Source organism: Agrobacterium sp. Ap1, from assembly GCF_017313375.1.
GTDB classification, from domain to species: domain Bacteria; phylum Pseudomonadota; class Alphaproteobacteria; order Rhizobiales; family Rhizobiaceae; genus Neorhizobium; species Neorhizobium cellulosilyticum.
The window spans coordinates 1-54,319 of sequence record NZ_JAFLMY010000002.1 but is presented as its reverse complement, the minus strand read 5'-3'; the positions used below and the strand labels follow the sequence as shown (position 1 = coordinate 54,319).

The window sequence follows — 54,319 nt, the reverse complement described above, 5'->3', positions numbered from 1 at the left end:
TCCTTGTTGAATGCACCGGCACGCGTATAAAGCGTCGTACCGTCCGAGCCTTCGATCTGGAACCAGCCATTGCCGACGATTGCGGCATCAAGCGTATTGCTTGTCTGGGAAATTTCACCCTGTTCGAACAGCTTGCGAACAGCCGAGGTCTGCACGCCGAGACCGATATTGGCGCCTTCCGGCACAACCGACTGGTTGGCGCGGTTGGCGACGCCTGCGGCGCGTTCGGTCTGATAGAGAAGGTCGGTAAACTCCGCCCGGCCGCGCTTGAAGGCGGTCGTGTTGATGTTGGCGATGTTGTTGGCGATGACTTCGAGGTTCGTCTGCTGGGCATTCATACCCGTTGCAGCAATGGCGAGTGCTCTCATGTACGTGAAACCTCTTTATCCTAGATCTGCATTTTGGAAATTTCGAGATAGGCCGATACGACCTTGTCTCGAAGGGCGACCGCGGTCTGGAGCGTGCGATTGGCTTCCATGACAGCATCGACGACTTCGCGCGTATCTGCCTTGCCCTGAATGCCGGCAAAGGACATCGCTTCGCCTTGCTTCACGCTATCGAGCGCACCCTTGGCGGCATCAGCAAGAAAACTGCCGAATGTTGGCCCCGCAACACCGGTTGCGACCGTACCGACTGCGGCGCCCAGCATGTTCGACATGCTGCCGGAGGTGGTCTCCGTCTGGTCGAGACCAGTGGACTTTTTCAGCGCACCGATGCTTGAAATGCTATCGATCATAGTTAACCTTTCAACAAATCGATTGTCGACGAGATCAGATCCCGCGTCTGCTTGATGCTCTGCAGGTTTGCCTCGTAGCTGCGATTGGCTTCGCGAAGGTCGGCCATCTCGATCAGCACATTGACGTTCGGATATTTGACCATGCCCTGCGCATTTGCAGCGGGGTGGTCGGGATCGTATTCCTCGGTGAACTTGCCCTCATCAGCGCCGATTTTCTTGACATCCACCATGTTGATGCCGCTGGCGCGATCCATCTCATTACCGAAGGTGATGATCTTGCGACGATAGGGATCCGCACCCGAGGTGTCGCCGGTCGTACGTGCGTTTGCGATGTTTTCAGAAACGACGCGCAGGCGGGTGGACTGGGCTTCCATTCCACTACCTGCGATCTTGAGCGAAGCGATCAAAGAGTCCATTTTTATTTACCCAATGCCGTCAGCATCATTCTGTTGATATTTTGAACGAGGAGGGTGTTCAGCTCGAACTGCCGCTTGATCTCGCCCATCTTCGACATTTCCGACGCCAATGAGACTGTATTGCCGGATTCCTGGACGCCTATCTCCTGATTGAGCTTAGAGTCCTTCAGCTCAACCCGGCCATTGCCGGCGATGTCCGCGGTCATGTGAGCCGCATTCGTCCTCGCCATTTCCATGGACCCGAGACCACTTGCCGACTTGAGCTCGGCATCGAAAGGCGTCAGATCCTTGGAGACGTATTTCGGCGTGTTGGCGTTGGCGATGTTCGTCGTCGTCACCTGCTGTCGAACGGACAGCCATTCCGCCTGTCGAGACGCAAGCTCGAACAACTGAATCGGCTGCATGGTCATGGTTGTTCTCCATCTTGTTGTCCCGGACGCTAGAGAGACAATCTTGCGCGGGACTTGCGGTAGGCGCAGCCCGCCGATTTGCCGTATCCGCACGCATTTTCCCCCTCGCTAAACCAAACAGGTTCGCGCAAGCCCGGGCTCTTAACTGTCTCCTTCAAATCGCCACAGCTCTCCCGCGCGGGGGCATGCGCCGTATCCGTAAATCAGGAGACATCCATGCAATCCGGTATCTATGTCGGCATTTCCTCGCAGATCGCTCTCGAGCGTCGCCTCACCACGATCTCCGACAATATTGCCAACATGAATACGGTCGGCTTTCGTTCGACTGAGGTGAAGTTCGATCAGATCCTCAGCCAGACCCAGAACGAGAACAACACCAAGATCGCATTCGTCTCCCAGGGCAATGACTACCTCTCCATGCGTAATGGCGAGCTTGAGCAGACCGGGAATTCCCTGGATTTCGCCGTCAAAGGCGACGCGTGGTTCGCCATTCAGACTCCTCAAGGTCAGGTTCTGACACGTGACGGACGGTTTTCCATGTCGCTTACGGGTGAACTCATTTCGACGAATGGCTACCCCGTTCTCGATGGCGGCGGCGCTCCGATCCAGCTCGATCCGAGAGCCCCGACACCGAAGGTCGGCCAGGACGGACGCATCATGCAGGGCGACCGCGCGGTCGGACAGATCGGCGTATTCTCGGTCGATATCGACAAGGGTTTCTACCGCGCTGACAACAGCGGCATCATCCCCACCGACACGCCGCAGGCGGTCGTCGATACCATGGGCGTCGGCGTCATGCAGGGCTTCCTCGAACAGTCCAACGTCAATGCCATCGGCGAGATGACCCAGCTGATCCAGGTGAACCGCGCGTTCGAAAGCATTTCCTCGCTGATGAGCACCAGTGAAGACAACTTCTCATCCGCCATGAGAACGCTGGGCGGTAGCCAGTAGGACGCACGCGGATGACGACGACGGCCCAATCCGATTTTCAGCCGGTTAGCGAACCGGTCACCCCACCAGTCGTAATGCCACGACTGGAACGTCTGTCGGACATGGCGGCGCATTATGCAAATCCTTCGAGCGTCCTGTCCTGGGGCGGTCGGGTGAGGATGATCGCGGCCGGATATTACACCGTCAGTGGCCTTTCCAGACATGTTCGCCTTGGCGAATTCGTTTCGCATCAGAGTGCTACTGGCGCGCATATGGGCGAAGTCGTGCGTGTCGAGCCCGATCTCATTTTTGTCTGCCCTATCGAGCCGGGCGAGCCGATCGGTGTAGGCGATCTCGTGCTGCGTACCGGCGAATTCCGGCTGGCTCCCAGCGAGAGCTGGTGCGGTCGAACGATCAATTCACTCTGCAGACCGATCGACGGCAAAGGCCCACTGCGGGAAGGCTCGGTGCAGCGTTCAATCAACACCCTGCCGCCGCCATCCATGACCCGCAGGCGGGTCGATACCTCGTTCCGCACCGGCGTGAAGGCGATCGATATCTTCGCCCCTATCTGTTACGGGCAGCGTCTGGGCATTTTCGCCGGTTCAGGCGTCGGCAAATCAACGCTTCTATCGATGCTGGCAAAGGCAGATGCCTTCGACCGGGTGGTCATAACGCTGGTCGGCGAACGTGGTCGCGAAGTGCGCGAGTTCATCGAAGACACTCTGGGCGACAACGTTGCCAAAGCGGTGATCGTCGTCACCACCAGCGACGAAAGCCCGATGCTGCGCAAGATGGCCCCGCTGGTGGGCATGACGATCGCGGAACATTTTCGTGATCAGGGACTGAACGTGCTGTTCATCGCCGACAGCGTGACGCGATTTGCGCATGCGATCCGCGAGGTCGCGATCGCGGCCGGCGAGCCGCCGGTCGCGCGAGGCTATCCGGCTTCAGTATTTACCGAGCTGCCGCGCCTTCTGGAACGTGCCGGCCCCGGCATCGAAGGCACGGGCACGATCACGGCAATCATCTCGATCCTCGTCGACGGCGACAATCACAACGACCCGATCGCCGACTCGACCCGCGGTATCCTTGACGGACATATCGTGCTTGACCGTGCACTTGCCGACGAAGGCCGCTATCCGCCGGTCAATCCGCTTTCCTCGATCTCGCGTCTCGCCCGCAAGGCATGGACCGGGGATCAGGAACGACTGGTCTCCAGATTGAAGGGGCTGATCAGCGTTTACGAGGAGACAAAGGATCTTCGCCTTATCGGCGGCTACAGGCCCGGCGCGGATCCCGATCTCGACATGGCCGTCAAGCAGGTGCCGATTATCTATGACGTGCTGAAGCAGTCACCTGGCGATGCGGCGGTCATCGACGCCTACACCGAACTCGCCAATGCCCTGAAGGCATCTCTCAGCAATACCAATCGCCCAATGCCGGCAGGAAAGAGATGAGCATGAAAACCAGGCTCTTTGGTAAAACCAGATCCGGCAGGCATCAAGCTTCAGGGCCGGAAACGACTTTAGACAAGCCGATCGACCGCTGGCTTGTCGCCTCGCTGGTCGGATTTTCGATGTTGTGCGCCGCCTTCCCCTGGTATGTCTTCTTCAACCAGGAGAAATTCGGGGTCAACGTAGCCGGCTGGGAAGGGCTTCGCGACGTTCGCCACGCGCGTCCAGCCGGTGAGGCCGGCATCGGCGCAATGCGTGATCCGCAGCAGGACGAAGTCGAGCGCGCACTTCTGCGCGAGATGGAAACAGATCGGCTGACCACCGCTGCAATACCGTCGACGCCATCCGGTAACGGATCGGATGCAGGCGGCTTCGAAGATCAGGCGTTTCCCGGCGGCACTGAATTCAAGCTGCTGCATGTCGCCAACGGCCGCGCACTGATCGAAAACGGCAACGGCATTTTTCTCGTCCAGATCGGCTCGAAGCTTCCGGATAGCTCGCGTCTGGCAGGCTTGCGGCAACGCAATGGCAAATGGGAAATCGTGACCTCGGCAGGCAAGGTCTATGGCGAATAGCTGCGCCGGATCTCCTCAGCGGCGTTCGAGGCCATTCGGTCGCATCGCCCCGCGAACTACAACAGTCTCACGCAAGGCAGCTGCCTTATCGGTTTAGTCTAGGACAAGCGTTGGATACGAGCTTACAATGAATCTTATTATCGGATTTGTCATCACGGTCGGCTGTATCATTGGCGGCTACATGGCTATGGGCGGGCATGTCGCGCTCCTCATGCAGCCGTTCGAACTGGTCGTTATCGGTGGTGCGGGCGTCGGCAGCTTCATCATGGCGAACCCGATGAAGGTGCTAAAGGATTCCGGCAAGGCGATCGGCGAGATCTTCAAGAATGCCGTTCCCAAGGAGCGGGCCTATCTCGAAGTGCTCGGCGTGCTTTATTCGTTGATGCGCGACCTGCGCACCAAATCACGTAACGAGATCGAAGCGCATATCGACAATCCCGCAGAATCGCCGATCTTCCAGTCAGCGCCATCGGTTCTGAAGGATACCGAACTTACCTCCTTCATCTGCGACTATGTCCGACTGATCATCATCGGCAACGCACGCTCCCACGAGATCGAAGCATTGATGGACGAAGAGATCGAGACGATCCTTCATGATCGCCTGAAGCCGTATCATTCGATCCAGCTGATGGGCGACGCCTTCCCAGCACTCGGCATCATCGCCGCGGTTCTCGGCGTCATCAAGGCGATGAGCCATATCAACGAATCTCCCGAGGTTCTCGGCGGCCTGATCGGCGCGGCTCTCGTCGGCACGATGCTCGGCATCTTCCTTTCCTACTGCCTGTGCAACCCGATCGTCTCGCAGATCAAGATCGTGCGCACCAAGCAGCACCGGCTTTACATCATCGTCAAGCAGACCCTGCTTGCCTACATGAACGGCTCGGTACCGCAGGTGGCGCTCGAATACGGCCGCAAGACGATCTCCTCCTCCGACCGTCCGTCGATCGACTCGGTCGAGCAGGAAATGATGAAGCCCGGCGGCGACACGAAGGCGGCTTAACGACAATGACCAGCAACAACCAAGCTTCGCAAGCACAGCCAGCCATGGAGCGGGCACTCCTGGCCCGCCTGACGGGTTCGCTCGGCGACCAGAAAACGCTGGAGCGTCTGGCCCAGGATTTCGGTACTCTCTACCAGAGCTTCCTTCCGGACGTGCTGCAGAGCGAGCTCGGACTTTCGGTCGAAGTTATCTTCGCTGGATACAGATCCGGCCTGATGAGCGAGCTGGTTGGCAGGCTGGGCGATAATGTCGTGCTGGCCGATGCAACCTTGCGCAACTGGTGCCCGAAATTCGTCATCGCCTGCGACAATGCCTTCGTCATCACGCTGATGGAAAACATGCTCGGCGCAACGCCGGATTCGATTTTCCAACCGCCGCGCCGGGCTCTGTCACAGATCGAGCTGGATCTTTCGACGATGGTCTTCGACAAGATAGCTCAGGTATTGCGTTCCGGTGTGAACGCACCGGGCGGCTTCGAAACGACGATCGAGAGGCCTCACAATGCCGATGCAAGGCCGATGCTGGAAGACGAAGAGGCCGATCCCTTCGCCATGTCCATCCGGGTCGAGCTGAAGCTAGGCAAGATCGCTTCCGAATTCTTCCTCGTCATCCCGCAGAAATATCTGCTCAAGACGACCATTACACTGCCGAAATCGAAGGGTGACTTCTCCCGTGAGCAGGATGCCTGGTCGGAAAGCATGTCCGAGCAAGTTCGCCGGTCACGGGTAACGCTGGAAGCCAAGATTTCCCTTGAGTCCCTGACACTCGAGACGATTTCCAAGCTTGTGGCAGGCGACGTGATTGCCTTCCGGGACAAGGAAGAGATCATCGTCGATGTCAGTGCCAATGGCCGCGAGATGTATAACTGCGAGTTCGGCAGAAGCGGCGAGAACTACACCGTCCGCGTCAAGGACAATGTGAGCAACGAAAACGACATTTTGAAACATCTGCTTGGCTAGGGCAGCGGACCTCCGGGGCTTGGTGGAAAAACACCGATAGTCGATAGATTTGGAACGGGAATGCTAATTTCATGGCGACAAAGAAGACAGCTTCGACGGAAGAAAATGAACTGAACCCATCGGATTCGGACTTCGATTTCGACAATGCGGTCAACGAACTCCGTGGCGTGATGAAACACGATGCCGACGGTACGGCGCCGGCAGCTGACGACAGTTTCGGCTTCGACTTTCCGGCCGGCGGCGAAACGAACTCCGAATTGCCTTCATTCGGCGATGTTGCCACCACGAGCGATTTTGGCGGTGACAACGACTTCGGGGCAAGCAGCGATTTCGGCGGGAGCAGCGATTTCGACTACTCCATGCCCGAAAGCAAGCCGACTGCTGGCTCGGGGCTTAACAGCAACCTCGATCTCATCATGGATATCCCCATCGATGTTCATGTTGTGCTCGGAACCAGTCGCATTTCGGTGTCGAATCTGATGAACCTTCAGGAAGGCGCCGTCGTGGCGCTCGACAAGAAGATCGGCGAACCGGTCGATATCACCGTCAACGGGCGTCGCATCGCCCGTGGTGAGATCACGGTTCTCGAAGACGACGACACCCGCTTCGGTGTGAAGCTCATTGAAGTCATGAGCTCCAAAACTTCCTGATCCAGGAAGTCGGAAGCAAAGAGGAAAAAGACCATGATGGACTTTGAAGACTTCGGCGGGGCATTGACAGACAAACCTCTTTCCCAGGCGGAAAAGGCAGCAGCAGTGCTGCTCGCCATGGGAAAGAATGTCGCCGGAAAGCTGCTCAAATTTTTCACCCAGGCAGAACTGCAGGCGATCATCGCCGCGGCGCAAACATTGCGCACCATTCCGCCGAATGAACTTGCACAGCTCGTCAACGAATTTGAGGACCTGTTCACCGAAGGTGCAGGCCTTATGGACAACGCCAAGGTCATCGAGAGCATTCTCGAGGCTGGCCTTACCCCGGAAGAAGTCGACAGCCTTCTCGGTCGACGTATGGCTTTCCAGTCTTACGAAGAGTCCATCTGGGACCGGTTGCAGGAAGCCGATCCCGATTTCATCGCAACTTTCCTTATGCGCGAACATCCTCAGACCGTGGCCTACATCCTTTCGATGCTGCCGTCCGGTTTCGGTGCAAAGGTGCTGCTGAAACTGCCCGACGGCCAGCGCGCGGACATCATGAACCGCACGGTGAACCTGAAGAACGTCAACCCGAAGGCGGCGCAGATCATCGAGAACAAGGTCGTCGACCTGATTACCGAGATCGAACGCGAGAAGAACTCCGTCGGCCCGATGAAGGTCGCGGAACTGATGAACGAACTGACCAAGCCCGACGTCGATACGCTGCTCAATTCTCTCGAGGAGATCAGCCAGGATGCCGTCGCAAAGGTTCGTCCGAAGATCTTCCTCTTCGAGGATATTCTCCTCATGCCGCAGCGCAGCCGCGTGCTGCTCTTGAACGACATTTCCGGCGAAGTGCTGACGATGGCGCTCAGAACCTCTTCCGCGCAACTGCGCGAAAGTGTCCTGTCGTCGATCAGCCCTCGTTCTCGCCGCATGATCGAATCCGATCTGCAGGTCGAGATGCCCGGCACCAATCCGCGCGAAATCGCGATTGCACGCCGCGCTATCGCACAGGAAGCGTTGCGTCTCGCCAATTCGGGCCAGATCATCCTCAAGGATCCCGAAGCCCAGGCAGAGGGAGCGGCGGCCTGAACGAGGCCGTGACACCAATCCCGCGCGCCCGGTTCGGCGCGCGGCACCATATCGGTCGCTGTTGATAACCGCGATACCGCCGGGGCTTAACGATTGCCCCTTTTCGATCCCATGAATAGTGTCTGATGACCACTTGCGTATCGGTGCGGAAACCTCGGGTTTCCTATCGATGCGTCGTTATAGGTTTCTGCAGCATCCCTTTTGCGGGGAACGACTGCAGGTTTCGGGGTCTGCTCCAGGGCCGTCAGGAAGGCGCTCGTGTCCGACGATCAGGACAAGGACAGTAAAACAGAAGACCCGACAGAGAAAAAGATCCGGGACGCGATGGCCGAGGGTAATACTCCCTCGTCACGCGAAGTCCCTATCTTCGCGTCCTCTCTCGCCTTCTATATCTACCTGGTCTTCTTCCTTCCGACGGGTGCAGCCAGGCTAGCGGAAACATTGCGCGATTTGCTTGAACAGCCGGATCAATGGCGAATGCAGACCGCCAACGATCTCGTCTCACTGTTTGTCCGCCTGATGTGGGATGCGAGCGCGATGCTGCTTCCGGTGGCGGTTCTGTTCATCATATTCGGACTGGGGTCCAATTTTGCCCAGCACATGCCTGAATTCGTACTGAAGCGTATCACGCCCCAGTTCAACCGGATATCGCCGGTAAAGGGATGGCAGCGCCTTTTCAGCATGGCGGGACTGGTCGAATTCGGCAAGTCGATGTTCAAGATCATCGTCGTCTCCGTCGTGATGGTTCTGGTTCTGCGCAGCGATTATTTCCGCTCGCTCGATGCCCTCTTCTCCGATCCCCAGGTGATGCTCGTCGAGATGATGGCGATCATGAAGAAAATCATGATCGTAATCCTGTTTGCGACCGGCATTCTTGCCATCGCCGACTACATGTGGACGCGCCATCACTGGTATTCGAACATGCGAATGACCAAGCAGGAAGTGAAGGACGAATTCAAGCAGTCACAGGGCGATCCGCTGATCAAGGCTCGCATCCGCTCCATCGGCCGCGATCGCGCACGGCGGCGGATGATGACCAATGTTCCTCGCGCCACGCTCGTGATCACCAATCCTACTCACTATGCGGTGGCACTCCGTTATGCCCAGGGAGAGAACGAAGCTCCGATCGTGGTCGCGAAAGGTCAGGATCTGGTCGCGTTGAAGATCCGCGAAGTGGCGCAGCAGAACAATATCCCAATCTTCGAGGATCCACCGCTGGCGCGTTCGATGTTCGCGCAGGTCACCGTCGATGGCGTTATCCCGCCGCCCTTCTACAAGGCCGTTGCCGAACTTATCCATCGTGTCTATGCGGCAAGAGCAAAACGCGGCCGGCGATAGCGGCATAAGAAATCAGGTGATGTAGCCGAGCCTGATCGCCTTTGCGATCGCCTGGATACGGTTGACGGAATCAAGCTTGATCGTCGCCGAACCGAGATAGGCATTTACGGTGTGGACCGAAAGGCCGAGCTTTTCGGCAATCTCTTCGCTGATGCGACCATCGCCCGCCAATTGCAGGCAGGCAATTTCCCGCTCACTGAGCGATTCCGCCGGCACGTTGCGCCGCTCGTCCAATGCCAGCAGATCCATCATGATCTGGCAGCTTTCCACATGCTGATCTATCACGGATCCCGCATCAAGCGTGAGATGCTCGGCGAAGAACGCAACGTAACCGTTCCCGAGAGCACCCAAGCGCACGGGGAAAACAACGCCCGAAAATGGCAACACTGCGGTCTCAAGTCTCCGGATAAGCGGTGTGAACTCGCCGGCATCCATGGTGCTGCCGGAACCATTTCCACTCCATACCAGAGGGAGAAGCGACATCTCGACATGATCGAGCAGTGTCTCTTCGAACTCTCCGAGAAGCCGGTTGCTGTTTTCAACCGCGTTCGGTCCCCAGTTCTCCAGTTCGCATACCAGCTTTCGCTTATTCGGAAGCCCGGCTCCCGAGATACGGAAAACAGCAAAATTACGAGCCTTGAGGCTTTTCTGCATGGCGACGAGTTTCGGAAAGATATCCGATCTGCTTGATCCACGCTGCAAGCGGAGATGTTGAACGCTCCCCGGTCCGTCAGCGGTGCCGCCTCGCGAATAGCCCATTCCGTTGCCGCCCTATACCAGATTGTTGCGAACCGCGTAGGCGATCGCCTCGGAGCGGGTCTTGGTAGCAGTCTTGCGCATCACGCTAGTGATGTAGTTGTTGATGGTATTTCTCGAAATTCCGAGGATGACCGCAATCTCGTCGCTGGTCTTGCCTTCGGCGATCCAGAAAAGGCATTCCAGCTCTCGTTCGGTCAGCTCGAAATCGCGCTCGGTGCGGGACTCCACGCTTTCGACAAAGCTTGCGCCATAGGCGGCAAGAAGCCCAATTTCGCGTAGATGTTCCTGCGAAAGAATGACGCCCTCGACAAACAGAAGCATCAAGGAAAAACGTGTGCGGCCGACCGAAAAGGTCAGGGCGCAATACTGGCGGCTCAATTTTTCAGGCAGGACAATTTCGTCCGGCAAAAGCGCAAAACTCGGTGTCAGAACGGCGAAACATTTTTCAAGCTCCGTCGACCGCGTGTAGGCACTGGCCAATTCAGAGCCGAGACGACGAACGAGATCGAAGGGCCAGTTCGAGGTGACGATGAAATCGAGGCCCTGTTCCTGAATGAGATCGTAACGAGCAAGCAGAAAATGGGACGCCCCGACGTGATCGGCGAGCAATCGCATGATCACCTGCAGATTTTCCGAACCGGCCAAGGCGGAAAGGCGGCGCACCAACTCATTACGAGACATTAGTGGAGTGCGATCATTCTCCGGAATAGGGCGTCCTTGCGCCGATACATCCATGCCCGATAACTCCATTCGTTATCTGCTCCTGCTGCGTCGATTAAGACCTCGCCTGAAGAAGCCTATCCGAGTTCCTGTTACCGACACCCGCTGCACCCCTTGCTGAGGGGTTATGAAACCGCCGACGAATCACGGTCAGTTTAAGAGAAGCCCACAGAATTGCCATCATGTGCTGGGCGAATTTCCCCAGATGCTGCCGGAGTGTCACATCTTAAGTTAAAGTGACGCAGACGAATTGGTTCCAATTTCCGCAAAAAAGGGCCGGATTTGCATCCGACCCTTTGCATCATGTTTCCGTGATCTACCCTTAGGCTGCTTTTTCGAAGGCCCACTTGCGGAGGATTTTCGCTGCACGCTCTTCGGAAATCTCGACCATGCGGGCAAGACGTTTTTCCGGGCCTTCCTTGACGCGGCGGTTGAAGCCATCGCCTTCGTCGTCGCCCATGAGGTCGTTGCTGCCATCGAAACCGAAGTCTGCGCCGAAACCGTCCATAAGAGCGGGGCTGCCGCCGGCCGGAGAGAAATCGGGCAGTTCCAGGCCGGCACCTTCGCCGATCGTTTCTCCCGATGCGCTCGTACCGGAAACCGTGCGAACCAGAGGGCGCAGACCAAGCCAGATAACCAGGAACGCGACACCGAGGAAAGCCAGCGAGTTGATGATGCCGCCGAGGTTGCGAGTAAGAACTTCCGTGACGCTCGGGCCGGTAGCGGTTTCTTCAAGCAACTGGCTTTCGAGGAAGTCCATGGCCGTGAGGGTAATCACGTCGCCACGATCCGGACTGATGCCGGCGGCAGAGGTCACGATCTTCTGCATCTCGGCGAGGTAGGCGTCAATCTTGGCCTGATCAGCGGGTTCTCCGACCATCTGAGCGATACGGCCCCTGTTGACCACAACGGCAACCGACACTTTTTCAATCAGATAGCTGTTGCGCGTCGTGGCAATGGTCTTCTGGTTGATTTCGTAGTTGGTCTGCTCTTCACGCTTGTCGGACTTGTCGGAAGACTTCGGCCCGTTATTGCCACCCTGGTCAGGTGCCGCCTGAGGAACATTCTGCTCGACTGTCGATGCGTTGTCGTCAGCCGACTGCTGCGACTGCGCGTTTTCACGCGTCGCGCGGACCGAACGCTCTACACGTGAATTCGGATCGTAAACGGTCTCCTGGGTCTGCTGGCTATCCGTGTTCAGGGCGGCCGTGACGCTGGAGCGGAAATTGTCCATGCCGAGGAACGGCGCGAGAGCCTTGTCGATATTGGTCTCGATTTCGGACTGGACAGACTGGACGATGCCAAGCGAGCGGTTGATCTGATTGTTGCCACCGTCGTCGCCCGAAGCAAGCAACTGGCCGGTGGAATCGAGAATCGTTACGTCCTCGACGTCGAGCCCGGGAACGGCCGAAGCGACAAGGTGACGAATTGAAGATGCGGCCTTGCGGCCGGTCGACGATCCCGCACGGATCATCACCGAGGCCGTCGGCTTCTGTTGTGCACGCCGGAAGTTTCCGACATCGGGCATGACGATGTGGACGCGGGCGGCGGAGACGCCGCTGATCTGCTGAATCGATCGGGAAATTTCGCCTTCAAGCGCGCGGACGCGCGTAACTTCCTGCATGAAGGACGTCAGGCCGAGCGAGCCGACATTGTCGAAGAGTTCATAACCTGCGTTGGAACTGTTTGGCAGCCCGCGTTCCGCCAACAGCAGACGCGCCTTGCTGGTGCTGCCGACCGGAACCTGGATGCTTTTGCCGTCGGAACCGACTTCAAAAGCCAGGTTGGCTTCTGCAAGTGCCATGCTGACCTGATTGAGATCGCTGGACTCAAGGTTCACGTAGAGTGTCTCGTAGGCAGGCTTATTAACAAACATCGCGGCGGCAATGACGATCGCGATTGAAATCGCACCTGCAGCGGCCAAAGCAATAAGTTTTGTCTGACCGAGAGATGCCAGATTTCTAGAAATTTGTGAAAATTGAGCTAACAGATTCATTCTGTTCCCACATCGCCGAACACGGTTATAGAGCTACTGCCCAGGCGCACCCTATGAGGCGAAGCTTGTGCGAGCGTTTCGGCAATTTGGAATGTGGGGGTGCAGACGCGAAAGTTTGCGAGCAGCGCGTCAGCCTACAAGATCAGAAGAAGTCGAAGTCGCCTGCTGCCTTGGTCAGCGGCTGCGAGTGACCATGCCGCATGCCGTTCGCCAGAGATCTCTGCATGTCTGCCAGCTTGACGAGGCTGAGCGCCGTGGAAACATCCACCTTCCACTCATTGGGAATGGATCCCGTGATGGTATCGATGAATTCAGCCAGACCGCGCGTCTTCTGCACGGCAAGATCGATGCCCTGCAAGATCTTCATCGTGTCGGGCGACTGCAATACATTCTCTCCGCCCACTTCGAGAATTTGCGGCTCCACCCGTTCGATCAGATATGCAACATCGTGCAATTCGGAAACCAGCCGCATCAGAACATCCGGCAAAGCCTCCTCGAGGGCAGAGATCTGCGGCGTAACAATGTCGTTCATGGCCATTCCAGAATAAGAATTGAGGTGACGATCAGAAGAATTCGATAGCGTTGTCGACTGGCTTGGGTGGCGTACGGACAGGGCGCTGTTCAAGCGCAACTGTTCTTTGCGTTTCCGCGCCCGTCAGCGGGTATTGTCTGGCACGTCCGTGGACGGGCCAATATTCAAGCTTTCTTCCGTGCTCTCCGCCGGTCGACGAGCCGACAACCTGAATGCCTTCGTCCCTCAGGAACTGCATGGCAAAGGCTGCGTTCTGTTCGCCGACATTCGAGAAGCTTGCGATCGTTTTTGCGCCGCCGAAGACCTTTGCCTCCAGCCGGTCGCGCCGGGCGCCCTTCTTCAGGAGACCGTTGATCAACAGCTCCATCAGATGCACGCCATAGCGCGTCGCATCACCTCCCGATGCCATGGCCCCGCCCGAGCCAGGCAACAGGAAGTGGTTCATGCCGCCGACACCGGCGACTGGATCACGAAGACACGCGGCCACGCACGATCCAAGTATCGTCGACAGGACGACGTCAGGGTCGTCAATGACCTTGTACTCTCCCTGGATGATATGGACGCGCCTGGACGCGATAGCATCATTCATTTTAGGGCTCCGAACACCGCTTCGATAGCGGCCTTCATCTTTTCGATGGTGAACGGCTTGGCGAGAACGTTGTTGGCGCCGAGCTGGGCTGCCTTCTGAACCAGAGCGCGATCGCCCTGAGCCGTCAGGATGATGAAGGCTGCCTTTTTGGTTGCCGGGTTCGAGCGAACGGCCTGCAGGAAACCAATGCCGTCCATGTTCGGCATGTTGAAGTCGGAAATGACCAGGTGATGCGGCTGTTCGGACATGATCTTCATGCCCTGTACGCCATCGCCGGCGGAGGTGATCTGCTTGAAGCCGAGCTGTGTCAGAGCATCGCTGAGCAGCAGGCGGCTGGTAACCTGATCGTCGACGATCAGAACTTTGATTTTTTCAGCGAGAGACATTTATTCGGTACCTTCTTTTCGGGCGGCAGTTAATTTCAAAACTTCTTCTCCAATGGAGCCCAGGGGCAACTGCTGCTCGACGGCACCCAGTTCATAGGCAACCCTCGGCATCCCATAGACCACACAGGTCTTCTCGTTCTGTCCGATAGTGCGTGCGCCGGCGCCGCGCATCTTCAGAAGTCCGGAAGCCCCGTCGCGCCCCATGCCGGTCAGAATGACGCCAACCGCGTTGCGGCCGGCCAATTCCGCAACTGAATCGAAGAGTACATCGACCGACGGCCTATGGCCGTTGACGGGTTCCTTTTCGATCAGCCGGCAGCATGGCGCTGACGGATTTGCCACCTGCATGTGTCGTTCACCACCGGGCGCGAGATAGATCTTGCCGATCTCCAGACGTGCGCCATCGGTCGCTTCTTCCACTACAGGAGCGCAGATACGATTAAGACGTTCTGCAAAACTTTTCGTAAACGTCGGAGGCATATGTTGAGTGATTACTGTCGGCGGGCAGTTCTGCGGGAACTTTTGCAGCACCGTAATCAACGCTTCCACACCACCGGTAGAAGATCCGATCGCGACAACTTTGCGTCCCACACGGTATTCATGAACCGACATTGGCGGTGCAACCGGAGCCGGCGCGGATGTTGCCGTAAACCTGCGGCCCGAGCGGGCAGCCGCCTTGACCTTTTCGGCAAGATCCATGAACGGACGGCGTTCGCCCGGAGCGGGCTTGCCGACGCAATCGAAGGCGCCGATCTCAAGGGCTGCCAGCGTCGCGTTGGCGCCGTGATGCGTCATCGTCGAGACCATGATGACCGGCATCGGCCGCAGGCGCATGATCTTTTCGAGGAACTCGAGGCCGTTCATGTTCGGCATTTCGATATCGAGCGTGACGACGTCCGGGTTCAGCTGCTTGATTGCGGCACGCGCCTCCATGGCATCGCCGGCCTGACCGATGACGCTAACTTCCGGATCAGAATTCAGCACAGCGGTGATCAGGCCCCGCATAGTGGGGCTGTCGTCCACGACGAGGACGCGTGCGGGCGCGCTCATGCCTTCCTCCCTGCATGCTTTCCGATATAGCGATAGGTGGTGATCCCGATATTGTCGAAGAGATGCTTCGCATCACCCGACACGCGCTCGGAATGGCCGATATAGAGGTGACCGGCATCTGGAAGCAGCGATGCGAAACGGGACCAAATCTTCATCTGCGTCGGTTCATCGAAATAGATGACCACGTTGCGGCAGAAGATAACGTCAAAACCGCCCTTGAATGGCCACTGAGCCATCAGGTTCAGTTCGTTGAAGGTGATCAGCTTCTTGACGCGATCGTCAATCTGGCACTTGCGGCGGCCGTTGATATCGACGTCGCGGAACCATTGCTTGCGCATGGCCGGCGAAATGCTCTCAAGAGCGTTCTCGTCATAGGCACCGGCTCGCGCGGTTTCGAGGATCTTGGGATCGATATCGGTCGCCAGAATACGGAAATCGTAATCGGCGGCGTTCGGGAACATCGCGAGTACGGTAAGCGCGATCGAATAGGGTTCCTGCCCATCCGAGCAGGCCGCCGACCAGATGCGCACACGTCCGCCGCTCTTGGCACGGTTGATAAGGCCCGGCAGGACTTCGTCACGCAGATGTTCGAAATGATGGTTCTCACGGAAGAAGCGAGTGAAATTCGTGGTCAGATGCGACAGCATCTCGCGACGAACAGCTGCGCCTTCCGGCGATGAGACGAGCTCGCAATATTCGCGAAAACCTCTCAAGCCCAGATTGCGGATATGCTTGGAGAGACGCGAATAGACAAGGGAAGCCTTGGAATCGTTGAGATAGATTCCGGCATCGGCATAGATCATTGCAGCGATTTCGGAGAGATCACGGCGCTTCAGCGGATATTCTCCACTCGCCAATACCTCATCCGGCGACTGCCGGCTATCAAGCGCGCCCAACGGCATCATGCAGCTTCACTTTCCTTGTCGTGAGCTTTCTCGGGGAAAAGGGCTTCCAGCTCGATCAAGCAGATCATTCGCTTGTCGATGGCCAGGATGCCCCTTGCGTATTGCTTCTCCAGGTCCGAGGAGACTTCCGGAACCGGCTGTATATTATCGTCGGTAATCGTAAGGATATCGGAAACGGCCTCGACCAGCAGGCCGACGACCTTGCTCTTCACCTGAGCGACGATGATCACGTGGCGCTGGGTCGGTTCCGTTTCCTTCATGCCGAGCCGGGCCGACATGTCGATGATCGGCAAAACCGCACCGCGCAGGTTGATCACGCCCCTGACATAGGCGGGCGCATGCGGCATCGGCGTGGCCTGGGTCCATCCGCGGATTTCGCGGACGGACATGATGTTCACGCAAAATTCCTGATCGCCGATACGGAAGGCAATAAGCTCCCGGGCACCCTGCGACAGAGACTTTACGGCATAAGATACGCTCATGACCCAGGTTATCCTGCTGCTGCGAGCGACATTTCAGGCTTCAGCGACTGACCGCGAGAAGCACCGACGACCGCATCGACGTCGAGGATGAGCGCCACGCGTCCATCGCCGAGGATGGTTGCGGCGGCGATACCCGGAACGTGGGTGTAGTTCGCCTCGAGCGACTTGATGACGACCTGGCGCTGGCCCTGGATCGCATCGACCATCAGGGCGCGCTGGCCACCGCCTTCGGATTCGACCAGAAGCGCGACGCCATCGACCGGATTGGCCTGGTTGGTGCGGAAGTTGAGGATGCGACCGACATCGACCAGCGGGCAGAACGAGTTGCGGATCGAGATGAGCCGCTGGTTCGCGCCAAAGGAGTGAATGGCGGAGGCTTCCGGCTGGAGCGTTTCGACGATCGCCGTCAGCGGCACGACCAGGGTCTGGCCGGCGACGGTAACGACCATGCCGTCGAGGACGGCGAGCGTCAGCGGCAGGCTCATGGTGAAGGTCGAACCGAGGCCCGGGCGCGAGGAGATCGAGATACGACCACCAAGTGCCTGGATCGAACGCTTGACGACGTCCATGCCGACGCCGCGGCCGGAGATGTCGGAGATCTTGTCGGCGGTGGAGAAGCCCGGCGCGAAGATCAGGTTGTCGATTTCTTCATCCGAAAGGTTCGCATCGGGGCTGATGAGGTCGTTGTCGATCGCCTTCTGCTTGACGCGCTCGCGGTTGATACCGCCGCCATCGTCCTGCAGTTCGATGAGGATGCGGCCCGAACGATGCTTTGCGGAAAGCTTGATCGTGCCTTCCGGATCCTTGCCGGCGGCTTCTCGCTTTTCCGGGCTTTCGATGCCGTGGTCGACGGCATTGCGGATCATGTGGGTGAGCGGCTCGGCGATCTTGTCGATGACCGTCTTGTCGACTTCGGTGTTCTCACCTTCGGTGACGAGGCGGATCTGCTTGCCGACCATGTCGGCCACTTCGCGGACGATACGCGACATGCGCTGGAAGACCGGCTTGACCGGCTGCGCGCGGATCGCCATGACCGAGTCCTGGATTTCGCGGGTGAGCTGCTGCAGCTCTTCCAGACCCATGTTGATCGAGGACACGCCGTTATTGTCGTTCTCGATAACGCTCTGCGAGAGCATCGCCTGGTTGATGACGAGCTCGCCAACGAGGTTGATCAGGCGGTCGACGCGATCGAGATCGACGCGGATCGTCTGGCCGGCCGAAGATGCGGCGGCTGCAGCGTTGTTCTGGGTGGCAGCAGCAGCCGCGGCGGCTGCGGCGGCAGCGCTTTCCTTCTTTTCGACGGCAGCATTGACGGCCTTGACGACGTTCGCAGAAGCTTCTTCCGTCGCAGCGGTCTCGGTCTGCGGGGTGGGCTCGGCCGGCTCGTCGTCCAGTGCAGAGAGATCGAAAGGCACCGGGATCATCGGTAGCTGCTCGCCTTCGGACACTTCGGCCGGCTTGACCTCCAGCTCGCAATCCCATTCGGCGAATTCGAAGACCGCACGAACTTCTTCCTCGGACTTCGGCGTGGTGATGGAGATCTTCCAGCCGAAATAGGATGCTTCCGGATCCATGTTTTCCAGCGCGGGAAGCTGATCCATGTCGCAGGCAATGCCCATCTCGCCGAAGCGGGAAAGATCGCGCAGCAGAAGCGCCGCTTCGTTGCCCTTGGAATAGAGTTCACGCGTCGGCTTGAAGGTGACTTCGTAGGTGAACTGTTCGACCACTTTCTCTTCTTCGCCGAAACCGTCGAAGGTGAAGGGGATCGGCTGGAAACCGCTGTCGTCAGTCGGCTTTGCAGGAGCAGCAGCAACGGGCTTTGCAGCCTTCGGTGCCTCGGCGGCCGGCAGAGCTTCGCCGTTGGCCAGCGCCTCTAGTTCCTTCACCAGTCCACGCGTACGGCTTTCCTCGACGCTGCCGCCATCACGCGAGCAGGTAACGAGGTCGGCGAGCACGTCGGCCGACTTGAGCATGACCTTCAGGACATCCTGGTTCGGCTCCAGCTTGTTGGAGCGCACGCAGTCCAGCGTGGTCTCGAAGACGTGGGCAAAGGCCACGAGCTCTTCCAGACCGAATGCACCGGCACCACCCTTGATGGAATGAACGGCGCGGAAAACGGCGTTGACCGTCTCGGGATCGCGATCCCCATCGTTCAGCTTGAGAAGACCGGATTCCAGTTCAGCGAGCTGCTCTTCGCATTCCTGAAAAAAGATCTCTTTGATTTCGTTCATATCCATCGGAAGAATTCCCGGTTCAGGCGGTTACACGCTCGATCGCATCAATGAGTTTTGCCGGATCGAAGGGCTTGACGATCCAGCCGGTCGCGCCGGCCTGGCGCGCACGGTTCTTCTTTTCGGCATCGCTTTCCGTGGTCAAAACCAGGATCGGGATGGCGCGGTATTTCTCGTTGCGGCGCACGCCTTCGATGAAACCGAAGCCATCGAGGCGCGGCATGTTGATGTCGGTAACGATGACATCCGGCTCGCAGCCTTCGAGAACCTCAAGGCCCTCGACGCCGTCCTCTGCCTGGATCGTTTCGAAACCGGCATTGTTGAGGGTGACCAGAAGCATGTTCCGGATCGTCCGTGAATCATCCACGGTCAGTACTTTTTTCTTCATTGCTAGATCTCCTTAGCAATTAACTGGGTTTCGCTGATTCCAATCAGCGCCATCGTCTTTTCAAAGGCATCCGATGCCTTCTCGACGAGGAATGACTTCTTGTCGGCCTGCCATGCTGTGGCACCGGCAACCAGAACCTGGGCGCATTGCACGCCGACACGCTCCACCGCAGAGGCATCGATCACGATATCCTTGCCCCGCATGGACATGAGCTTGCCGTGCAGCACCGATGCTTCATTGAGGTCGAGAACGGCCGAGAGAGCCAGTTTTCCGGATGCGGCCTTCTTTGCTGCCATCAGCGTATTCCTTGCCGTTTGTAAAAGGGTTGTGCCTCGGCCTCAGCCAATGCGTGATGTCGGTCGGATAATGCGCCAACCGGCTGAACTGCCGGGCGCCTGCCATCGTGGGTATTCTGGACGTCGCGCTCGAAACCCTGTTGGCGGGCAATGCGGAATTCGCGCACCGTGCGGCCCAGTTCGAGAATGACGGTATGCAGCTCATCGGCGCTTTCACCGGTATTGCGTGCGAAGCTCGCATTTGCACCGATCTCGTGGCTGAGCGAGCCGATCTCCGAGGTGACGCGGTTCAGCCCGTCAGCCTGTTCGACCGTGCGGCGGGCGACGCCGGTGATCGCATCGTTGATCTCGCCGACCTGCTGGACGATGCCGCCGATCGCCGCCTGGGTGCGGTGAACCATGTCGACACCGGCCCCGACCTGGCTCTTGGTGCCGGTAACAAGCGTCTTGATCTCGCGGGCCGCATCGGCGGAACGCTGGGCAAGCGCCCTCACCTCTTGTGCGACGACGGCAAAACCACGGCCGCTATCGCCAGCGCGCGCCGCTTCGATGCCGGCATTGAGCGCGAGAAGATTGGTCTGGAAGGCGATCTCGTCGATGACACCGATGATTTCGCCAATCTTTTCGGCCGAATTCTCGATATCGGTCATGGCGCTGATCGCGCGGCCAACGATCTCACCGCTTTCTTCGACGGAGCGGCGTGTCGCAACGGCGGCGCTTTCGGCAGCCGACGTTCCGGCAACGCTTTCCTTGACGAGTGCCGAAAGCTGATGAAGGTCGTTATGCACTGATTGTGCCCGGCGCGCCTGCTCTTGCGAAGCGGCAGCGAAAGTCGAGGCGTTGCGTGCCATGGCATCCGTCAGACCGATCGCCTGCATTCCGGCATTGTCGATCACGCCGACCGAGTTGCGCATGCCGCCGATCGCGCTTGACAGAAGTTCGGCCAGTTCACGATAGGCTTCCGGCACGTCATTCGGCAGGGCGGCCGTCAGATCACGCTCGGCGAGCGCGCCAATGACGGCGGCAAAGGTGTCGACCGCTTCGGCCTGATCGGCGGAGCGCTGGTCGGCAAGGGCGCGCTGGTGCTTCTGCCTCTGTTCATTGAAACGGAGCGAGACGGCGATTTCGACATCGACCATGACCAGGCGCAGGATGGCGGCGATGAGATCGCGCAGTTCCTGTTCGCGCCGGCGGGCACCGGGAAGGAATGAGCGCGGCGCAAAATCCTCGACAGCGCCGAGTACGAGATGTTCGAGCATCACCGAATGGCCGGCGATATGCCAGCGCGGGTCGAGACCCATGCGGCTTTCAGTATCCGACAGAACCTTGACGCGATCTGCATAAAGCGCATCGAAGCGAGCGTCGGTCAGCACCGCCCAGTGGGACGCCTGAAGATCGTTGAGACGGTCGACCTGCTGTTCGGTTTCGAAATGGCTGGAGGCTTCGGGAGAGGACTGCAAGCGTTGAAAGAGATCGCGCAGACCGTTCTTCAGATGGCCTTCGAGCTGTGGGCGACACCGGCGGAGCAGATCGCACAGATCGCCGTCGAGACCGGCGAATGCCAGTCTCTCGCCAAGGCTGCCTGCCTGGCGACGTCGAACCTGTTCGCTTGGCGTGTCCTGCACCAAAAGTCGTCCCCAAAAACCACACAAACCGAGAATTCGGCGTGAGAGAAGCCATGCGGGTCAGGGACTGGAGATGGACAATGAATGCCTTGGCACACAGGACATGATCCCGTGCCGTGCGAACGCGGTCACCGCAGTTTTCCTGACTTTTCTTGAGCGGATACCGGATTCAAACCGGTACGGCCTTGGCGGCTTCATGCCTTGGTGAGCAGACCGCAGTCGTCCCATTTGCCGTATAGTCCAATTTGTATGGTTAATTCCTTGCCCGAAGGTTAATGGACAGTAGATATCGGCCGTTTTGCTACAAAACGGCCATTGAAACCACGGTATCGGAACACCGTCCGGCAAAGACTGCAAGCAGGGGTTTCATCGACTCAATTGCTCTTGGTTGTAAGATCGGCAATCGCTCTCAGGCCATCCTTGTTGCCGAGATCGGCCAAGGCCTGGAAGATACGCAGCGCTTCCGCCTGCCTGCCTATGTTGAGCAGGGCGTATCCGCGCAGGCTCATCAGATCGGTCTGTTCGGGCACGATCTGCGCCCGCTGATCGAGCGCGATCAGCGTCTCCCGGTAGCGGGCCGACTTGAACGAATTGACGGCCCGGTCGGCAAGGATGGATGCCTGCAGTTCGACGGCGCGGGTATTGTTCTGCGGTGCGATCGTTGCGGCGGCAGCCGCCTTGTCAGTCAGCCCGACACGCAGATAAGCGAGGCTCTTGCCGTAAGCGGCATCGGAACGGGCGGCCTGAGAGGAAGCCATGGTCGCGACATCGAATGCCTGCGCTGCTTCGAGCGGCCGGTTGAGATCCATCAGGCACCAGCCGCGGGCGAGAGCCTGATCCGGCGAAAGTTGGCGAGGGTCGACGGTAGAGGCGCACCCCCTGTTGACTGGAGCACTGCGGGCAGGTGTGGCGCGTGACACACGCGGTGCGGGCCTTTCGACGGGCACAGGCCGGTAAGCCTGAGTGACCGGTTCAGGCTGAGCGGCATAAGGCTGCTGGTTTGAGGGCTGCTGGTAGTAAGCCTGCTGGCGCGGCGGCGGCTGTAGTTGCTGCTGCACCGGATATTGCTGCATCTGCTGCGCAGGATAGGGTTGCGTCTGCTGTTGCTGCGGCGGCGTGAGCTGCGAGAGATAATCCTGCCCCTGCAAACGACGACGATCGTCCTCGCCGAGATTGGCGATGCGGTCGGACCTGCCGGCCCAGGTGCGCTGGATCGCCGCGACACCGGCCCTGTCGCCGAGATCGTTACGGCTCAGGACCAGACCATAGGCGGAAGGCTCGTCATCCGGCTTCCATGTGAGCGCTGCGGCAAACCATTGAGCAGCCGTTGTCGGCTGGCGCATGTAACGCGCATACCATCCGAACTGCTGGGCCGCGGCTGCATCCTTCGCTTCGATGACGACAGGCGCCATGCGCGAAAGCACTTCCTCCTGCAAGATCGGCGGAGGATCGATGGCGAGAAGGTTGGCGACGGCGGCCATATAGGCGGCCTTGGAGCCGGGCGACGTGTCACGCCATTTGTAGAGCACGTTTTCGGCTTCGAGCGGAGAATTCTGGCGTGTCAGGGTGAGAGCCAGGCCCTCAGCTGCAGAGGCGGTCTCTTCCTTGGCGAAGGCCTTGCGGAACCAACGCTCGGCGCCGCCGAGATTGTCTCGGCGATAATAATACCAGCCGAGCAGAAGCGCATCGGACGCCAGTTCATCCTTTTCGGCCAGCCGTTCCAGCCGCGTCAGATATTTGTCGGCGACGACGAGCTTGGGATCGGTATTGCCGTCGCCCACCAGACGGCGGGCCAGATCATCACGTAGGCTTTCGAATTCGGGTTGCCCGTCCGCGCCGGTCCGTTCCTTCGACAGCAGTTCCTCGATCATGTCCGGCGCCAGCAATTCGCTCGCCTTCTGGACGGTGGCCATCCGCTCCGACGGATTGTCGCAATTGCTGAGTACGTAGAGATAGGCATCGCGCGCGCGCGGCTTGCGGTCGGTATCGGCAAAAGCTTCGGCAAGGCGCCAGAGCACATCGACTTCGCTGCAGGTCAGAAGCGTCGGGTTTTCCGCTGCGATGCGAATGACCTCGTCATAGGTCTTGGCATCGGATGCCGCCGTCAGCCGGGTGCGAGCCTCGGCAAGCTTCAACCTATCCAGAAGATCGGCAGGCGGCTGCCAGCTCGGCTCGGCGGCCTGGCGATCGGAGATTGCCTTGCGCACATCGGCATAGCGCGCCTGTGCGTAGAGCTGCCACATGTTGTCCAACTGCGGATCTGTCGTCGGTCGTGCGGCCAGCGGATCGGCCGGAGGTGTCCAGTTGGGATAGAGCGCTCGAAGACGGGAGATTTCGGCCTGTAGACGGGCTGTATCGCCTCGGGCGGCAAAATAGCGGAGCGCGCTTTCATCGACCTGCGGAGCCGAGGCTGACGGCTGAGTGCCCGACCTCGACTGCGCTTGTGCTGGCGGCTGCGTCTGAGACTGATTCGGGAACTGCTGCGAAATCTGCGCACTCGGCTCCGAAGCCGGGGCAGTCTGCTGTGATTGTGCAATTACCAGCGGCGGGCGTCCGGCGCGCTGATCGGCTGGCGCCACGGTCGGAGATTGCGACTGCAATCGGTTCGTGCGGTTCACGTCTGTGCCTGCATAAAACGAATCAGCCGCAGTCAACGAACCGGTGATCTCGTTGAAATCGACGTCAGACGCCTGTTTGTAAGCGATCAATGCCGCTGCGGCCATGCCGAAAGCAGCTAAAGAGATCAGCGAAAACCGCATTTGCACCCCGGTCCCTGTCCATCCAAATCATTTCGGCCCGTGCACACAAGCCCACATCTGACAGCAATTGGTTAAAGAATGAGGGCATATAGTTAACGAACAATTTAGATTTCGTAAGTAAATAAGAAATCATGAATACACAAAAGTGACTCGAACCGGCAGGCATTCCACAAATGGCTGCCCGGTGACCCTCGCAGAAAGCGGGCAATGAGTAATGCGTGTCTGCCCCAGGACTGGATTTTGATGACGGACGGACACTTTATGACTTTGCAGCCGGGATGGAGCGGTCGCCGTGCTGCTATCACGGCCTCCATAGGATTTGCCGCGCTCAGCCTCACCGGATGCGCCGGAAAGCCGATCCAATCCGAAGCCTTCATAAAGAGCGTTCCGCCGGAGCAGGCCATGGTCATGCCACCGCCAGGGGGACCCGCGGTCGTAAACATCATCGAACGACGTTTCAACAATGCCATCAGCCAGGACATCCATCTGGCGACCAACGCATCCACACCCGGACAGAACATGCTGAAGGTCCAGCTCTTTGGCACAGAGAGCGCCTACAGCCAGGCCGACAATAGTCTGGGCATGTCGTCGATCACCGAAGGACGCATCTCATCTGAAATGCGCCAGTCCCTGCCGCGTGTGGCGATGGCGAAATCACAGTTCTACGTTCAGAACGCCTATGGTCCATTCGGATATGCTTTCGGGCGCGGCAGAGGCTCCGATCTGTGCCTTTATGCCTGGCAACAAATCCGCACCCGCGACCAGGGCACGCCATTCGCCAACTACGGCGTGATCCAGATCCGCCTGCGAACCTGCGAGGCGAATGCCACCGAAGCAAAGCTCCTTTCGGTCATGTACAACTTTACGATCAACGCATCGGTCGATGCACTCGGCTGGAACCCTTACGGTGCAAATCGCGAGTTCAACTCCGCCGTCGGCACCACCGGCGCTCCGATCTATCCGCGCCCGGCGTCATCCGAGCCGATGGTCCAGACGCTGCCGCCGCGGCAGACGACGTCCTATGCGCCGCGAGTTCAGGTCCGTCGTGTCCAGCCGGCCGCTCAGCCTGTGGCGGCGCCGGTCGCACCGCCGCAGCTTGAGCCACGTGGTCCCCGCGTACCTTCGCCTTTCGGCAACGGCTATTCTTCTGCCACGGGACGATCTTCCGATGGTTATGCCGCGACGACGACGCCAAACGGCGCGACGGTACCGGCAACCCAAAAGGTGGCAGTTCCGTCTCCATCCTGCTCCATGGCAACCGACGGAGCAGACGTTGTCTGCCGCTGATCCTGTTGTCCGTCTTCGGCTCTCATCGAGGTAGTCCGCCATGAGGACACTATATTCAGCCGTTATCTGGGCCGTCGCCACGGTGATGATCATCCTTCTGGTGACCTTGCCGATCAATACGCGCACGCAGCTGATCGCAAGCATCCTGATCGTCACGGTCATGGCGATCATCAAGCTTCTGGATGTCGGCGGAAAATGGCGACTGGTGGCGCTTGCCTTCGGTACAGGGATGGTGCTGCGTTATGTCTACTGGCGCACGACAAGCACGCTGCCGCCGGTCAACCAGCTGGAAAACTTCATTCCCGGCATGCTTGTCTATCTGGCAGAAATGTACAGCGTGCTGATGCTGTCGCTCAGCCTGTTCGTCGTTGCCATGCCGCTGCCGCCGGCGCGGCCAAGCAGCAGATCGAGCAGCGACGAAAACCTGCCGACCGTCGATGTCTTCGTGCCAAGCTACAACGAGGACGAACAGCTTCTGGCCAATACTCTGGCCGCTGCCCGCAACATGGATTATCCGCCGGAAAAGCTGACCGTCTGGCTGCTCGACGATGGCGGCACTGTGCAGAAGCGCAAGGCGAGCAATGTTGCCGACGCCCGTGCGGCTGAAGCCCGCCACGAAAAGCTGAAGCAGCTCTGTGTAGAGATGGGGGTGAACTACCTCACCCGCGAGCGCAACGAGCATGCCAAGGCCGGCAATCTCAATAACGGGCTTGCCCATTCGACCGGCGATCTTATCGCGGTCTTCGACGCCGACCATGCGCCGACGCGCGACTTCCTTCTGGAAACGGTGCATTATTTCGAGAGCGATCCGAAACTCTTCCTCGTCCAGACGCCGCACTTCTTCCTCAACCCGGACCCGGTCGAACGCAACCTCCAAACATTTGAAAAGATGCCGAGCGAGAACGAGATGTTCTACGGCATCATCCAGCGCGGCCTCGACAAATGGAATGCGGCCTTCTTCTGCGGCTCGGCTGCGGTCTTGAACCGCAAGGCGCTGGAAGTATCGAATGGCTTCTCGGGCGTCAGCATCACCGAGGATTGCGAAACGGCGCTCGACCTGCACGGCCTCGGCTGGAACAGCATCTATGTCGACCGCCCGCTGATCGCCGGGCTGCAGCCGGCGACATTTGCCAGCTTCATCGGCCAGCGCTCGCGCTGGGCGCAGGGCATGATGCAGATCCTGCGCTTCCGTTTTCCGCCGCTCAAACGCGGCCTCTCGCTGGCGCAGCGTCTCTGCTACATGTCGTCGACGCTGTTCTGGCTGTTTCCCTTCCCGCGGACGATCTTCCTGTTCGCGCCGCTGTTCTACATCTTCTTCGATCTGGAAATCTTCACCTCGTCCGGCGGCGAATTCCTCGTCTATTCGCTGACCTATATGGCGGTGAACATGATGATGCAGAACTATCTCTACGGATCGTTCCGCTGGCCATGGATTTCCGAGCTCTACGAATATGTGCAGACGGTGCATCTGCTGCCGGCCGTCATCTCGGTCATGCTCAACCCGCGCAAGCCGACCTTCAAGGTCACGGCGAAGGATGAATCCGTTTCGGTGAGCCGCCTTTCGGAAGTCAGCCGGCCGTTCTTCGTGATCTTCTTCATCCTGATCGTCGCTTTCGCTATGAGCGTCTACAAGCTCTATAACGAGCCGTTCAAGGCGGACGTGACACTCGTCGTCGCCGGCTGGAACATGCTCAACATCATCATTGCCGGCTGCGCGCTCGGCGTCGTTTCCGAACGCGGCGAACGCCAGGCGTCACGTCGCGTCAAGATCAGCCGGCGGTGCGAATTCGGCATCGACGGAAAGTGGTATACGGCGACGATCAACAATGTCTCGGTGCATGGGGCCCAGCTCGAGGTCTATACGGAAGGCGCGACAGGCATTGCCAAAGATACGATTGGGCATATCCGCTTCCAGCCATTCAGCGACCTTCCGGTCAGCGAATTGCCTGTCGAAATCCGTAACTTCGACCGCACCGGCGACGTCACCTCTGTGGGCTGCCGTTACGTGCCGCAAAAGGCTCTCGATCACCGGCTGATCGCCGACCTGATGTTCGCCAATTCCGCCCAATGGACCCAGTTCCAGACCGCTCGCCGGAACAATCCGGGCCTTTTGCGGGGTACGTTGTGGTTCCTGTGGCTTTCCGTCTACCAGACGAGCCGCGGCCTAGGTTACCTGATGCGTGACCTCGGAAAGTCCCGCAGCGCAGAGAAAGGCTAGGAGATCGACATGAACAAGCTCATTGTCCTTGCCCTCGTTGCCTGCGCCGCCACTCCGGTTTGCGCCCAACAGGGCGCAACGCCTTTTGACATGGGTTCGGAGCGTCGCGACCGCGGCATTCAGGAGACGCCGCCGCCCGCACCGACGCCTGTGCCCGTCAATCCCGTGCCGATTGCTCCTGGCCAGCCGGCACCAACAAGCCAGGCTCCATCGCCTGCCATTACGCCGCCGATCGCAAGGCCTGCCACTCCGCCCGCACAACAGACGGCACCCGCGCAGTGGAGCGCCCAGCCGCCGTCACCCGCACAATCTGCGGCGCCTGCACAGACGGTGTCCGCAGCCGCTTCGGCCGATCAGGCACGCCGTTATATTCTTCCGTTCACGGACATGCGGCTGAATGGAGAAATCGAACAGCGATCGTGGTCCGTCTACCTGACGGCCGATCAGGCAGGACGCGCAGCAAAACTGCATCTTGCCTATCAGAACTCGATCTTTGTCGCGCCAGAAACATCGAAACTAACGATCACGATCAATGACGTGGTCGTTGCCGCAGAGACGATTGCCTCGGCCGAACAGCCCGCCGAACGGGCCTTCGAGATCCCGGCCGGATTGCTGAAGGCGGGTGGCAACATGGTCCGTTTCGGTACCAGCCAGCGCCATCGCACCGACTGCACGATCGAATCCACCTATGAATTATGGACCGATATCGATCCATCCAAGACTTACCTGTCCTTCGACGGCACCAACGACCGGCGCCTAGGCACTCTGGACGACCTGAGGGCGATCGGCGTGGACGGCAAGGGCAATACCCGCTTCCGCATCATTGCTCCGGCCCTCGATCAGCTCGGCGCCACCGACACACTGATGCGGCTGAGCCAGGCGCTTGCACTCATCGCCGGCATGCCCAACCAGTCGTTCACCTTCAGCAGGCAGGCGGATGGTGACATCCAGCCCGGCGAAGTTGCCGTCTTCATCGGCACGACCGATGAACTCAGGACAGTTCTTCCAGGACTTTCCGCTTCTAACAGCAACTCGGCGGCGGCAAGCTTCGTCGATTATCCGCGCAGCAAGGGCGTTTCCTCGCTCGTATTGTCCGGTCCAACCTGGTCTTCCATCGACGGACTTGTCGAAAGTTTCGTCGCGTCGCTCGACAACCGCTCGACGCAACGGCGCGAAACGCTTTCGACTGAAAGCTGGCGGGGCATGGATACGCCGCTGTTGTTCTCCGACAAGGTACTCGACTTCTCCGCCCTTGGGGTCAACAGCCAGGAATTTACCGGCCGCCTCTTCAGAACCAGCTTTACGATCGGCGTTCCCGCGGATTTCTACGCAAATGCCTATGGTGAGGCTCGTATCCTGCTGGATGCGGCGTACACGCCTGACGTTCTGCCGGGCAGCCATCTAGACATCTTCGTCAACGGAAACATCGCCTCCACCGTTCCGATCACATCTGCGGGCGGTGCGATCCTGCGGCATCTTCCGATCAAGCTGACGCTTCGACACTTCCGGCCCGGCGTCAACACGATCACTGTCGAAGCCGCACTGCGGACTGCTTCTGATGGATCCTGTGCCCCAGGCGCGAGCAGCGAGGAAAAACCGCGTTTCGCGATATTTGGTACTTCGCAATTCCACATGCCGGATTTTGCCCGGATCGCCCAGGTTCCCAATGTCGCCGCGACTGCAGGTATCGGCTTTCCGTATTTCCTCGGACAGGACCCGGTGTCCCTGTTCCTCGGCCGAATCGATGAACATACGCTTTCGGCCGCAGCAACCTTCGCCGGCAAGATATCCAACGCATCACATCGGGTTATACCGCTCAACGTGACAATCTCGGCAGCACGGATGGCCGAGCGCAACGCGATCTTTGTCGGCGGTATCTCCGAGATGCCGCTCAACGTCCTGTCCCAGCTGAAAATAGACCAGGACAGCCGCAACAGCTGGAGCCCCGATATCGCTCCGCAGACGGTTACGCCCTCCAGTATCAGCCTGCAGGACTGGCAGCAGCGCGCCGATGGCAACTTCTTCAGCCGCCAGTTCGAAGAGTTGAGCCAGTGGGCCAAGGACAATTACGATCTGTCGCTTTCCGCCTTGCGTTTTGCGCCGCCTACAGACCAGCTCTACAAACCACCGAAATCCGCCCATCTTCTGGTTGCGCAGGAAAGCGACCCGTCGGGTCAAGGGACCTGGACGGCGGTGCTTGCGCCGGACAGCGCCCAGCTAGACGAGGGCATGCGGGAAATTTCCAGCCGCGAGGCGTGGGAAAAGATGAGCGGGCGCATCGCAATCTACAGCGGCGAGACAGACGTGATGGGAAGCGTTCCAGTCAGCTGGTTCCGCTTCATGCCAACGCAGGATCTTAGCTTCAGCAATGCAAGACTGATCACCGCAAACTGGTTGTCGGACAACATCATGTCCTATGCCCTGCTTCTGGCAGCAGGCAGCGTACTGCTCGGACTTGCGACCGGCGGATTGCTCAGTCTGCTCGGCCGTCGCTAAACCCGTCAGCCGGGAAAGCGCTTGCTGAGATAAGCCGAGCCCTCAAGTCCGAAGCGCCATGGATTGTCGACCGCCCTCGAAATCCCGATCCGCGGGCCGGTCACAACGCGTGCCGGCTCGCTCGGAACCCTCAGATCGAACGGATGTGCGAACAGGGATTTTCCGTCATGATCAATGGTTATCCCAAGCGCCTGACAGAGCCGACCCGGGCCTGAACACAGCAGCAGAGGATCGTCCAGGCGACGGCGCACCTGCATTGCCGCAAGACCATAAAGCGGCTGGACGGCGCGAATGAGAACTGCACTACCGGGCCTGCAGACGAAATTCAGGCACCAATGAATACCGTAGGATCGATATACATAGGCATTGCCGGCCGGACCGAACATGCTTCCATTACGGTCGCTTCGGCCGCGAAAACTGTGCGAGGCGGGGTCATCGGGCAGATAGGCCTCCGTCTCCACAATAATACCGCCAGATCCCGCGACATCGAGTTCCACACCGATCAATTCCGCAGCAACGATCGTCGCTTCACGTTCGAAGAAATCCGGCTTCATCTGTCCTGCTACCCGACCAAGGGATGCGCACACGTGCCACACAGCTATAAGAGATCATCCGCCCTTCGAACAAGATTGGCGCAGAGCCGATGTTTACTTTCTGCTAACACCATATTTGTTTCTCGCTTTCCTATCGGGGAGAAAAGCACACTTATTAGTCTTATCTAAAAAACAATCGTTGGGGCGAAGCAAGGGATGGGAAGTTCCAAAATGCCGGCAGCATACGAGCCGATCGAGCCCGAAGAACTCGAACGGCTTCAGACCATTTTCGAGACGGCGCGCTATATCGCCTGCATGTCGCGTCATGATCCTGCAGCCGAACGGCTGGCAGCCATGACGATCCGGTTCTATCAGCTAGGCATTCGCGATGACGATGCGCTCATCCACACGATCGTCAAGACCAACAGGGCATTGCGGCCATCCAGGCGTGAACAGGTTGCGGATTTGGCCTGACACACAAAGCCGCTCAAGGCTAGGTCTCGATCAACAGAGAGATGATTGACTGACGTGTAGTCTCCACGATTAGAGCCTGTCGCGATCCTCGCACTTTAGATTCCTGTCTCATCGAATGTTTTTTGTCCGGCAGACTTTAGCATTCATCGATCTCCAGCACCTCCGAAACAACCTCGAAAATCTCGGTCTGCGGCGTCACAAGAACGATCGCGCGGATGTCGTGAGAAAACTCGAGGCCAGTATGTTGCCGGCGCAGAGCAGACATGCAGCTGCGCGCAATTGCGTCGCCGCGATCGGCACTTTCGATTGCAAAGCGATAAATCGGCAGCGCCTGTTGAGAAGAGTTCAGATCTGCGCCTGCATCACTGTAGAGCGTAACGACATATAGTATTGACATTTTCCCCTCCTCCCAAAGGGTATCGTCATTTTACTTATAGTTGCATATACTCAGATTATTCGCGCTGAGAAATGTCAAGTCACCACAAGGGTGGTGTTGTCAGGCTCTCCGAGCCGTGCCGTGAACCATCGCTCCACTCCACCAAGCGAAATGTCGTCGTCTTGTATCATTCTCGCGCGAGACATGGACAAGCGCGGTTGTTTACCGCAAGCGTTCATCCTATCTCCTCATTATGGAACAACGGCCGCCCGGAATATTGTAAGTCCGGGCGATGCAATCATGGAAAAAGCGCATGACCGAGCTGAAACTTCTGGCTCTCGATACGGATGATCTGGATGTGATATCCGCCCATATGCAGGATGCGGTTTTCAAAGTGGGCGATTTGCACTGGTCCGCATCGGAGAAGGCGTTTTCGCTTGCCGCGAACCGGTTCGACTGGGCTGCCGCCGAAGGCAAGCGCAAGGGTTTCGAGCGCCATCGCGCCGCCCTCGTCCTTAAGCGCGTCGAGGCCGTGCGCTCCAACGGCATCAACCGCGCCCGCAAGGAGGACGTGATGTCGCTTCTGGCAATCCGCTTTACCCAGAAAGGCGATGGTCCCGACGGCACGGTCGAACTGGTGCTTTCCGGCAATGCCGCGATCGAATTGGATGTCGAATGCATCGAAGTCGCACTTGCGGATATCGGCGGCGCGTGGGAAACCCCAACAAGGCCGCGCCATCCCTGACCAATGTGGGTGTGTCCGGCCCGATGATGGCAGGACATAAGAAGGACGACCCGCGTGGCACTCTGGCTTGAACAGACATCCGACGATTTCGAAGCGCAGTTCAAGGCGTTTCTGTCGACCAAACGCGAGGTCTCGGAAGACGTCAATGCCGTGGTCAAGGCCATCATCGACGACGTACGCGCCCGCGGTGATGCGGCACTTATCGATTATTCCGCCCGTTTCGACGGCGTTGATCTGGCGAAGGACGGTATCCGCATCTCGGAGGCTGAAGTTGATGCTGCGATCGCTCAAACGGATGCCGCCGTCATCGATGCGCTGAAGCTCGCAGCCGAGCGTATCGAAAAACACCACGCCCGCCAGATGCCGAAGGACGACATCTACGAGGATGCGATCGGCGTCGGTCTCGGGTCTCGCTGGACGGCGATCGAGGCGGTCGGTCTCTACGTGCCGGGCGGTACGGCAAGCTATCCGAGCTCGGTGCTGATGAATGCCGTGCCGGCCAAAGTTGCCGGCGTCCCGCGCCTCGTGATGGTCGTGCCCGCCGGCGGCGGCAAGATCAATCCCGCGGTTCTGGCTGCAGCCCGGATCGCCGGCGTTACCGAAATCTACCGCGTCGGCGGCGCTCAGGCAGTGGCCGCCCTTGCCTATGGCACCGATACAATCGCGCCGGTCGCAAAAATCGTCGGCCCCGGCAATGCCTATGTGGCTGCTGCCAAGCGCCAGGTTTTCGGCACGGTCGGCATCGACATGATCGCCGGCCCTTCGGAAGTTCTGGTGATCGCGGATAAGGATAACGATCCGGACTGGATCGCCGCCGATCTTCTCGCCCAAGCCGAGCACGATGCAGGCGCGCAGTCGATCCTGATGACCGACGACGCAGACTTCGGCAAAGCGGTGGAAACCGCCGTCGAACGGCAGCTGAAGACACTGTCGCGCACGGACATCGCCACCGCCAGCTGGCGCGATTTCGGCGCCGTCATCCTCGTCGAGAATTTCGAAAGCGCGCTGCCGCTTGCCAATCGCATCGCCGCCGAACATCTGGAGCTCGCGGTTGCCGATCCGGATGCGCTGATGCCCGGTATCGTCAATGCAGGCGCGATCTTCATCGGCCGCCATACGCCGGAAGTGATCGGCGATTATGTCGGCGGATCGAACCATGTTCTGCCGACGGCGCGTTCGGCGCGCTTCTCGTCCGGCCTCGGCGTGCTCGATTTCGTCAAGCGCTCATCAATCCTGCGTCTGGGCGCAGAACAGCTCAGGCAGCTTGCCCCGGCGGCGATCACGCTCGCCAAATCCGAAGGGCTGGACGGGCATGCCCGTTCCGTCTCCATTCGCCTCAACCCCGGAGATTGACGGATGGGCCAGGGGGAGTTTCGTCTTTGCGATGTCGTTCTGGACGACTCGATCGGGCGTTCCACCCCCGACGTGGAACATGAGCGCGCGGTCGCGATCTTCGATCTGGTCGAGGAAAACTCGTTCACCCCGCTCGGCCATGCAGGTGGGCCGTACAAGCTTCGGCTTTCACTGGTCAATGCGCGGCTGGTGCTGACGATCACGACGGAAACGGATCAGAATGTCGCCACCCATATCCTGTCGCTGACGCCGTTCCGCCGGATCATCAAGGACTATTTCATGGTCTGCGAGAGCTATTACGAGGCGATCAAGACCGCCACGCCATCCCGGATCGAAGCGATCGACATGGGCCGCCGCGGTATTCACAACGAAGGTTCGCAAACCCTGATGGACCGGCTGGACGGCAAGATCGGCGTCGATTTCGACACCGCACGGCGGCTGTTCACGCTCGTCTGTGTTCTCTACTGGCGTGGCTGAGATGACCGCCGACGCACCGAACCGGAAACAGGAAATCGGCATTCCGACGGCGATCCTGTTCATGTGCGGGCAGAATTCGATCCGCTCGCCGATGGCCGAAGCCATTGCGAAAAGCCTGCTGCAACCCGATATATATATACAGTCGGCCGGTGTACGTTCCGGCGAGCCTGATCCCTTTGTCGATGTCGTTCTGGAAGAAGTGGGGCTTTCGCTCAACCACAAGCGTCCGCACAGGCCGCGCACACTTGAGGAGATCGAAGACGACTTCTTCGATCTGATCGTCACGCTTGCGCCGGAAGCGCATCATACGGCGCTGGAACTGACCCGTTCGCATGCCGTGGATGTGGTCTACTGGCCGACCATGGACCCGACGGTGGTGACGGGGACGCGCGAGCAGCGGCTGGATGCCTATCGCCAGGTGCGGGACCATCTTTGGAAGCTGATCGACAAACGAATGAAACCCATCAGGCGCGCGCCGCCGGCAAGCGGCTGAACGGCGAAATTGTGCATGTAAAAGAATAGCTATTAGGCGTGGTTCACAAACCGGACGCGATTGTGTAGTTTCCGCGCAAATTTCGAGGCGGCGGACGAAGATTCCTGCCTGCCCGACCTTAGACAGAAAGAAAACCGATAAAATGGCTAAAGAAGAAGTCCTTGAATTTCCGGGCGTTGTCACGGAACTGTTGCCGAATGCGACGTTTCGGGTGAAGCTCGAAAACGAACATGAAATCATCGCCCACACGGCTGGCCGCATGCGCAAGAACCGTATCCGCGTTCTCGCCGGCGACAAGGTTCTGGTCGAAATGACCCCTTACGACCTGACCAAGGGCCGTATTACCTATCGCTTCAAGTAGTTTTTTTCGGCGGGGTAAGGCCTGAAATGGCGCTTGAGCAAAAGCTGATACTGGCATCGGGTTCGCCACGCCGTCTGGATCTTCTCAACCAGATCGGCATAGAGCCGGCCCGGCTCATGCCGATGGATATCGACGAGACGCCGAAGCGTGCCGAGCATCCCCGCTCGCTCGCTCGTCGGCTGTCGAGCGAAAAGGCCGAGGCCGCCTATCGCGCGATCAAGGACGACCCGACCTGGCGGCACAGCTATATCCTGTCGGCCGATACGGTCGTTGCCGTCGGCCGCCGCATCCTCGAAAAGACCGAATATACGGAAGAAGCGTTTTCCGCGCTGCATCTTCTGTCCGGCCGCGGCCACTGGGTCTATACCGGCATCTGCCTGGTCACGCCCGGCGGACAGTTCCGCCAGAAGGTGGTCGAGACGAAGGTGCGCTTCAAGCGGCTTTCGACCCGCGAGATCGACAATTACATCGCATCGGGCCAATGGCGCGGCAAGGCAGGCGCCTATGCCATTCAGGGCATTGCCGGCGCATTCGTGCAGAAGCTTTCCGGCTCCTACACTAACGTTGTCGGGCTCCCGCTCTACGATGTGACGACGCTGCTTTCCGGCGAAGGGTTCGATGTGGCACAGGGCTGGCCCGAAGCCTGATTTCAGGCTTTGCAGGCGCGACAGCCGTTCTGCCCGCGTTGCTCAAATGATTTGACGAAAAGGAGTTGCTCCCATGACATCCGAACCGATCAAGACGGGCGGCAAGGTCGAGCCGCTCAGGAAAGCCCGGCCCTGCCCGGAATGCGGCAAGCCCTCCTCGCGCGAAGACTATCCCTTCTGCTCCGAACGCTGCCGCACGCTCGACCTGTCGCGCTGGCTGAAAGGCTCCTACGCCATTCCAGTGGCCGACGACGAGCGCAAGGCGGATGATGATCTGGAGGGTCGCGAATAATCGCTCGTAGTTAAGGCCAGGAACGTCTGCTGCATTGTTTGCCCTCAACGTCTACCTATGCCATCCGCGCCCCTGCCCCCCCCGACAGCGGCGTCTGTTCTTCCTGAGCCTTTTCGCCTTCGATCGCCGACTGGCTTCAGCACCTGCCGCTATCGCGTGATCCGCCTTTCCAAAACCGGCAGAAGCTTGCCCTGCGGACGACGAAACGCATCGCCGCCATTCGGACGCGCTCACGACGCTTTGACGTCTTGTTTCCGTTCCCCAAAACCAGCGGCCACTTTCGGGAGACACACTCCCCGCAGACCATGCCATCCCGGCAGGATTTGGCAATTATCCACACCAGCAGCCGCCTCCGACCTCCACACGCCACCCTTTTCCAACTGATTCTGCAGGGAAATTCGGAATTTTCGCAAACCTGTCAAAAAAGTCGTTCGGGGTGCTGGACATGGCCGAACAAGATGTTATAACCCCGCTCGCTCCCGGGGGTTACATCCTCCGGACGGTCTCAAACGACCGGCAGGCTTAACATAAGCCTCGGATGCCCGGATAGCTCAGTTGGTAGAGCAGCGGATTGAAAATCCGCGTGTCGGTGGTTCAAATCCGCCTCCGGGCACCATTTCACCTCACTGATTTTGGCTTTTTTTTCCGTAAATTTCGTAGTCGTGACTTTCTCAACTTTGACAGATTTACTTGTCGAGTTTGATAACTTTCGTTTTGCGGATGTTCATTTCAGCCGCCAAGCTATTCATTGTGGCCTCAGCTTTTTTTGTTAGATCGGCTCTGCGGGAATAGTGCTTCGCCATAGTCTCAGTGGCGTGGCCCAGGATCAAAGCGATCGAACCATGATCGTATCCCATCTCCGCCAGGATCGTTCCGACCGTATGCCGTAGGCCCTTCAATGTTAGCCCGGGCTGGATCTTATTCTCTTTCTCGATTTCGCGTTAACCCGTGCCAGTTCGTCCGTTGCAGGTCCAGGAGCGCCCGCGGCTGTTTGCGCACAGAGTGATTGCATCATGTTTGACGGAGCTTTTCAGCGCATCGGATAAAGACTGGAGGAGAGGGAAATACACTGGCTGTCCAGCTTGTTACGGCGAGTATTAATCTCTGCGCAAGTGACAGCGCTACGCGGCAATGCGAGCGCATCCTGGGGATCAAGTCCGTACTCGTACTCCAAGCCCCAGCTTAAAATCAGCGGCAGAACCGAACGAACCTTGTTGGCAAAGCGAAACTTGTTAGCCTGCTCTGCCTTGTCAGGGATTTTTGTGCCGAACAACGAGTAAACCGATCAAGCTTCGCGTCCTCTATGGCTTAGGCCAATTGAAAACCATCTGATACTCGGCACCGGTACAAGGAACTCGCTTTTGGAAACGTGGGCTTGCCCGGTAACGTTTGATCAGCGTACCGAGCGTACCTGGCTTTGCCTCCTTGGGCGGGAGGAGCTGATTGATTCGATGAACAACGAAAAGGGCTGAAATTTCAGGCTGTCGATACGCTCCCGAATCGCTCGGGCGTAGGAGCACCGACCGAAGGAGAGCTATAACGAAAGATCTGCCAGACTTTTGCACTTGCTCTCCCGCTTGGCTCATCCGCTTTTCATTAACCCCTTTCTGATCGAGAGGGTTTAGAATTGCCTCATCGACTTGACTCTCAATCTCGCCGCCGAAGCACATATCTCAACGCCGGTGACGATTGGCGCGGGAACTTGGCGCGATATTTTTGCAATCGCACTGGACGACTTGGCCCAAATTGGCGAGTCCTTCAAAAATTGTCCATGCGAAGGCCGTGCAGAACGAGAATTCCCGCGTCCACGCCCGCAATGGGCCGCCGCCATGCTGAACGCTCCTTACCGTCCATCGTCGCACCAGTATCTCGGCATGCGGCCGGTTGAGGCCGGCGTCTGGCGCCGGACTCTCCAGTTTGCCTCACGATCAGCCGCAGCCGAAACTCACGGCACGGACCAGTCCTCGATCACCAAACCGTCCACACGATCGAATTCCCTCACATTGTTGGTGACAAGCGTCAGGTTGCGAGCCTTGGCTTGCCCCGCGATCAAGACATCGCATGAGCCGATCGGAAGCCCTTCAATGCAAGGCCCGCACATATCGCACCCGCTTCCACCGCGTCATTCTGGTCGAGTTCCAGAACTGGGAAATCCGCGAGCATCAAGCGAAGAGTTTCCAGATTATATTCGACCTTACTGCTCTTGTCGGCGCCATAGTAGAGCTCGTGTACGATCACCGAGGAGATCGCTACCGTGCCTGGCTCACAGGCCAATGTGATTGACGAGAATGTCGGACTTGCGCCCAATGAGGGCAATCACTGCGTTGGTGTCGAGGACGTAGGTCATCAGCGGAAGACGTCGTCGAGATCGGCGCGATCAGGGGCTTCAGGCTGTTCTCCCCCTCCGCAGAGGAAATCGCCACTCATACCACGAGACAAGGCAGCCTGCAGGGAGCCCCATCGGGGCTAATCACCGGGATGAGGCCGCAAGATCAGGGCGTCACCCTCCTGCGTAATCCCGACGCGATCAACCGAAAACCGTAACTCCTTGAGGAGCCTGACGACCTGGGAGTTGCCCGACTGAAACACGCGCGCGATATGGGGCATGTTCTGATTTCCAAAAGGATATAATGAATTGTATATGCTCTTATTCGGGTCAAATTCAATATGGTCGTTCATCATCGCTCTGCCTCGCGCAATTTTGTCGCTCTCAGCCGAACATTCCTCTGAATTCAACATCCTCGAAATACCGCAGCTTCTTTGCCCGTACCAGCCGCTGCCCATAGCGAAGCAGGATCATTCGATCGGCGACGAGCCGCATGATCTCGTCCGGATTGATCAGATCACGGGCGGAGATGTGCCGTGCCGGCGAGGTCTTGCCTTCATTCCTGGACTTGATGCTGCAGACAGCATCGGCCTCTTGCCGATTGCCTTGCCGATGAGCTCGGCCGTCTCGACATCGCTGATCCCGAATACCTGTAATACGTCGGCATTCGACAGGATGCCGGCGCTCCTGACATAGGTGGCGCGCAACTGGTGAATATCCTGTAGGATCGGCCATAGCTGCACACCGTAGCCAGCCACCACTCCCATGGCGCGTTCGACGGGGTGGAGCAGAGCTCAGGCGGGTACGGAATTATCTCGCGCCATATTGGTCAGTCTCTGGGTGGTAAGCAGCCGCAGCCGATGGGAAAGTTCGGCAGCCGATCAGGCGGCAGGACGAGGAACATGGTGGAAGCGCTCCCCTTCAAATCGGTGAAAGCGAAGTCCGGTTGCGACGATCAAGAGGATCATCGGCCCGGCGATCCTTTGCTTCCTGGTTCCAGTGCGCGTCTCCTCCATGCCCGACTCATCAAACACGAGAGCATCGGTCAGCATGCCAGCGTCCTCTGCGATATCCGAGACCTGCAGGCTGACAGCATCGATCCATCGATGTAGCGTCTTGACCTGCAGGGGGCTGACCAGCCTCCTCCCCCTCCAGTTTGTTTTTTCTGGAGAAACGATCACTGAAGTGAAATATTTCTCAAATATCGGTTGATCCTTTTAAATTCATAGGTATATATCGCGCCGTTCCAACGTTTTTGGGTCCGCTGCGACACAGAACATCCTTAAGGACAGGTGGCCGAGTGGTTTAAGGCGCACGCCTGGAACGCGTGTGTGCGTGAAAGCGTACCGTGGGTTCGAATCCCACCTTGTCCGCCATTCTCATTTTTTTCCGTAATCATTTCAGCTCCTTAAGCGTCGATTTTCCCAACAATCTCGTTTTGTTGGGAGTTTTTCGTTTGCCGGTCGGATCTTTCCGGCATCGTGTCGACGGCCGCATCTGCCATCTTTTCTTGATCTGCCGCGCGGGTGTAGCGCTCGACTTCCTTGAGCGTGAGGTGCCCTGTCACCGCGGCTATGTGGTTCGCCCCATTGCCCGCCTCAGCAAGACGACGAGCTGCCGCTTTCCGAAGGCCGTGAGATGAACATTGAGGCAATCCGGCCGCGTCGCACTGTTCGCGAAACCAGTTGCCGAACCCGGCGGGGCTGTAAGGTTTTCCGAAGCTTGTCAGCAGAAAAGTATCGCTGCCCTTAGGAGCCATGGCCAGCGCCTCGATCAATGATGCATGCATCTTGATCGCAAGCCGCGTCTTCGTTTTGCTTTGGACTACAGAAATGCGCTGCCCGGTAACGTGCTGCCAACCGAGGGCGACGGCATCGCCGCGTCTCTGTCCTGTGTAGAGCATCAACGCCATGGCTAGCCGGGGCCTTGTCCCGATAGGGAAATACCGCTCGAATTGGCCGATTTCACTCTCGGTCCACGTATGGAATCCGTCCGTCTTGTTGCTATAGCCTTTAACCTTCAGCGTCGGATCTCGGGTGATCCACTCGATGTTAACTGCGTGACGGACAAGGATGCGAAGCATCCGAAGGTAGTTGTTGGCAGCGGCCGGCGTTGCGCTCATCTTCCCGAGGATCGCAACGATATGCTGCCGGCGCAGCTCCCTCACGATGCGTTCGCCATGATCGTTGCGAATCTTCTCGCAGATCCCTCGATAGGTCGACTGTGTGCTCGAGGCAGTCCCCTTGAACTCCGGTGATCCGTAGTAGGAAACCACCAGGGCGGCCATACTGCCGGGCTTGGTCCGCGCCTTGCCGATCTCACCATGCGCAGATTTCTCGCTGCGCAGCGCCGCCTGATATTCTTCGTCGAAGGCGTCGGACGGAAAGGGCGATTTAAGGTAGGTTGAGAACAAGCCTTTCCTAAACCGAGGCCGCACGTTTCCGTATCGGTCGCGGTGAGGATAGACGTATTTCGGCAGCGCCGTGCGTGAGCGCCTAGCCATTGTCCAAAACCTCATCCCATGAGTTGTCGACAGACGCTGACGACGCCCCGGAGGGCGTCGAGAGGATGCGGATGACGTCGCGGGTAGCGATGACCTCGCTCACCTGCATACCGGCTTGCATAGCGCCACGGATGGCGCGAGCAATGTCGGCCTGGCGAATGCCGACAGACCGCGAGCGGCGGGCTGCGGCGGGCTGGTTTTCCATTATGGCATATCCCTCAAACTGTCGGACACATCGTCCAGGAGAAGCACAGCCAGTTCGGTAAGACGGCGACTGCCGTCGATCGCTCGACCGATGTCGCAAAGAACCTTCACATGCTCCTCGCCTGGCGTTGCGGAAAAGCTGTCTGCAGCCAAAACTGCAATACGCATGATTGCGCTTGCCTCGTTGAGGTGGTCGATCGCGTCATGTTGCTGGCGAAGATGGGCGCTCATACTGCGGCCTCCTCGGCCACCATAAGCGAGGCACGCGCTTCATTGAGGCAACCAATCGCCGCACCGATGACGATTTTGAGCGCTGCGCGATGTTCGTGGCTGACCGCTTCGCTGGCCATGTACAGGCCCTCAAGGAAATCGGAGGCATCATCGATCTTGTTCGCACATTCGATAAGATCGACAGCATCTTCACCGACCGAGACTCTTGCGTTCTGGGCCAACTTCGGTGTATGGGTCTTTTGCATTACTTGACCTTCTTGGGTTAGGAAAAGGGCTCAGTCGGTTCCTACGCCGTGACTGAGCCCTTTTGCGTTTCTGCCTCATTTTCAGATAGCTCTTTGCGGACGAGTTGCCTGATGGCCTCGGCGCGCGATCGTACGCGGTTGCGCCAACTCCAATCGTCCAGCGCCGCAGCCAACGATGGCTCCAACATCAGCTGAAATTTGATTGTCTTCGCTTCCACATCAGTGCCTTTCGACTCATATGTTCATATTGAACATGGTAAACATGAACTGATGGAAGTTCAGTGTCAACGGGATATGTTCATATTGTCATGAATGTTCAGGTGTGGGAGGAAACGGGAAATCGTGGGGCGCTAATGGCTATAGAGAAACCAGAAAATAAGACGCAGCACGTTCATATCTTGATGGCCCCCTCAGAGGTGGAGGCGATTGACGATTGGGGGTTCAAAAACCGCATCAGGACCAAAGGCGAAGCGATCCGCCGCCTTTGCCAGATGGGTATGAACCTCGATCAGCTTTCAGATGATCTCAACACGACAATCGAGAGCGCGGGCCAGATCTATGCGTCTGTGATTGATCGCCTTTACGACATCCTGAAAGATGATCGTTTGGACGTGGAGGAACGCGCCAAGCTTGCGACGATGATTTCCGCCGATCTGTTGGAGCCATTCCGGCAGCTCATCATGCGGTCGGCCGAGGTGACGCAGCTCACGCGCCCATACCGCGAAAGCGAAAACCTCGACGACGCGGCGAAGCTGGTCGAGAGCTTCCGCAACGCGATGGCCGAGGTCAGTGAAAACGCGCCGATCAGCGTTGAGGGGAATTTCCCAAAGGGAAAGAGCATCGATTCCTGACTACCGATAAGCTCTAACTTATCGGTATCCAACCAGCGGCGGACAAGTTGACCGCTGCTGCTTCAAGTCGCCAAGTTGGCGAACTGAAACGTTAGATAGGTCGCCATCTGCCGACCTATTGGGTACGCAAATTTGCAGACCCGGAGGGTAATAAATGGCTGACTATCGCGATCCAGCAGGGGATGTTGAACAATGACGACGGCTGATTGGGCTCTGGTGATTAGTTTGTGTTCGTTCGTCGTGTCGGCCGCCGGCTTTATTTGGAATGTTTGGTCAAAGTTCATCTACCCGAAAGCAAAGGTCCGCGTAACATTCAGCTCGAATATATTGATGCAGCAAGGCGAACCGAACCACAACATGCTTTTGCTTCAGGCGACTAACTACGGCCCCGGCGACGTCACACGTCATATGGTCATAGGGAGATCGAGGACCAAAAGGCTTGGCAAGTTTCAGCACATGATCCTAAATCCTCTTCACAACTTTCCAGCTCAAAAAGATTACACCCTCGGGCCATTTAGCGGGGGTCTGCCGAAGAAAATACAGGTGGGAGAAGACTTTGCCGCCTATTTCGTCATTCTTCATGAGGGGCTGCGAGATGAGAACATAGTTGATGTGGGGTTTGTTGATACTTTCGGTCGCAACCACTGGGCCCCTCGTAAGAGCGTTGCAAAAGTAAGAATAGCCGTGAAAAAGGCGTTTGAGGCACACGCCTGATACCGATGTGGAATGATCTGCGACCTAAGCGGCCGTAGCGTCTTCCTTGAAGGGATCGATTTTCTCCCCGATCATGTCGGGCCACCTCCTCAAGAGGCGGTGCGAAGTCCCATCCGAGGTGATATCGGTACGAAGGATGAAACCGCCAACACCATAGCCAACTGGCGACTCGTCGCTAAGGTGAAGCTGATAGGGTGTGCGTCGAACCGCTTCCATAAAGGACGAAAGACCATCGTCGTCGGCAGACAAGCTGATCTTGCCATCCTGCAGCAAACCAGCAGACAAAAGCTCATCCTCGGACGGCCATGGGTCAGCAAAAAACCACGGGCATGTCGTGACCGTACCTGACCCTTCCACGAGAGCGAATGGATTTTCGCCCCTGATGAAGACATGGTACGTTTCCCAGGCCGCTCGCTCATCCGAATAACCGCCAAGAAACAGGCCGCAGTTAATCTCAAGTCCCGCCTGGAACAGCCTGACGGCAACTTCGCCCATATTGACCTCGGCCGATGCAATGACCTGGTCGAAGCTCACAGCCCGTGCGCCAAGCACATAATCGACCATCTCTCCAGAACCGGCGCTGCCCCTCACAGCATAAATCATCCTGGCATGAGGAAGGCACCGGGTCTTGCAGTGCAGCTCCTGCATGACTCCCTCGTCGTCGTAAGCCGCCCCGTCACTCAAGATGGTGACATAGTCATCGAACCGCGCAATGCAGATACCCGTCATTCCGTAATACCCCTTCCAGATCCAACCACGCCGCCGCCCGGATAGGCGTAGCCCCCACTCTTGAAACCCATGCCCGAATTGATCGCTTCCAGGAGGCCACGATGCTTTGCCGTCTGTTTGGCGTTCACGACAAACTCTTTGCCATGAACAACCCCCGCAACGTCGTTTACGCCCTCCTCTCCGGTATACCCCCCCTTGGAAAAGCCAATCGCTTTGAATAAGCCACCTAGCAGGCCGCCACCTCCGCCACTCTTGGCTGAAAACACATTGTCGAGCGCCATGTCGAGCAAGCGATCACCGATCTTTCTGAGGCTGTCCGCGAAAACATCGGCCGCCTTTCGACCCTCGACAAAACCATCGATCAGGCCCCGCGTCAGATCCTTGTTGAAAGCCCGCGCCTCCTCTGCACGCTGCCGCACCTCATCCTGAGTTTCAGCGAGTCGCTTGGCCTCGACAACCGAATTCGCGTAGGCTGTGGATAGCTTATCGACCTCTGCCGCTAGCGTCGGCGTTACGGTCAGGCCAGCCGATTTCGCGGCATTGAGGAGATCCTGTTGCGCTGCCGCCTTCTCGACGGCAAAACCGTAATCCTCAATGAGGGGATTTAGGCTGCGCTGCGCGTCCGTTTCCGCCTGCATCGCCTCGATCTGTTCGCGGAGGGCCGCGGTCGCCCGCTGATACTCGCTCTCCCGCTTCGATCCGCCTGAGGACGGCACGGGGTTCCCGCCAGCATATGGCTTGTCCTCACTCTGAAGAACAATCGGCTCAAGCGTTGTGCGATTACCACGCTCGTCGACCAGGGCGGCCTCCTCAGCAGCTATCTTGGCAAGTTCGGCGTTGTATCCGCTGAGAGCCTTCGTGCGGTTTCGATCCAGAAGAGCGCCGTTATTTTTCGTCTCCAGGATCTGATTTTCGATGTCGAGACGCTTCATCCCCAGATCAGCAATGCGGTTGTCGAGGGTCATATTCGACTGGTTCTGCACGTCTCGGTAAGCGTCGATGAACTGCGCCAGAGCAGAAAAGGCCTCGACGACGGCGGCCTTCAGGTTGCTTCCGATGGTGGTGGCGATAAGGTTGAACTGCCGATCGACCTCGGCCGCCTTTTTTATCACCTGATCGTCGATGACGATCCCAAGGTCGTTTGCCGCCTTGATCTGATCCCGAAGACCGCGCTCGCCCTGCGCGATCAGCTTCACGAACTGCTCGCCGCCCGTCCCACCGAAAACTTCATCCGCAATGCGGATCTGCGCCGCCTTGTCGAGCTGCCCGAGCTTGCCGATAATCTCAGTGAAGAGTGCCGAGGGATCGCGAATTTTCTCTGCCAGTTCTGAGGCCGTATAGCCGAGGCGTTGGAATGCCTCAGCTCCCGACCCTTTACCGGTCGTAATAAACTCATCGGCGCGAAGGCTAAGCTCCTTCATGCCGTCCGTGAGGGCGTCAACGCTAACCTTGTTCTGGTCAGCGACGAACTTCAGCTCCTGAAACGCCTTAGCAGACAATCCAGCTTGTGATGCCTCAGCTCCGATCTCGGCCAGTCCGGACGCGATCTCGCGGAAGCCTCCAACGAGGCCCGCGACACCAGCGACTGCCCCACCAGCAAGCAACCCCGCACCGATATTCTTGAATGCCCCCGCCAGAGACGACTGCATGGTCGTAGCCGCTTTTTTGGTACGGCGCTCGACGCCCGACATGTTCTTGTCGACGGACTTTTCGAAGCGAGCAAGGCGCTTCTCCGCTTCATTCACGCGGAGTTCCATGCGGGCATAGAGAACAGGTTCAGCCATCACTGATTTCCTTGATTGCCTTCGACAGGGCACGCCGCCGGCGGCTGGTGAATTTTTTTCTCAGCAGCCGGTAGGCAGGCCAAAAGAACGGCTGCCTTGGGCCATTTTGGGTGCCGAACTCTTGTCCGACAGCATAATCGAAAGGGCCGCCAGCGCTGGGCTTCGTTGTAGTTTCACCGCCCGCGCGGACAACTTGGCCGCCAGTCTCGGTCCCATGTCGCAGGATGCTGTCCGCAAGCGGCGTACCGTCTTCCGGATCTCGCGGAGCAAGCATCTTCGATACCTTGACCCACTCGTCGGCGTCCTTTTCTAACGCCGCCGAAAGCTCCCTCCGCATCACTTTGGGGAGCTTTCTAAGTCGGCGCTTGAAATCGGCTGTATCGTAGCCGCGCGCCATCAGGCGGCCACATCCCGCGCCGGGTTGGCCTCCCGCCACTCGTCGGAGCCAAAAAGAAACGCCTCCATGACGGAAAGCGCCACGGCCATACCCTCGACCAGGGGCCGATTTTCGACATACACCCGCACCTTTTCATGCGCCTCGCGCGGCTCCATCCCGCCGCCGATAAGGCCAAGCCGCACAACCTCCCGAACGTCAAGGAGCTGCGCGGCGCGAGTCTCGACCATGCAGGCGAACGTGAAATTCAAACTGCGCTCCCGCAGCTTCTCCCACTCGGCAGCAAGGGCGAAGGTGAGGCAGAGAGGATATTCCGCATCGCCGAAAAATTCGGTGATCGAGGCGTGATTTTTCGTCGTGTTCATGTGGCTCTCGCCCTCTGATTGGAGATCATATGCATCTGTCATGAGAAACGCCGCCAAGATGGCGGCAGATCTCCTCTTGCTACGGGCGGATGGTTGCCAGCAGCCCGCTCAGATCAAAAGAGAGATCGTCGGACTTTTGCGCGTCTAAAGGCGTGACGGCCTGCGCTCGCGCTATCAGATCGATGCGCTCGCGCGCCTCTTTGCGCGTCGCGCCAGATGCCATAAGCGTCCTTTCGAGGCCGCGAACGATCTCGGTGCGAGACATGTCACTGTCAGTGCTCGGGCGAGCCATGTGCGAGTTTGCGCTGACAATTGCTCTAGGTATCGGTTTCACGGTCATTCCTTTCTTGGAAAAACGATGCGGCCGGAAAGTCCGGCCGCCCGATGTTCGTTAGCTTGCGGCCACCTTCAAGGCGCGGAAGGCATTCGGATCGCGCAGACCGCCGCCGACGCGCTTGGTCGTGTAAAAGTTCACGTAGGGTTTGTTGGTGTAGGGGTCGCGAAGAATGCGGACGCCAAATCGGTCATTGATCACATAGCCGAGGAGGAAGTTTCCGAAGACAATCGGGATATTCCCAGCGGCAATGTCGGGCATATTCTCATCGATCTCGATGGGATAGCCGCACAGCCGGTCAGGCGTCGCGAGATCGAGCGAGGGCTGGAAGAGGTAGTTGTTTCCCGCATCCTTGAACTTCCGGATGGAAGAAAGCGTCTTCGAGTTCATCAGCCACACAGCTCCCTGCCGGTAAGGGGCAGGCAGCGAGAAAACTAGGTCAATAAGACCGTCCGGAGTGAGAGCCGCCGCAGAGCCGCTGACGCCAATGGTGATAGCTCCACCGGGATGCACCGCTGCCGCAGCCGCGCCAGTGACGTAGGTCAGAAGGCCTTGCGGCTTGTTCACGCCGTCGCCGGAGATAAAGGCGACGCCCTCCTGCTTCGCGAATTCGCCAGCAAGCTCACCGGCAAGCCAGCCGTCCACGTCGAAATCGGCGTCGTCAAGGAGTTGAGCCGTAATTGCCGGCATGGCGTAGACTTCGCCTGCGGCAAAGGTCAGCGGAGAAAGCGTGGGCGACGACGTCTGAGGGCGGCCAGCGGTTTCGCCTACCCAGCCCGACCCCCACGACCCTCCATTCCAAACCGTCTGATAGCCGCGCACGGTGGTAAGCACCACCTGGGAGATGCGGCGCATGGGACTGACGAGGGCCAATTTCTTCAGAACCTTGCGATCCCATTCGATGGGGGCCAGATAGCCACCATCCGAGGCGGAACCAGCGCTCATTGCTGCGTGGATCTGCTGGCGGCCACCCTCCCGATTTGCAGCGCGAAGCTGATCGTCGGCGTGACCATGACGAAACCAGCTCGAAAAAACTGTGGTGTATGCAGGATCAGACGGCGGGCCGTCGCTGGCGCTTGCGCCTGAGCCCGAGCCGTTCGCACCGATCGCCGCCATCCTGGCGTTGATGTCGTCGATGGCTTTTTGAGCATTGTCCAGATGACCATTGTGATGCGCTTTGAATTCCTCAAACGCAGACTGAATTTCAGCCATGACCTGGGCAGGGCCAGACTGCGCACGCAATGCGCCAATAACGGCGCGGGGGCGGGAATGAACCGACATAGCGGCCTCCAAAATGGCGACGGGTCGCCACATATCGGCAGACACACGTCGGGTGTTGATCGAAAAAAGGGGAAATCTCGGAGGCAGCGTCCGGCATGCCTGTCCGCGCAGAGTCCGTCATGCGCGCTGTTCGATGCTTCGTCAGCCCAGCCTTGCAGAGTCCGTCATGCAAGTTGTCGCCAAGACACGCCGGAGAGAAGGCGAAGCAGGAACAGCGCGAAACTGGCATGGTTAATTATTCTGGTCAAGCGTCCCAATCAGACGCCCGCTGCTTTCCAACAGCTTCGCTACGTCGGCGGGAGTTGCGCCGCGCGCCAGCATGAGGGCGGCCGCGCCGCGCACCGCCCCCTCAAAGACGATATCGGCGTCGTAGCCGAGTTTGTCTCCGAGGTTTGCCACCGCCCTCGCGACAGCAGTGGAACGCGCAACGCGGGCGTCGATGTTTGCAGGATGGTCAGTCATGGTCAGTCCTTTCGTTGTGATAAATTAAAGGTTTTTAATTCGGGAAAAATCACCGCCGAGCGGCTGGGCTAGTGGCCTATCCGATTGTTTTGTCTAAGCTATTTCCGCCAGTCTTTTCAGCAGCCGCATGATGTCGGTCTAAAATTGAGGGTTGGCGGAAAAAAAATCTCTGGATGTGGGGGACGCGGGTGTACAAACCGAGCGCTTCCTAGACTTTCGACCCGCCCCCTCCCTCGATAACTGTCAGCCTAGAGCGCGCTCGTTTCGCCTCCTCCTCGTCGAGCATGCGTGCCTCTGGAGGCACGTAGTCTTCGCGGTATGCGCCTTCCTCGATCTGGTTTATCTCGCAGTGAAGCACGTGAAGAACGCCTTCCTCTCCAAGCTCTTCAATCCAACGCCACATGGCTGCGCTCAAAAGCATCGTGTTCACTTCGCGAACGGTGGCACCCTCGTTCTCCAGCGAGATCACCAGCTGGGCGATGCCAGCTCTGGCGAGTTCCATACCATTCACCATCTTGCCCTCTCCTCGCGCTGTTTCTGGCTGTCGTGGTAAGCCTTGCTCACGGTCTGAATATTGCTCTTGTCCCAGAAGAGCGCGGGGTCACCACGATGTGGAACGATGTGGTCGGCTACAGGGCTGTTGGGGGCTGGATGCTTGCCCAGCAGGATCACGCCGGTTTTCTGGCAGGTCATGTTGTCTCGGATGTAAACTTCATCACGGAGCGCCCGCCACTTGCGGCTGTTGTAAAGCTTGCGGGATGGATCATCCTGGTCACGCTGACGGGTGCGCTGCGTTTCCGCCTCCTTGCGGTTAGCAGGTGCCACCGTGCCAAGCCGAGAAGGCATCGGCGCTAAGCGGGGCGGAAGTGATTTCAGTCTAGGTGCCATCGGTTTTCCTTTCCGGTCAGCTAATCCGCCAACGCCCGCAAGCGCTCAGCGTAATCACAGGTTGCATCGCGAATTTGGTCGGTCAAATCGCCCTTCCTCCAAAGCCCAATCAGTTCTTGCCACTTGAGGTTGGATAGGACTTTCAGCAGCTCAAAGCCGTCGTGCATTCCGTCCTTGCCGAACCAATGCCGGATGATCTGCGATCGCGGATTTTCAGCTTCAAAAGCCCTACTCTTCGGAGGAGTATTTTCCTTCAGGGAGATATCTTCTTCCACTTCGTGGAATATATTAGGTTTGCGCGTAGCGCTTCTAATCATCTGATTTATCTGAGCTTTCTTGCGCTGCCCGTATGCGTTTTGGTCGGTTTTCGCCGACCTATCTCCGCTGGAAGCGTCGGCATCTGCCGACCTATCTCCCCCAGAAGGGTCGGTATCTGCCGACCTATTCAAGGATGGTTTGAAGCCCATTCCGGCCGCGTCTTGCTCGGCCTGATACATCACTCGATAGCCCCGCCTGCGAGCGTCCTCGGTGTCCTGTTCAACTTCGATGTAACCACGCTTCACGAGGACCGTCATGGCCTCACTGAAGCTGCCTTCGGTACAACCAACCCTACTGGCCATCGCCTTTCGACCGGCCCAGCAGCACTGGCCGTTACGGCCCATGCGGTCGTGCGCCGCCACTACCGCGATTATGCGTAGCTGCAGCCCTGTTAGGTCTTTGTCGGTAATCGCACGGCCTGGAAGGGCGGCGAAGTAGTTGAGGTTGACGACCTTGCTCATGAGACTACCGGACTGGCGCGCGGCCGTACTCGATCTCATGCGCTCGTTTCGACGCGTCGATCGCCTCAATCACGTCGAGATCAAAGGTCCGGCGGAGGAACGGAAGCAAGGGACCGCGAACGCCCTGACGATTGCGAGAAAGCCAGTCGGCCGCAACTTCAATTTTGTTGGGAACGCCGCCTAAATCGCCAGATTTTTCAATGGGTGTAATATGGCTGTTGGGGCCAGTAACATCTTGGCAAATAATGTTCGGGGCGCTTCCACCTTGTCCGCCATTGCTTCATGTTTTGGCTATATAAAATAATTATTTCACCGTAGATGCTTACTCCCATAACGGTGTTGATTGTCACTGAGAACTGACTCGGCGGGGTGCGGCGAAAACTTGAACCACCAGGAGGTAGTCCAAGTATTCCTACGCAGATAGACTTCGAGCCGTTGAGCTCTATATCCGGTTTGGCAAGCGACTTAATGTGACCATTCGCCAGTTGGGTTATCCCACCAAGAATGCGCTGAGGGGCTGGTACCGCGAGTACGTACCGCATCTCGAGCTGCGTGTTCAGCCGGCAGCTCGAGCGCCTAAATATTCCGAGAGTCAGAAGCAGGCGGCACTTGAGCATTACCGAACCCATGATCGTTTCATCTCTGCGACGATGAGTACGCTTGGCTATCGGACTACAGGCGTCGCTGGCCAGGCAGAGCTTGCTAATCTCGGAAACGGTTGTTCAGCGCCTGATGAAGCAAGAACAACTGGTTGCTGGTAGGTTGTTGCAATGGCTGCCTGTCTTGCGATTGTGGCCGTGTGCTAAGCCACCACGGAAGCCAGTCGGAGACGAGGGACACGACGTTTTGGGATGAGGTCAGTTGCGGCCGCGATTTCGATAAGCCGCAGCGACCAGGTGCGCAGTACGAGGCGGTGCCGGTCTGTGAGGAGCATGAACTTACCCTGATGTGATTGATGTTAGATCAGGAGGCCCTTAATTGGTATGGCGCAAGGCTCAGACCGATTCGCTACTTCCCGAAGCCCAAGGTCATTCTGAATGCTCGGGCGAGTGTGAGCTTATTCGAAGGCAGGCCTATAGCCTCTCGCCCTGCGTCTGTGAGCGTATACAGGCGCCCCGACTTTTTCTCACGAGAGACAATGTACTGCATCGAACTGGCAAAGTTTATTGCCGGAACCATATCTGCGGTCCAAGCAATCTCGTTCGCAGGAACTCTCGAACCGCCCGCTTCGTGCTGCCTCATAAGAATTAGTTTAAAGTTAGCGGGTGTGACCTGAGACCCACCGTCCCTCCAGTTTTCAGGAGAGTCTTGAGTTTTCAATTTGGCCTTATGCGGCCTGTTTTTCCATAGCCATTTTCATCGCGAATTCACTGGGTGTGATGTTGCCCAGTGAAGAGTGTGGTCTGTTTCGATTGTAGTCCTCCTTCCATGCTGTGATTTCGATCCTCGCCTGCGTCAGTGACGAGAACAGTGTTTCGTTGAGGCATTCGTCACGGAAGCTGCCGTTGAAGCTTTCGACGAAACCGTTCTGCATCGGCTTGCCCGGTGCGATATAGTGCAATTCGACGTGAGTGCTTTGGCAGCATTCCAGAACGGCCATGCTGGTCATCTCCGTACCATTGTCGGAGACAATCGTTCGCGGCTTCCCTCGTTGGGCGATGACAGCATCGAGTTCCCGCGCAAGCCGCCGGCCTGAGAGCGACGTATCGGCGACCAGCGCTAGGCATTCGCGGGTGAAGTCGTTGCTGACGAAATCCAAGCTCCAGCGCTCGTTGGCGCGTGAGGGCAGCGCCAGAGGGCGTCTCGTCCCCAAAGCCGTTTGCGTCCATAGGTTTGCGTACCGTCAGCTTTTCTTCGCGATAGAGACACCGCCGTTTCTTCAGGTTCCTGATGATGCCCTGCCGACCCAGCATGACGTGGATGCGGCGATAGCCGAAACGACGGCGCTCGGACGCCACCAGCTTCATTGCCTCACGGATATCAGCGTCATCCGGTCGAATGCTACGATATCGCACACTCGACCGATCAACGGACAGAACCTCACACGCCCGACGCTGGCTCACCCCATGTTGTTTGCAGACATGAGCCACAGCATCCCGCTTCACATCGGGCGTCACCACTTTTTTGAAGCGACATCTTTCAGAATGGCATTGTCCAGCATGGTCTCGGCCAGCAGCTTCTTCAGCTTGGCGTTCTCGTCTTCCAGAGCCTTCAGCTTGCGGGCATCGGATACCTCCATGCCGCCGAACTTCGCCTTGTATTTGTAGAAGGTCGCCTCAGATATCCCGTGCTTGCGGCAGACATCGGCCGTCCGCATGCCGCTCTCCTGCTCTTTCAATATCCCGATGATCTGCTCGTCCGTGAACCGTGAATGCTTCATTCCGTCCGTCTCCTTGATACGACGGACTCTACCAAAATCTGGAGGAAGTTCAGGGGCTCAGGTCACCACAGGTCCAATAGTGACGCCCTAACTTACTTAGCATTATCAAACATTATGGCTAAGACACACCTCTATAGTTAAAGTCATGTTATGTTATCGAGCAACGACGGACGGCCTACCCGGAAAGCGAAACAAGAGGTAGGCCACCGATTGCCCGCTGATGCATCGCCACAACGCGTCGCCTCGTAGCATCTGCAAGGTTTGCGCGCTCACTGTGATTGTCTACCAGAGATAGAATATGGCTGATCCAGATCTCTCTCTCATATGGCAAAAGGCGTTCTCCCTCTTCCGCCGGCCTGAATGCAGGGCAGTCGCTCAAGAGCGCAGCCGCATTCACTCGTACGACATCAATTCGCTTAGTGTCAGCGCGACATTGATTTAGCCGGGACGGCGCCACAGGAACCAGCATTATATCAATCTGCTTCGTCTGGTCCTGCAAGTAACTTTGCCACGATAGAGGCGGTTTGATGATGATTCTGTTGTCGGCTAGCTCCTTCCACCGATCCGCATTCTGGCGATCCGCTATAACTTCAAACACCACATACGGTCTTGCTTTCAAAACAGCCTCAATCACAGGCATGAGGAAGTTGTGTTCCTCCATGTGAATGGCCGTTGCATGGTAGGCTATCGTCACTGTTTTTGGATTGCTCAAATGGCAAGATACCGGAACAGCTGGTGAGATCGCACTCACCCCTGGCGCAGGCGGAAGTAATCGAGGTGCGGCAAATGCGAGGCGTTGCTTTAGCATCTCTGTAGAGACCCAAATTTCATCAACTGAGCCGATAAGCACATTGAGTGGTAAAATTGATTGCGTAAGTAGCCTGTAACGGTAACCACGAGTGGCTTCCGAAGACATTACTGCTGCTGCAATGTCATCGTCGACGAACAGAACTACTGCAGCGAGCTGACGTTTATGCCTTCGAATCCAACGCGCCAGTGCAACCGAAGTGTAACGAACAATAATCACCAAAGATCCGTCTGCCTCGGAAGGACGCGAGCTATCTCGTATATCTACAAGTTCGACTGGAGGCATGCCGGGCATGGCTAGCCGAGCGGCAAAGTAATAGTCGAAAGTCGGATTAGGAAATTTCCCTATGACAATGATGCGAGACACTTCCTGTATCTCACTTGCATTCCAGGGGTTTCGTGGCCGGGGCGGCCTCAACAATCGATAGCAAACACGCTCGATCAAGCCTTGAGCTTGTTTCACGCCAATGTCCCTGGAACAAGTCTTTCAGGCACGGTTTCCCGCAAAAGTAATCCCCCACCCCGGGAGGCCCATAGACGATACATTCTCGACTCTTCTGCCACGAACTCGGCCAATTTCGCTGCGTTGTTTCTCTTCGACCCGGCACCTTTGCCGTCACGTCTAAGTCAATATCTTATTTGTATTCCTCAAATTAGGACAATGGTCGATGTCGTTAAAAAGCTTGAGGAATCCTATCTCAGTCCACCCCGCCAATACATTGTCATATCGATTTGGTTGTCAACATACTGGCAGTGGCTGAAATGTCACGCGGGCTGAGTAGCAATCTGAAACCTGCCTTAGCCCGAAGCCGATGGGCGAGCTGTCTGAAAGCGGTTAACCACCAATATTGATTGATTCAAGGTCTTCCAACACTCGTTCTTTCAGGTATGTACCATATGCGCTTTTTCCATAGCCGTCTGCCAGACTCTTGAACCCAGTTTTATCAATGAATCCCATTCTGTATGCGATTTCCTCGGGGCAGCAGATCTTGAAGCCCTGGCGGCGTTCGAGTGTCGCGACGAA

At 58.0% G+C, this 54,319-nt stretch carries 61 protein-coding genes, 2 tRNA genes and 5 pseudogenes (1 of these 68 cut by a window edge); 24 read left to right on the top strand and 44 right to left on the bottom strand.

The window, feature by feature from the left end:
* The 4 genes in view from flgG to flgB are tightly spaced (at most 20 nt apart) and all read right to left on the bottom strand, a layout consistent with a single transcriptional unit that may run on beyond the window.
* Nucleotides 1-368, bottom strand: partial view of a flagellar basal-body rod protein FlgG gene (gene flgG / locus JZX87_RS03705; protein WP_148144393.1) — the beginning only. 421 nt of this gene lie to the left of the window's left edge; only the first 368 of its 789 coding nucleotides appear in the window; its start codon is at nucleotides 366-368; the stop codon falls past the left edge of the window.
* 20 nt (nucleotides 369-388) lie between these two features.
* Nucleotides 389-736: a flagellar hook-basal body complex protein FliE gene (gene fliE / locus JZX87_RS03700; RefSeq protein ID WP_206824007.1), complete on the bottom strand. Its 348-nt coding sequence runs from the start codon at nucleotides 734-736 to the stop codon at nucleotides 389-391.
* A gap of 2 nt (nucleotides 737-738) precedes the next feature.
* Nucleotides 739-1,152: a flagellar basal body rod protein FlgC gene (gene flgC, locus JZX87_RS03695; RefSeq protein WP_148144395.1), complete on the bottom strand. Its 414-nt coding sequence runs from the start codon at nucleotides 1,150-1,152 to the stop codon at nucleotides 739-741.
* 2 nt (nucleotides 1,153-1,154) lie between these two features.
* Nucleotides 1,155-1,556 (bottom strand): flagellar basal body rod protein FlgB, encoded by a 402-nt coding sequence (gene flgB, locus JZX87_RS03690; protein ID WP_148144448.1) that lies wholly within the window; start codon nucleotides 1,554-1,556, stop codon nucleotides 1,155-1,157.
* A gap of 222 nt (nucleotides 1,557-1,778) precedes the next feature.
* Between flgB and flgF the strand changes: the two genes are divergently transcribed.
* From flgF to flhB, 8 genes are all read left to right on the top strand, one after another.
* Entirely contained in the window at nucleotides 1,779-2,513 is a 735-nt protein-coding gene (gene flgF / locus JZX87_RS03685; protein WP_148144396.1) for a flagellar basal-body rod protein FlgF, read from the top strand.
* 101 nt (nucleotides 2,514-2,614) lie between these two features.
* Entirely contained in the window at nucleotides 2,615-3,952 is a 1,338-nt protein-coding gene (fliI, locus tag JZX87_RS03680) for a flagellar protein export ATPase FliI (RefSeq protein ID WP_502711298.1), read from the top strand.
* A 2-nt stretch (nucleotides 3,953-3,954) separates the two neighbouring features.
* Entirely contained in the window at nucleotides 3,955-4,524 is a 570-nt protein-coding gene (locus JZX87_RS03675; RefSeq protein WP_206824005.1) for a hypothetical protein, read from the top strand.
* Between the two features lie 127 nt (nucleotides 4,525-4,651).
* Nucleotides 4,652-5,524 carry a flagellar motor stator protein MotA gene (gene motA, locus JZX87_RS03670; RefSeq protein WP_148144399.1) on the top strand — a complete coding sequence of 291 codons (873 nt, stop codon included), beginning with the start codon at nucleotides 4,652-4,654 and terminating at the stop codon, nucleotides 5,522-5,524.
* Between the two features lie 5 nt (nucleotides 5,525-5,529).
* A complete protein-coding gene (locus JZX87_RS03665) occupies nucleotides 5,530-6,483 on the top strand; it encodes a FliM/FliN family flagellar motor switch protein (protein ID WP_148144400.1) in 954 nt (317 codons plus the stop codon).
* 71 nt (nucleotides 6,484-6,554) lie between these two features.
* On the top strand, nucleotides 6,555-7,133 hold the full coding sequence (gene fliN, locus JZX87_RS03660) for a flagellar motor switch protein FliN (protein WP_148144401.1): 579 nt from the start codon (nucleotides 6,555-6,557) through the stop codon (nucleotides 7,131-7,133).
* Nucleotides 7,134-7,166: 33 nt separating this feature from the next.
* A complete protein-coding gene (gene fliG, locus JZX87_RS03655) occupies nucleotides 7,167-8,210 on the top strand; it encodes a flagellar motor switch protein FliG (RefSeq protein ID WP_148144402.1) in 1,044 nt (347 codons plus the stop codon).
* Between the two features lie 258 nt (nucleotides 8,211-8,468).
* Nucleotides 8,469-9,548, top strand: coding sequence for a flagellar biosynthesis protein FlhB (gene flhB, locus JZX87_RS03650; RefSeq protein ID WP_183823321.1), 1,080 nt, complete (start codon nucleotides 8,469-8,471; stop codon nucleotides 9,546-9,548).
* Between the two features lie 12 nt (nucleotides 9,549-9,560).
* Here flhB and visR read toward each other — a convergent pair whose 3' ends face one another.
* The 14 genes from visR to JZX87_RS03580 all read right to left on the bottom strand — a co-directional run bounded on the left by visR (nucleotide 9,561) and on the right by JZX87_RS03580 (nucleotide 24,266).
* The gene (gene visR / locus JZX87_RS03645; protein WP_206824003.1) at nucleotides 9,561-10,307 is read right to left on the bottom strand and encodes a transcriptional regulator VisR; all 747 of its coding nucleotides are present in this window, start codon (nucleotides 10,305-10,307) and stop codon (nucleotides 9,561-9,563) included.
* A 12-nt stretch (nucleotides 10,308-10,319) separates the two neighbouring features.
* Nucleotides 10,320-11,042, bottom strand: a complete 723-nt coding sequence (gene visN, locus JZX87_RS03640; protein WP_286194140.1) for a transcriptional regulator VisN — start codon at nucleotides 11,040-11,042, stop codon at nucleotides 10,320-10,322.
* A gap of 307 nt (nucleotides 11,043-11,349) precedes the next feature.
* A complete protein-coding gene (fliF, locus tag JZX87_RS03635) occupies nucleotides 11,350-13,023 on the bottom strand; it encodes a flagellar basal-body MS-ring/collar protein FliF (protein ID WP_183823323.1) in 1,674 nt (557 codons plus the stop codon).
* A 142-nt stretch (nucleotides 13,024-13,165) separates the two neighbouring features.
* Nucleotides 13,166-13,555, bottom strand: a complete 390-nt coding sequence (gene cheT / locus JZX87_RS03630) for a chemotaxis protein CheT (RefSeq protein ID WP_148144407.1) — start codon at nucleotides 13,553-13,555, stop codon at nucleotides 13,166-13,168.
* 31 nt (nucleotides 13,556-13,586) lie between these two features.
* The gene (cheD, locus tag JZX87_RS03625; RefSeq protein ID WP_148144408.1) at nucleotides 13,587-14,144 is read right to left on the bottom strand and encodes a chemoreceptor glutamine deamidase CheD; all 558 of its coding nucleotides are present in this window, start codon (nucleotides 14,142-14,144) and stop codon (nucleotides 13,587-13,589) included.
* Nucleotides 14,141-14,530, bottom strand: coding sequence for a response regulator (locus tag JZX87_RS03620; RefSeq protein ID WP_112508324.1), 390 nt, complete (start codon nucleotides 14,528-14,530; stop codon nucleotides 14,141-14,143). The genes cheD and JZX87_RS03620 overlap by 4 nt, the downstream gene beginning before the upstream one ends.
* Nucleotides 14,531-15,580, bottom strand: coding sequence for a protein-glutamate O-methylesterase CheB (gene cheB, locus JZX87_RS03615; RefSeq protein ID WP_183823325.1), 1,050 nt, complete (start codon nucleotides 15,578-15,580; stop codon nucleotides 14,531-14,533).
* Nucleotides 15,577-16,485 (bottom strand): protein-glutamate O-methyltransferase CheR, encoded by a 909-nt coding sequence (cheR, locus tag JZX87_RS03610; RefSeq protein ID WP_148144410.1) that lies wholly within the window; start codon nucleotides 16,483-16,485, stop codon nucleotides 15,577-15,579. Before cheR ends, cheB begins: the two co-directional genes overlap by 4 nt.
* The gene (locus tag JZX87_RS03605) at nucleotides 16,482-16,967 is read right to left on the bottom strand and encodes a chemotaxis protein CheW (protein ID WP_148144411.1); all 486 of its coding nucleotides are present in this window, start codon (nucleotides 16,965-16,967) and stop codon (nucleotides 16,482-16,484) included. The genes cheR and JZX87_RS03605 overlap by 4 nt, the downstream gene beginning before the upstream one ends.
* 8 nt (nucleotides 16,968-16,975) lie before the next feature.
* Nucleotides 16,976-19,204, bottom strand: coding sequence for a chemotaxis protein CheA (locus tag JZX87_RS03600; protein ID WP_206824000.1), 2,229 nt, complete (start codon nucleotides 19,202-19,204; stop codon nucleotides 16,976-16,978).
* A 16-nt stretch (nucleotides 19,205-19,220) separates the two neighbouring features.
* Nucleotides 19,221-19,586, bottom strand: coding sequence for a chemotaxis response regulator CheY1 (gene cheY1, locus JZX87_RS03595; RefSeq protein WP_119938787.1), 366 nt, complete (start codon nucleotides 19,584-19,586; stop codon nucleotides 19,221-19,223).
* 2 nt (nucleotides 19,587-19,588) lie between these two features.
* Nucleotides 19,589-19,882, bottom strand: coding sequence for an STAS domain-containing protein (locus JZX87_RS03590; RefSeq protein WP_148144413.1), 294 nt, complete (start codon nucleotides 19,880-19,882; stop codon nucleotides 19,589-19,591).
* Entirely contained in the window at nucleotides 19,882-21,510 is a 1,629-nt protein-coding gene (locus tag JZX87_RS03585; RefSeq protein WP_206823998.1) for a globin-coupled sensor protein, read from the bottom strand. The genes JZX87_RS03590 and JZX87_RS03585 overlap by 1 nt, the downstream gene beginning before the upstream one ends.
* Nucleotides 21,511-21,881: 371 nt before the next feature.
* Nucleotides 21,882-24,266: a cellulose synthase gene (locus JZX87_RS03580; protein ID WP_206823996.1), complete on the bottom strand. Its 2,385-nt coding sequence runs from the start codon at nucleotides 24,264-24,266 to the stop codon at nucleotides 21,882-21,884.
* A gap of 261 nt (nucleotides 24,267-24,527) precedes the next feature.
* Here JZX87_RS03580 and bcsN point away from each other — a divergent pair, with 261 nt between their 5' ends.
* Genes bcsN through JZX87_RS03565 form a run of 3 tightly spaced genes read left to right on the top strand, consistent with a single transcriptional unit; the run spans nucleotide 24,528 to nucleotide 30,267 of the window.
* Nucleotides 24,528-25,553 (top strand): cellulose biosynthesis protein BcsN, encoded by a 1,026-nt coding sequence (gene bcsN, locus JZX87_RS03575; RefSeq protein WP_206823994.1) that lies wholly within the window; start codon nucleotides 24,528-24,530, stop codon nucleotides 25,551-25,553.
* Nucleotides 25,554-25,593: 40 nt separating this feature from the next.
* Entirely contained in the window at nucleotides 25,594-27,771 is a 2,178-nt protein-coding gene (gene bcsA, locus JZX87_RS03570; protein WP_206823992.1) for a UDP-forming cellulose synthase catalytic subunit, read from the top strand.
* A 9-nt stretch (nucleotides 27,772-27,780) separates the two neighbouring features.
* On the top strand, nucleotides 27,781-30,267 hold the full coding sequence (locus tag JZX87_RS03565) for a cellulose biosynthesis cyclic di-GMP-binding regulatory protein BcsB (RefSeq protein WP_206823985.1): 2,487 nt from the start codon (nucleotides 27,781-27,783) through the stop codon (nucleotides 30,265-30,267).
* 5 nt (nucleotides 30,268-30,272) lie between these two features.
* Here JZX87_RS03565 and JZX87_RS03560 read toward each other — a convergent pair whose 3' ends face one another.
* Nucleotides 30,273-30,821 carry a DNA-3-methyladenine glycosylase gene (locus tag JZX87_RS03560; RefSeq protein WP_206823978.1) on the bottom strand — a complete coding sequence of 183 codons (549 nt, stop codon included), beginning with the start codon at nucleotides 30,819-30,821 and terminating at the stop codon, nucleotides 30,273-30,275.
* A 210-nt stretch (nucleotides 30,822-31,031) separates the two neighbouring features.
* Between JZX87_RS03560 and JZX87_RS03555 the strand changes: the two genes are divergently transcribed.
* A complete protein-coding gene (locus JZX87_RS03555) occupies nucleotides 31,032-31,274 on the top strand; it encodes a hypothetical protein (RefSeq protein WP_148144420.1) in 243 nt (80 codons plus the stop codon).
* 136 nt (nucleotides 31,275-31,410) lie between these two features.
* Here the strand turns inward: JZX87_RS03555 and JZX87_RS03550 are convergent, their stop codons facing one another.
* Complete coding sequence (locus JZX87_RS03550; protein WP_206823976.1) at nucleotides 31,411-31,671, bottom strand: hypothetical protein; 261 nt, start codon at nucleotides 31,669-31,671, stop codon at nucleotides 31,411-31,413.
* Nucleotides 31,672-31,963: 292 nt separating this feature from the next.
* Between JZX87_RS03550 and JZX87_RS03545 the strand changes: the two genes are divergently transcribed.
* The 8 genes from JZX87_RS03545 to JZX87_RS03510 all read left to right on the top strand — a co-directional run bounded on the left by JZX87_RS03545 (nucleotide 31,964) and on the right by JZX87_RS03510 (nucleotide 36,634).
* A complete protein-coding gene (locus tag JZX87_RS03545) occupies nucleotides 31,964-32,395 on the top strand; it encodes a DUF2948 family protein (protein WP_206823974.1) in 432 nt (143 codons plus the stop codon).
* Nucleotides 32,396-32,449: 54 nt separating this feature from the next.
* A complete protein-coding gene (gene hisD, locus JZX87_RS03540) occupies nucleotides 32,450-33,748 on the top strand; it encodes a histidinol dehydrogenase (RefSeq protein ID WP_206823972.1) in 1,299 nt (432 codons plus the stop codon).
* A gap of 3 nt (nucleotides 33,749-33,751) precedes the next feature.
* Nucleotides 33,752-34,225 carry a UPF0262 family protein gene (locus JZX87_RS03535; protein ID WP_206823968.1) on the top strand — a complete coding sequence of 158 codons (474 nt, stop codon included), beginning with the start codon at nucleotides 33,752-33,754 and terminating at the stop codon, nucleotides 34,223-34,225.
* Nucleotide 34,226: 1 nt separating this feature from the next.
* Nucleotides 34,227-34,718 (top strand): arsenate-mycothiol transferase ArsC, encoded by a 492-nt coding sequence (locus tag JZX87_RS03530; protein WP_246435966.1) that lies wholly within the window; start codon nucleotides 34,227-34,229, stop codon nucleotides 34,716-34,718.
* A gap of 142 nt (nucleotides 34,719-34,860) precedes the next feature.
* The gene (infA, locus tag JZX87_RS03525) at nucleotides 34,861-35,079 is read left to right on the top strand and encodes a translation initiation factor IF-1 (protein ID WP_004435948.1); all 219 of its coding nucleotides are present in this window, start codon (nucleotides 34,861-34,863) and stop codon (nucleotides 35,077-35,079) included.
* A 26-nt stretch (nucleotides 35,080-35,105) separates the two neighbouring features.
* A complete protein-coding gene (locus tag JZX87_RS03520; protein ID WP_183823352.1) occupies nucleotides 35,106-35,726 on the top strand; it encodes a Maf-like protein in 621 nt (206 codons plus the stop codon).
* A 73-nt stretch (nucleotides 35,727-35,799) separates the two neighbouring features.
* Entirely contained in the window at nucleotides 35,800-36,018 is a 219-nt protein-coding gene (yacG, locus tag JZX87_RS03515) for a DNA gyrase inhibitor YacG (protein ID WP_183823354.1), read from the top strand.
* A 540-nt stretch (nucleotides 36,019-36,558) separates the two neighbouring features.
* Nucleotides 36,559-36,634: transfer RNA gene (locus JZX87_RS03510), tRNA-Phe, on the top strand.
* Between the two features lie 70 nt (nucleotides 36,635-36,704).
* Here the strand turns inward: JZX87_RS03510 and JZX87_RS31735 are convergent.
* The 7 genes and pseudogenes from JZX87_RS31735 to JZX87_RS03485 form a co-directional block, all read right to left on the bottom strand.
* On the bottom strand, nucleotides 36,705-36,917 hold the full coding sequence (locus tag JZX87_RS31735) for a tyrosine-type recombinase/integrase (protein WP_206823967.1): 213 nt from the start codon (nucleotides 36,915-36,917) through the stop codon (nucleotides 36,705-36,707).
* A 131-nt stretch (nucleotides 36,918-37,048) separates the two neighbouring features.
* A complete protein-coding gene (locus tag JZX87_RS03500) occupies nucleotides 37,049-37,291 on the bottom strand; it encodes a hypothetical protein (protein ID WP_206823966.1) in 243 nt (80 codons plus the stop codon).
* 672 nt (nucleotides 37,292-37,963) lie between these two features.
* Nucleotides 37,964-38,368, bottom strand: a pseudogene (locus JZX87_RS03495) (type II toxin-antitoxin system VapC family toxin).
* A pseudogene (locus JZX87_RS31205) lies at nucleotides 38,365-38,625 on the bottom strand (antitoxin). The pseudogenes JZX87_RS03495 and JZX87_RS31205 overlap by 4 nt, the downstream one beginning before the upstream one ends.
* Nucleotides 38,626-38,728: 103 nt before the next feature.
* On the bottom strand, nucleotides 38,729-38,839 hold the full coding sequence (locus tag JZX87_RS31730; RefSeq protein WP_353654159.1) for a hypothetical protein: 111 nt from the start codon (nucleotides 38,837-38,839) through the stop codon (nucleotides 38,729-38,731).
* 17 nt (nucleotides 38,840-38,856) lie between these two features.
* Nucleotides 38,857-39,111, bottom strand: a complete 255-nt coding sequence (locus tag JZX87_RS31200) for a TraM recognition domain-containing protein (RefSeq protein WP_286194137.1) — start codon at nucleotides 39,109-39,111, stop codon at nucleotides 38,857-38,859.
* Between the two features lie 114 nt (nucleotides 39,112-39,225).
* Entirely contained in the window at nucleotides 39,226-39,396 is a 171-nt protein-coding gene (locus JZX87_RS03485; protein WP_206823963.1) for a hypothetical protein, read from the bottom strand.
* 234 nt (nucleotides 39,397-39,630) lie between these two features.
* On the opposite strand from JZX87_RS03485, the gene JZX87_RS03480 reads away from it, so the two are divergent.
* Nucleotides 39,631-39,720 (top strand) — tRNA-Ser (locus tag JZX87_RS03480).
* Nucleotides 39,721-39,752: 32 nt separating this feature from the next.
* Here the strand turns inward: JZX87_RS03480 and JZX87_RS03475 are convergent.
* From JZX87_RS03475 to JZX87_RS03460, 4 genes are all read right to left on the bottom strand, one after another.
* On the bottom strand, nucleotides 39,753-40,757 hold the full coding sequence (locus JZX87_RS03475) for a tyrosine-type recombinase/integrase (protein WP_286194136.1): 1,005 nt from the start codon (nucleotides 40,755-40,757) through the stop codon (nucleotides 39,753-39,755).
* An 82-nt stretch (nucleotides 40,758-40,839) separates the two neighbouring features.
* The gene (locus JZX87_RS03470; RefSeq protein ID WP_206823953.1) at nucleotides 40,840-41,052 is read right to left on the bottom strand and encodes a hypothetical protein; all 213 of its coding nucleotides are present in this window, start codon (nucleotides 41,050-41,052) and stop codon (nucleotides 40,840-40,842) included.
* Complete coding sequence (locus JZX87_RS03465; RefSeq protein ID WP_206823951.1) at nucleotides 41,052-41,282, bottom strand: hypothetical protein; 231 nt, start codon at nucleotides 41,280-41,282, stop codon at nucleotides 41,052-41,054. Before JZX87_RS03465 ends, JZX87_RS03470 begins: the two co-directional genes overlap by 1 nt.
* Entirely contained in the window at nucleotides 41,279-41,527 is a 249-nt protein-coding gene (locus tag JZX87_RS03460; RefSeq protein WP_206823949.1) for a hypothetical protein, read from the bottom strand. Before JZX87_RS03460 ends, JZX87_RS03465 begins: the two co-directional genes overlap by 4 nt.
* 308 nt (nucleotides 41,528-41,835) lie before the next feature.
* Here JZX87_RS03460 and JZX87_RS03455 point away from each other — a divergent pair, with 308 nt between their 5' ends.
* A complete protein-coding gene (locus tag JZX87_RS03455) occupies nucleotides 41,836-42,378 on the top strand; it encodes a hypothetical protein (RefSeq protein ID WP_206823948.1) in 543 nt (180 codons plus the stop codon).
* A gap of 192 nt (nucleotides 42,379-42,570) precedes the next feature.
* Complete coding sequence (locus JZX87_RS03450) at nucleotides 42,571-43,092, top strand: hypothetical protein (RefSeq protein WP_206823947.1); 522 nt, start codon at nucleotides 42,571-42,573, stop codon at nucleotides 43,090-43,092.
* A 24-nt stretch (nucleotides 43,093-43,116) separates the two neighbouring features.
* On the opposite strand, the gene JZX87_RS03445 is transcribed toward JZX87_RS03450, so the two are convergent.
* From JZX87_RS03445 to JZX87_RS03400, 10 genes are all read right to left on the bottom strand, one after another.
* A complete protein-coding gene (locus JZX87_RS03445) occupies nucleotides 43,117-43,821 on the bottom strand; it encodes a hypothetical protein (RefSeq protein WP_206823946.1) in 705 nt (234 codons plus the stop codon).
* On the bottom strand, nucleotides 43,818-45,512 hold the full coding sequence (locus JZX87_RS03440) for a phage tail tape measure protein (RefSeq protein WP_206823945.1): 1,695 nt from the start codon (nucleotides 45,510-45,512) through the stop codon (nucleotides 43,818-43,820). The genes JZX87_RS03445 and JZX87_RS03440 overlap by 4 nt, the downstream gene beginning before the upstream one ends.
* Nucleotides 45,513-45,597: 85 nt before the next feature.
* A complete protein-coding gene (locus JZX87_RS03435; RefSeq protein ID WP_206823943.1) occupies nucleotides 45,598-46,002 on the bottom strand; it encodes an HK97-gp10 family putative phage morphogenesis protein in 405 nt (134 codons plus the stop codon).
* The gene (locus JZX87_RS03430; RefSeq protein WP_206823941.1) at nucleotides 46,002-46,364 is read right to left on the bottom strand and encodes a gene transfer agent family protein; all 363 of its coding nucleotides are present in this window, start codon (nucleotides 46,362-46,364) and stop codon (nucleotides 46,002-46,004) included. Before JZX87_RS03430 ends, JZX87_RS03435 begins: the two co-directional genes overlap by 1 nt.
* Before the next feature lie 79 nt (nucleotides 46,365-46,443).
* Nucleotides 46,444-46,629, bottom strand: a complete 186-nt coding sequence (locus JZX87_RS03425; RefSeq protein ID WP_206823939.1) for a hypothetical protein — start codon at nucleotides 46,627-46,629, stop codon at nucleotides 46,444-46,446.
* 126 nt (nucleotides 46,630-46,755) lie between these two features.
* Nucleotides 46,756-47,979: a phage major capsid protein gene (locus JZX87_RS03420; protein WP_206823937.1), complete on the bottom strand. Its 1,224-nt coding sequence runs from the start codon at nucleotides 47,977-47,979 to the stop codon at nucleotides 46,756-46,758.
* A 231-nt stretch (nucleotides 47,980-48,210) separates the two neighbouring features.
* On the bottom strand, nucleotides 48,211-48,441 hold the full coding sequence (locus JZX87_RS03415) for a hypothetical protein (protein ID WP_206823931.1): 231 nt from the start codon (nucleotides 48,439-48,441) through the stop codon (nucleotides 48,211-48,213).
* Between the two features lie 208 nt (nucleotides 48,442-48,649).
* Nucleotides 48,650-48,955 (bottom strand): hypothetical protein, encoded by a 306-nt coding sequence (locus tag JZX87_RS03410; protein ID WP_206823930.1) that lies wholly within the window; start codon nucleotides 48,953-48,955, stop codon nucleotides 48,650-48,652.
* Nucleotides 48,949-49,329 (bottom strand): HNH endonuclease, encoded by a 381-nt coding sequence (locus tag JZX87_RS03405; RefSeq protein WP_206823929.1) that lies wholly within the window; start codon nucleotides 49,327-49,329, stop codon nucleotides 48,949-48,951. The genes JZX87_RS03410 and JZX87_RS03405 overlap by 7 nt, the downstream gene beginning before the upstream one ends.
* Nucleotides 49,330-49,349: 20 nt before the next feature.
* On the bottom strand, nucleotides 49,350-50,108 hold the full coding sequence (locus tag JZX87_RS03400; RefSeq protein ID WP_206823928.1) for a winged helix DNA-binding protein: 759 nt from the start codon (nucleotides 50,106-50,108) through the stop codon (nucleotides 49,350-49,352).
* A gap of 446 nt (nucleotides 50,109-50,554) precedes the next feature.
* Between JZX87_RS03400 and JZX87_RS03395 the strand changes: the two are divergent.
* Nucleotides 50,555-50,788 (top strand): annotated as a pseudogene (locus JZX87_RS03395) (IS3 family transposase); the annotation flags it as partial.
* A 647-nt stretch (nucleotides 50,789-51,435) separates the two neighbouring features.
* Here the strand turns inward: JZX87_RS03395 and JZX87_RS03390 are convergent.
* From JZX87_RS03390 to JZX87_RS03380, 3 genes and pseudogenes are all read right to left on the bottom strand, one after another.
* Nucleotides 51,436-52,488, bottom strand: a pseudogene (locus JZX87_RS03390) (IS3 family transposase).
* Between the two features lie 175 nt (nucleotides 52,489-52,663).
* Nucleotides 52,664-53,758 (bottom strand): hypothetical protein, encoded by a 1,095-nt coding sequence (locus JZX87_RS03385; RefSeq protein WP_206823927.1) that lies wholly within the window; start codon nucleotides 53,756-53,758, stop codon nucleotides 52,664-52,666.
* A gap of 372 nt (nucleotides 53,759-54,130) precedes the next feature.
* Nucleotides 54,131-54,319 (bottom strand): annotated as a pseudogene (locus JZX87_RS03380) (glucose-1-phosphate thymidylyltransferase RfbA); the annotation flags it as partial.

What these genes read in the sequence shown, in the direction of transcription:
- JZX87_RS03415 (WP_206823931.1), bottom strand. Translation starts at nt 48,441, where the DNA reads ATGACTGACCATCCTGCAAACATCGACGCCCGCGTTGCGCGTTCCACT.
- JZX87_RS03425 (WP_206823939.1), bottom strand. Translation starts at nt 46,629, where the DNA reads ATGTCTCGCACCGAGATCGTTCGCGGCCTCGAAAGGACGCTTATGGCA.
- JZX87_RS03560 (WP_206823978.1), bottom strand. Translation starts at nt 30,821, where the DNA reads ATGAAGCCGGATTTCTTCGAACGTGAAGCGACGATCGTTGCTGCGGAA.
- JZX87_RS03400 (WP_206823928.1), bottom strand. Translation starts at nt 50,108, where the DNA reads ATGAGCAAGGTCGTCAACCTCAACTACTTCGCCGCCCTTCCAGGCCGT.
- flgB (WP_148144448.1), bottom strand. Translation starts at nt 1,556, where the DNA reads ATGCAGCCGATTCAGTTGTTCGAGCTTGCGTCTCGACAGGCGGAATGG.
- JZX87_RS03535 (WP_206823968.1), top strand. Translation starts at nt 33,752, where the DNA reads ATGGGCCAGGGGGAGTTTCGTCTTTGCGATGTCGTTCTGGACGACTCG.
- fliG (WP_148144402.1), top strand. Translation starts at nt 7,167, where the DNA reads ATGATGGACTTTGAAGACTTCGGCGGGGCATTGACAGACAAACCTCTT.
- JZX87_RS03460 (WP_206823949.1), bottom strand. Translation starts at nt 41,527, where the DNA reads ATGCAAAAGACCCATACACCGAAGTTGGCCCAGAACGCAAGAGTCTCG.
- JZX87_RS03410 (WP_206823930.1), bottom strand. Translation starts at nt 48,955, where the DNA reads ATGGTGAATGGTATGGAACTCGCCAGAGCTGGCATCGCCCAGCTGGTG.
- JZX87_RS03590 (WP_148144413.1), bottom strand. Translation starts at nt 19,882, where the DNA reads ATGGCAGCAAAGAAGGCCGCATCCGGAAAACTGGCTCTCTCGGCCGTT.
- JZX87_RS03530 (WP_246435966.1), top strand. Translation starts at nt 34,227, where the DNA reads ATGACCGCCGACGCACCGAACCGGAAACAGGAAATCGGCATTCCGACG.
- motA (WP_148144399.1), top strand. Translation starts at nt 4,652, where the DNA reads ATGAATCTTATTATCGGATTTGTCATCACGGTCGGCTGTATCATTGGC.
- JZX87_RS03620 (WP_112508324.1), bottom strand. Translation starts at nt 14,530, where the DNA reads ATGTCTCTCGCTGAAAAAATCAAAGTTCTGATCGTCGACGATCAGGTT.
- cheD (WP_148144408.1), bottom strand. Translation starts at nt 14,144, where the DNA reads ATGAATGATGCTATCGCGTCCAGGCGCGTCCATATCATCCAGGGAGAG.
- JZX87_RS03545 (WP_206823974.1), top strand. Translation starts at nt 31,964, where the DNA reads ATGACCGAGCTGAAACTTCTGGCTCTCGATACGGATGATCTGGATGTG.
- JZX87_RS03430 (WP_206823941.1), bottom strand. Translation starts at nt 46,364, where the DNA reads ATGAACACGACGAAAAATCACGCCTCGATCACCGAATTTTTCGGCGAT.
- fliE (WP_206824007.1), bottom strand. Translation starts at nt 736, where the DNA reads ATGATCGATAGCATTTCAAGCATCGGTGCGCTGAAAAAGTCCACTGGT.
- JZX87_RS03605 (WP_148144411.1), bottom strand. Translation starts at nt 16,967, where the DNA reads ATGAGCGTATCTTATGCCGTAAAGTCTCTGTCGCAGGGTGCCCGGGAG.
- JZX87_RS03470 (WP_206823953.1), bottom strand. Translation starts at nt 41,052, where the DNA reads ATGGAAAACCAGCCCGCCGCAGCCCGCCGCTCGCGGTCTGTCGGCATT.
- JZX87_RS31200 (WP_286194137.1), bottom strand. Translation starts at nt 39,111, where the DNA reads ATGGGAGTGGTGGCTGGCTACGGTGTGCAGCTATGGCCGATCCTACAG.
- JZX87_RS03435 (WP_206823943.1), bottom strand. Translation starts at nt 46,002, where the DNA reads ATGGCGCGCGGCTACGATACAGCCGATTTCAAGCGCCGACTTAGAAAG.
- bcsA (WP_206823992.1), top strand. Translation starts at nt 25,594, where the DNA reads ATGAGGACACTATATTCAGCCGTTATCTGGGCCGTCGCCACGGTGATG.
- visR (WP_206824003.1), bottom strand. Translation starts at nt 10,307, where the DNA reads ATGGGCTATTCGCGAGGCGGCACCGCTGACGGACCGGGGAGCGTTCAA.
- JZX87_RS03665 (WP_148144400.1), top strand. Translation starts at nt 5,530, where the DNA reads ATGACCAGCAACAACCAAGCTTCGCAAGCACAGCCAGCCATGGAGCGG.
- fliI (WP_502711298.1), top strand. Translation starts at nt 2,615, where the DNA reads ATGGCGGCGCATTATGCAAATCCTTCGAGCGTCCTGTCCTGGGGCGGT.
- JZX87_RS03455 (WP_206823948.1), top strand. Translation starts at nt 41,836, where the DNA reads ATGAATGTTCAGGTGTGGGAGGAAACGGGAAATCGTGGGGCGCTAATG.
- JZX87_RS03450 (WP_206823947.1), top strand. Translation starts at nt 42,571, where the DNA reads ATGACGACGGCTGATTGGGCTCTGGTGATTAGTTTGTGTTCGTTCGTC.
- JZX87_RS03485 (WP_206823963.1), bottom strand. Translation starts at nt 39,396, where the DNA reads ATGCTGACCGATGCTCTCGTGTTTGATGAGTCGGGCATGGAGGAGACG.
- JZX87_RS31730 (WP_353654159.1), bottom strand. Translation starts at nt 38,839, where the DNA reads ATGCGGCTCGTCGCCGATCGAATGATCCTGCTTCGCTATGGGCAGCGG.
- visN (WP_286194140.1), bottom strand. Translation starts at nt 11,042, where the DNA reads ATGGATGTATCGGCGCAAGGACGCCCTATTCCGGAGAATGATCGCACT.
- JZX87_RS03565 (WP_206823985.1), top strand. Translation starts at nt 27,781, where the DNA reads ATGAACAAGCTCATTGTCCTTGCCCTCGTTGCCTGCGCCGCCACTCCG.
- bcsN (WP_206823994.1), top strand. Translation starts at nt 24,528, where the DNA reads ATGACTTTGCAGCCGGGATGGAGCGGTCGCCGTGCTGCTATCACGGCC.
- flgF (WP_148144396.1), top strand. Translation starts at nt 1,779, where the DNA reads ATGCAATCCGGTATCTATGTCGGCATTTCCTCGCAGATCGCTCTCGAG.
- fliF (WP_183823323.1), bottom strand. Translation starts at nt 13,023, where the DNA reads ATGAATCTGTTAGCTCAATTTTCACAAATTTCTAGAAATCTGGCATCT.
- JZX87_RS03550 (WP_206823976.1), bottom strand. Translation starts at nt 31,671, where the DNA reads ATGTCAATACTATATGTCGTTACGCTCTACAGTGATGCAGGCGCAGAT.
- cheY1 (WP_119938787.1), bottom strand. Translation starts at nt 19,586, where the DNA reads ATGAAGAAAAAAGTACTGACCGTGGATGATTCACGGACGATCCGGAAC.
- JZX87_RS03465 (WP_206823951.1), bottom strand. Translation starts at nt 41,282, where the DNA reads ATGAGCGCCCATCTTCGCCAGCAACATGACGCGATCGACCACCTCAAC.
- JZX87_RS03675 (WP_206824005.1), top strand. Translation starts at nt 3,955, where the DNA reads ATGAAAACCAGGCTCTTTGGTAAAACCAGATCCGGCAGGCATCAAGCT.
- JZX87_RS03405 (WP_206823929.1), bottom strand. Translation starts at nt 49,329, where the DNA reads ATGGCACCTAGACTGAAATCACTTCCGCCCCGCTTAGCGCCGATGCCT.
- infA (WP_004435948.1), top strand. Translation starts at nt 34,861, where the DNA reads ATGGCTAAAGAAGAAGTCCTTGAATTTCCGGGCGTTGTCACGGAACTG.
- flgC (WP_148144395.1), bottom strand. Translation starts at nt 1,152, where the DNA reads ATGGACTCTTTGATCGCTTCGCTCAAGATCGCAGGTAGTGGAATGGAA.
- JZX87_RS03520 (WP_183823352.1), top strand. Translation starts at nt 35,106, where the DNA reads ATGGCGCTTGAGCAAAAGCTGATACTGGCATCGGGTTCGCCACGCCGT.
- cheB (WP_183823325.1), bottom strand. Translation starts at nt 15,580, where the DNA reads ATGAGCGCGCCCGCACGCGTCCTCGTCGTGGACGACAGCCCCACTATG.
- JZX87_RS03555 (WP_148144420.1), top strand. Translation starts at nt 31,032, where the DNA reads ATGCCGGCAGCATACGAGCCGATCGAGCCCGAAGAACTCGAACGGCTT.
- cheT (WP_148144407.1), bottom strand. Translation starts at nt 13,555, where the DNA reads ATGAACGACATTGTTACGCCGCAGATCTCTGCCCTCGAGGAGGCTTTG.
- JZX87_RS03445 (WP_206823946.1), bottom strand. Translation starts at nt 43,821, where the DNA reads ATGACGGGTATCTGCATTGCGCGGTTCGATGACTATGTCACCATCTTG.
- JZX87_RS03420 (WP_206823937.1), bottom strand. Translation starts at nt 47,979, where the DNA reads ATGTCGGTTCATTCCCGCCCCCGCGCCGTTATTGGCGCATTGCGTGCG.
- JZX87_RS03600 (WP_206824000.1), bottom strand. Translation starts at nt 19,204, where the DNA reads ATGGATATGAACGAAATCAAAGAGATCTTTTTTCAGGAATGCGAAGAG.
- JZX87_RS03580 (WP_206823996.1), bottom strand. Translation starts at nt 24,266, where the DNA reads ATGCGGTTTTCGCTGATCTCTTTAGCTGCTTTCGGCATGGCCGCAGCG.
- JZX87_RS03440 (WP_206823945.1), bottom strand. Translation starts at nt 45,512, where the DNA reads ATGTCGGGCGTCGAGCGCCGTACCAAAAAAGCGGCTACGACCATGCAG.
- cheR (WP_148144410.1), bottom strand. Translation starts at nt 16,485, where the DNA reads ATGATGCCGTTGGGCGCGCTTGATAGCCGGCAGTCGCCGGATGAGGTA.
- fliN (WP_148144401.1), top strand. Translation starts at nt 6,555, where the DNA reads ATGGCGACAAAGAAGACAGCTTCGACGGAAGAAAATGAACTGAACCCA.
- yacG (WP_183823354.1), top strand. Translation starts at nt 35,800, where the DNA reads ATGACATCCGAACCGATCAAGACGGGCGGCAAGGTCGAGCCGCTCAGG.